The organism is Aliikangiella coralliicola (genome assembly GCF_007004725.1).
Classification (GTDB): domain Bacteria; phylum Pseudomonadota; class Gammaproteobacteria; order Enterobacterales; family Kangiellaceae; genus Aliikangiella; species Aliikangiella coralliicola.
Map to the genome: position 1 here is coordinate 1 of NZ_ML660175.1, position 46,187 is coordinate 46,187.

The 46,187-nt window shown below is 41.5% G+C and carries 29 protein-coding genes; 16 read left to right on the plus strand and 13 right to left on the minus strand.

Annotation, left to right across the window (positions count from 1 at the left end):
* Nucleotides 1-134: 134 nt before the first annotated feature.
* From FLL46_RS26675 to FLL46_RS26705, 7 genes are all read right to left on the minus strand, one after another.
* On the minus strand, nt 135-1,838 hold the full coding sequence (locus FLL46_RS26675; RefSeq protein WP_168204333.1) for an FG-GAP-like repeat-containing protein: 1,704 nt from the start codon (nt 1,836-1,838) through the stop codon (nt 135-137).
* A 784-nt stretch (nt 1,839-2,622) separates the two neighbouring features.
* Nucleotides 2,623-3,534: a hypothetical protein gene (locus FLL46_RS26680; protein ID WP_168204334.1), complete on the minus strand. Its 912-nt coding sequence runs from the start codon at nt 3,532-3,534 to the stop codon at nt 2,623-2,625.
* A gap of 101 nt (nt 3,535-3,635) precedes the next feature.
* Nucleotides 3,636-4,844 carry an ABC transporter permease gene (locus FLL46_RS26685; RefSeq protein WP_142935475.1) on the minus strand — a complete coding sequence of 403 codons (1,209 nt, stop codon included), beginning with the start codon at nt 4,842-4,844 and terminating at the stop codon, nt 3,636-3,638.
* Nucleotides 4,845-4,857: 13 nt separating this feature from the next.
* A complete protein-coding gene (locus FLL46_RS26690; protein ID WP_210418832.1) occupies nt 4,858-6,147 on the minus strand; it encodes an ABC transporter permease in 1,290 nt (429 codons plus the stop codon).
* Between the two features lie 237 nt (nt 6,148-6,384).
* The gene (locus FLL46_RS26695; protein ID WP_168204335.1) at nt 6,385-7,098 is read right to left on the minus strand and encodes an SGNH/GDSL hydrolase family protein; all 714 of its coding nucleotides are present in this window, start codon (nt 7,096-7,098) and stop codon (nt 6,385-6,387) included.
* Nucleotides 7,099-7,143: 45 nt separating this feature from the next.
* Entirely contained in the window at nt 7,144-10,365 is a 3,222-nt protein-coding gene (locus FLL46_RS26700) for a ligand-binding sensor domain-containing protein (RefSeq protein WP_142935480.1), read from the minus strand.
* A 73-nt stretch (nt 10,366-10,438) separates the two neighbouring features.
* Nucleotides 10,439-12,199, minus strand: a complete 1,761-nt coding sequence (locus FLL46_RS26705; RefSeq protein WP_142935482.1) for a S8 family peptidase — start codon at nt 12,197-12,199, stop codon at nt 10,439-10,441.
* A 479-nt stretch (nt 12,200-12,678) separates the two neighbouring features.
* On the opposite strand from FLL46_RS26705, the gene FLL46_RS26710 reads away from it, so the two are divergent.
* A complete protein-coding gene (locus FLL46_RS26710) occupies nt 12,679-13,833 on the plus strand; it encodes a S8 family serine peptidase (RefSeq protein WP_142935484.1) in 1,155 nt (384 codons plus the stop codon).
* Nucleotides 13,834-14,018: 185 nt separating this feature from the next.
* Nucleotides 14,019-17,069 (plus strand): response regulator, encoded by a 3,051-nt coding sequence (locus FLL46_RS26715; protein ID WP_142935485.1) that lies wholly within the window; start codon nt 14,019-14,021, stop codon nt 17,067-17,069.
* 106 nt (nt 17,070-17,175) lie between these two features.
* Here the strand turns inward: FLL46_RS26715 and FLL46_RS26720 are convergent, their stop codons facing one another.
* Together FLL46_RS26720 and FLL46_RS26725 are read right to left on the minus strand one after the other, a co-directional pair.
* Nucleotides 17,176-19,656 (minus strand): PQQ-dependent sugar dehydrogenase, encoded by a 2,481-nt coding sequence (locus FLL46_RS26720; protein ID WP_142935487.1) that lies wholly within the window; start codon nt 19,654-19,656, stop codon nt 17,176-17,178.
* Nucleotides 19,657-19,955: 299 nt separating this feature from the next.
* Nucleotides 19,956-20,297 (minus strand): hypothetical protein, encoded by a 342-nt coding sequence (locus FLL46_RS26725; RefSeq protein ID WP_142935489.1) that lies wholly within the window; start codon nt 20,295-20,297, stop codon nt 19,956-19,958.
* 549 nt (nt 20,298-20,846) lie between these two features.
* On the opposite strand from FLL46_RS26725, the gene FLL46_RS26730 reads away from it, so the two are divergent.
* The 6 genes from FLL46_RS26730 to FLL46_RS26755 all read left to right on the plus strand — a co-directional run bounded on the left by FLL46_RS26730 (nt 20,847) and on the right by FLL46_RS26755 (nt 28,910).
* Nucleotides 20,847-21,908 carry a sensor histidine kinase gene (locus tag FLL46_RS26730; RefSeq protein WP_142935491.1) on the plus strand — a complete coding sequence of 354 codons (1,062 nt, stop codon included), beginning with the start codon at nt 20,847-20,849 and terminating at the stop codon, nt 21,906-21,908.
* A 66-nt stretch (nt 21,909-21,974) separates the two neighbouring features.
* Nucleotides 21,975-22,781, plus strand: coding sequence for a LytR/AlgR family response regulator transcription factor (locus FLL46_RS26735; RefSeq protein WP_142935493.1), 807 nt, complete (start codon nt 21,975-21,977; stop codon nt 22,779-22,781).
* 339 nt (nt 22,782-23,120) lie between these two features.
* A complete protein-coding gene (locus FLL46_RS26740; protein WP_142935494.1) occupies nt 23,121-26,234 on the plus strand; it encodes an efflux RND transporter permease subunit in 3,114 nt (1,037 codons plus the stop codon).
* 107 nt (nt 26,235-26,341) lie between these two features.
* A complete protein-coding gene (locus FLL46_RS26745; protein ID WP_210418833.1) occupies nt 26,342-27,430 on the plus strand; it encodes an efflux RND transporter periplasmic adaptor subunit in 1,089 nt (362 codons plus the stop codon).
* A gap of 98 nt (nt 27,431-27,528) precedes the next feature.
* On the plus strand, nt 27,529-27,747 hold the full coding sequence (locus FLL46_RS26750) for a hypothetical protein (protein WP_142935496.1): 219 nt from the start codon (nt 27,529-27,531) through the stop codon (nt 27,745-27,747).
* A 215-nt stretch (nt 27,748-27,962) separates the two neighbouring features.
* The gene (locus FLL46_RS26755) at nt 27,963-28,910 is read left to right on the plus strand and encodes a hypothetical protein (protein WP_142935498.1); all 948 of its coding nucleotides are present in this window, start codon (nt 27,963-27,965) and stop codon (nt 28,908-28,910) included.
* 29 nt (nt 28,911-28,939) lie between these two features.
* Here the strand turns inward: FLL46_RS26755 and FLL46_RS26760 are convergent, their stop codons facing one another.
* Nucleotides 28,940-30,337: an amino acid permease gene (locus tag FLL46_RS26760; protein WP_142935500.1), complete on the minus strand. Its 1,398-nt coding sequence runs from the start codon at nt 30,335-30,337 to the stop codon at nt 28,940-28,942.
* Between the two features lie 373 nt (nt 30,338-30,710).
* Here FLL46_RS26760 and FLL46_RS26765 point away from each other — a divergent pair, with 373 nt between their 5' ends.
* The 8 genes from FLL46_RS26765 to FLL46_RS26800 all read left to right on the plus strand — a co-directional run bounded on the left by FLL46_RS26765 (nt 30,711) and on the right by FLL46_RS26800 (nt 43,012).
* Entirely contained in the window at nt 30,711-32,135 is a 1,425-nt protein-coding gene (locus FLL46_RS26765; protein ID WP_142935502.1) for an aldehyde dehydrogenase family protein, read from the plus strand.
* A gap of 101 nt (nt 32,136-32,236) precedes the next feature.
* The gene (locus FLL46_RS26770) at nt 32,237-33,349 is read left to right on the plus strand and encodes an aromatic ring-hydroxylating oxygenase subunit alpha (RefSeq protein WP_142935504.1); all 1,113 of its coding nucleotides are present in this window, start codon (nt 32,237-32,239) and stop codon (nt 33,347-33,349) included.
* Between the two features lie 29 nt (nt 33,350-33,378).
* Nucleotides 33,379-34,140 (plus strand): dimethylarginine dimethylaminohydrolase family protein, encoded by a 762-nt coding sequence (locus tag FLL46_RS26775; protein WP_142935505.1) that lies wholly within the window; start codon nt 33,379-33,381, stop codon nt 34,138-34,140.
* 247 nt (nt 34,141-34,387) lie between these two features.
* On the plus strand, nt 34,388-35,683 hold the full coding sequence (locus FLL46_RS26780) for an ATP-binding protein (protein ID WP_142935507.1): 1,296 nt from the start codon (nt 34,388-34,390) through the stop codon (nt 35,681-35,683).
* Nucleotides 35,684-36,065: 382 nt separating this feature from the next.
* Entirely contained in the window at nt 36,066-38,438 is a 2,373-nt protein-coding gene (locus FLL46_RS26785) for an EAL domain-containing protein (protein WP_168204336.1), read from the plus strand.
* A gap of 452 nt (nt 38,439-38,890) precedes the next feature.
* Nucleotides 38,891-39,547 carry a GTP-binding protein gene (locus tag FLL46_RS26790; protein ID WP_142935511.1) on the plus strand — a complete coding sequence of 219 codons (657 nt, stop codon included), beginning with the start codon at nt 38,891-38,893 and terminating at the stop codon, nt 39,545-39,547.
* Nucleotides 39,544-40,776, plus strand: a complete 1,233-nt coding sequence (locus FLL46_RS26795) for a sensor histidine kinase (protein ID WP_142935513.1) — start codon at nt 39,544-39,546, stop codon at nt 40,774-40,776. The genes FLL46_RS26790 and FLL46_RS26795 overlap by 4 nt, the downstream gene beginning before the upstream one ends.
* Complete coding sequence (locus tag FLL46_RS26800; protein ID WP_142935515.1) at nt 40,769-43,012, plus strand: ATPase, T2SS/T4P/T4SS family; 2,244 nt, start codon at nt 40,769-40,771, stop codon at nt 43,010-43,012. The genes FLL46_RS26795 and FLL46_RS26800 overlap by 8 nt, the downstream gene beginning before the upstream one ends.
* On the opposite strand, the gene nosR is transcribed toward FLL46_RS26800, so the two are convergent.
* The 3 genes from nosR to FLL46_RS26815 all read right to left on the minus strand — a co-directional run.
* Nucleotides 43,009-44,325 carry a response regulator c-di-GMP phosphodiesterase, NosR family gene (gene nosR / locus FLL46_RS26805; protein ID WP_168204337.1) on the minus strand — a complete coding sequence of 439 codons (1,317 nt, stop codon included), beginning with the start codon at nt 44,323-44,325 and terminating at the stop codon, nt 43,009-43,011. The two genes, FLL46_RS26800 and nosR, sit on opposite strands and share 4 nt — an antisense overlap.
* A 67-nt stretch (nt 44,326-44,392) precedes the next feature.
* Complete coding sequence (locus tag FLL46_RS26810; RefSeq protein WP_142935519.1) at nt 44,393-44,821, minus strand: oxidoreductase; 429 nt, start codon at nt 44,819-44,821, stop codon at nt 44,393-44,395.
* 8 nt (nt 44,822-44,829) lie between these two features.
* Nucleotides 44,830-46,187 (minus strand): sensor histidine kinase (locus tag FLL46_RS26815; protein ID WP_246119414.1); only part of this gene is annotated, 1,358 nt, incomplete at its 5' end.

Consider the following 46,187-nt stretch of genomic DNA (forward strand, 5'->3'; position numbering starts at 1 on the left):
TCAACGGCCATTAGTTTAATATCGTTCATGGACATCTTCTCCTCTACTTGTAATTGTTACCAACACACAAGTATGGCGCATTGCGACGCCGATATAGGTGAAGGTGTCCATTCCATCAGTCTATCCATAAAATTCTAATCAAGCGGCTTCCTTCTCCTATTCCCACACATTAATAAAGCTAATAATAATATTCTGAAACCAGTTGAGCCACCACCAGAGCTTGGTGTTGGTGCAGCTTCATCTGTATCAACTATTGCAGAACCATCATTAGGAGGTGTGTCAGAGTCATCACCAACACCGTCATGGTCGCTATCAACGTATCCTTGATATATATAAGCCGCAAGCTCACCAGGAACGCTAACTATTACATCATCATAACCGTCACCATTTATGTCACCAGCACCAGAAACACTTGCGCCCAGTTCTGCCCACTCCTGCGTACTACCGAACTGGATACTAAAAGTAGAACTGATGCCATTAGCACTACCATAATGAATAAATGCTGCACCAGTACTTGTTGCAGAACCATTAAATTTTGATGCGCCTACTATTACATCATCATAACCATCGCCATCTACATCACCGGCACTCGAAACACTGCTGCCCAATTGAAGATATTGCTGAGCGTCCTCAATTTGGGTACGGGTACTAAAAGTGGAATTAATACCATTAGAACTACCATGATAAACAAAAGCGGCGCCGGTTAAATTGTCATAAGCGGGAGCGCCTACTATTATATCGTCATAACCATCACCATTAACGTCACCAGCACTAGAGACACTAGCTCCACTCCCCAATAGTTTGGTACTAAAGCTGGAATCAACCCCATTAGCACTACCAAGATGAATATAAGTTTGGGACGTGTGGTAAAAAGAACTATGCCCTCCTATAATCACATCGTCATAGCCATCGCCATTGACATCGCCGGCACTAGAAACACTTAACCCCACCGTACAATGATTCTCTGTAGCCTCGCAGATATGAATAAGCTCTGTACTAACGGTAGTGCTTACTCCACTGGAACTACCATGATAAACAAAAGCAGCACCATAAAACCACGTTACTCCATTATAATCAGGAGCACCGACTATCACATCATCATAACCATCATCATTGACGTCGCCGGCACTAGCGACACTAGCGCCAAACCCTTGGTGAGTATGATCCTCTATAAGCGTACTAAAAGTAGAATCTATCCCATTGGGACTACCATAATAAACACGAGCAGCACCTGTTGAATTGCTATAGTAAGGGTTGCCGACTATTACATCATCATAACCATCGCCATTGACGTCACCAGCACCAGAGACACTAATTCCACTCCCCATTAGTTTGGTATTAAAGGTAGAACCAATCCCATTAGCGCTACCATGATAAACAAACACTGTTTTATCCGCATTGCGGATACTGACTATTACATCCTCATAACCGTCACCATTGACGTCACCTGCGCTAGAAACATTACTGACCCTGAGATCATACTGAAGGATAGTATCGGGGGTATAAGAAAGTATAGGATCAACTATGATAGGGTAGACCGCTTGGCTATCATCAAACCCTATCTGTATCTGATGCGCAGATGTTCTTATTAAACTTGCTGGTAAAATCTTCTTTTTATTATCCAAAACGACTAGCTTTTTATAATCAATTTTTCTACCATCGTTCAGTTTAATGATTATGTTGTCTCTGTTTTGAATCACTTCTCCCTTTACTACATTAATAGTTAAAAGTAATCTGCCATCGCCTTCAAGGCGCTTATAGAGATTATATCCATGCTCAATACCTTCTTCATTATTGATAAACCATTCCTGAACATCATTTTCATGCTCAAGCGTCACTTGATTCTCCGAAAATGACAAACTACTAGCAGTTATAGGTTCAGATTTGTTTAATGGATTGTCATGTTCTCTAACTAGACCGGCGTATTGCATCTGTAAGATGTTAGAAAAATTAGAACGTGATTTTATAGCAAGTCCTTTATTACTAAAGTGCACTCCAAAATCATTCATCCAATTTCGCGCCTGAATATCCTCGTCAACATTAGAGATGTTATATTCATGACTAGCTATTTGCTCCTTAGCTTGAGTCAGCCAGCTTCCATCAGTCTTAACAGAGTTAGTTTTTACTGAAGCAGTAGTCTCATCTAATGAGCTTGCTGTTAGAGGATTTAATATTGAATTTTTTGATGATGATTTATTAGATAAGCCAGCCTGAAATAAAGATATGTAAACTAAGAAAGCTGACAATAAAATTAATAGCAAGGCTGCACTTTGAGTTTTCATATTGATATCCTTTCTAATATGCTGAGAGGTATACGCAAACTCGACATATAGGTACTAGTTACATTACTGCACACTTCCATAGTATGTCAATCACATATGGCAACACAGAACCACATGACCGACTACAACATTGCAGATTTTTAAGGACCGTAGGTTGGATTGACGAAGGAAACCCAACAACAAAATTTGAAGTCAAAGCGAAATCTTAATTAATAAAAGACTTTCTTTAATGCTGGTTTTCAAATTACCATCCCTTTAAGAATTTTGAGATCGCTGTTGGGTTTCCTTCGTCAACCCAACCTACCCTGCTTTATTCTTTTTGACATATGGTAGAAAATTATTACAAATTAAGCGCTTTATTAAACCTAACTTTTAACTCCCGGGACAAATGATTATTCGCAAGTAAAATTATCCCTTCAGGGCCTAAGTCTACCCACTTAATCAGTTTTTTATCATCCCCTTTTGCTTCTTTTGTTAACCACAATGCAACAGTCAACGCCCCCCATTTTTTATTAAATGGTCCGGTTGACAAACCTTTCATGAGAACGTTTGCCTCATCGTCGCTAGCGTTTATTAGCGATATCATTCGCTCCACAAATACTATTTCGAGAGACTTTAAAGTTTTTTCAGCATGTTCAGTAATATGACCATTTTCATCTTTCCACTTATTTGATATCGAGCGAAAATGACCGAATCCTTCTTTAAAAGAAGCATTTAATGCACGCTCAAAATGATTTGTTAATTGATAAGGGTTCTGCTTGCTCCAGGCATGTTGAAGTAGATGAGTAAATTCATGCGCAAAAATTCGATCAATTCTATTTTGGTTTTTTACAGCCTTTCCACTGCCATAGGCTCTTACAAGAACACTTAAATTAAAAAAGATTTTAGAAGGAAACTTTGTAGTATGTGTAAAGGCATCTCGATTCCCTCTATTTCCAACAACAATAGACACCTTTCTTGGGATTTCCGTCGTCGCGTAGGGCACTGCAATTTTCTCTAATTGTGTTTCCCATAAACTCAACCTGGAAGAGATTAGACTGGCCCATTCAATTTCTTCCACTGTCAGTTTCTTTGCATTTTTTGAAACTTTATCTTTAGTAAGCACTTCAATATTCGAATCAAAATCAACCCAATCTTCAGTTACATAGCCAGATTTATCAACGCCATATTTTAAAGTGATTAAATTCTCTTCTGATTTTGCACTGAAAGACATTAAAACTAAAACTGCTAATAATAATTTAGTTGATTTCACCCTGAATACCTTTTTCATTCTAACGACCATTTCCAAACGAATGATCTAATTCTTGCATAATCGTAAAAATACCCACTGACAGCCAGCCGTAGATCACACGATCAAACCGTCCTCGTAGCAATCGCCGGAGAAATAGTCGCCGCTCTCCGCGCCGGCATATAAGCCGCCAACTGCCCTAACACCCACAAAATTGCTACCCCTACCGGAATATAAATAAAGTTAAGCCGCGGCAAAGAATATTCAGTCTCCAGCCAATACGCCAAACCAACCGTTAATACAATACCTAAAATCGCACCGCCGGTTGTGATGATCCAATTCTCCAACATAAAGTAACGAACAATATCAGTTTTCGTTGCGCCCAACGCACGCCTTGTACCAATCTGTTTCGTCCGTTGCTTAACATTAAACGAAGCCAACCCAAGAAAAACCAATCCCGTTATCACCAACAACAACACAATTACCGAAACCAGAATAATACTCATCGCACGATCTCTCTGATAAGAACGAGCGGCGTGCTCTTCTAAACTTCTGACCCTTTGAATAATTTTATTTGGACTGTTAGCGGATAACTTCTCTTCAACTTCAAGCATCAAACGATCGCGCTCTCCCGGCTCAGTTCGGATGATGTAACGGTTTCTCTGATAGGCCGGCTTACCCGGCTGAATAACAACATGTTCCAATTTGTCCCAGCCCACCCAAGAACCGTGCATTTTTTCAATAATGCCAATGATCGTTGACTCGCTCATATCGCCCCAGAAAACCTGCTTTCCTAATGCGCCTCCTTCCGGAAAGAGTGAGTCGGCCAAAGCTTGAGTCACCAAAATGCCTGGTGGCGTGGGAGGATTAGAATCTGCCTCTACAAACTCAACTTCATTCGCCTTAAAATTTCGTCCGTGAGAAATATTAACGCCAAGTGTTTCAATGCCATGTTCAGAAAAACGATAACGAGCCGTTCCCGTCGATTCAATCGTCAAATCAGGCACTGTTCTTAATCCAGTACCGGAACCAGAACCACTCAGGGGAATATGATTACTAATGGTTGCACTCACAACTCCGGGCATTGAGCGGATCATTCGCAAGTCCTGTTTAATGCTTTCAACCACATTAAAATTCGGGCCAAATCCTCTTACACTGACAGTGAAAATATTATTCACATCCATGCCCGTATCACGGCCTATTTTTTCAGAACGAACGCCGATAATAAAAATCGCATTAATGACAATGGCCAAAGTAATCGCGACCTGCAAGGCCACCAGAATAGCACCTGTTTTACGGCGTTTAAGTGCATTTAAAATGGGTCTGAATTCCACTGGTTAGCTCCTTTTATTGTGTTTTTAAAAAGCCTGCGGGAGACTCCTGACATAATTTCCAGGATGGATAAAAGCCAGCTAAAAGACTGGCCAACCAGGCCAACACTGCAGCAAATAAAACTAAAAATATATCGAGTTGAACAAGATGATCGAAACCTTGCCCCGAATATAAATACTTAATCGCCTGTAGCCCGCCTAAAGCGAATAAAACACCTAACGCTCCACCAATCACACCTGTCAATGAAACTTCAACCAGGTGTTGCCCGAAGATAGATAGTCGATTGGCTCCCAATGCTCGACGTAATGCAACTTCCTCAGACTTTCCCAGAAAATGAGTTAGCAACAAAGCAACCGCACTCAACACACAAACTAATAAAAATAAAACAGATAAACCCACAAGCACTTTATTATCTTCTCGTACTACTTGATTGTGTGCCATCCATTGCATAACGCTTTGCAAATGATTATTGAGCGGCCTTTCAAACCGACCTAACTCTTTTTGTTCTGTGACATAGGCATCGAGGAAATTTTTATAATCATCAACAGCCATACTATCTTCAAGTTCAACCCAAAATTGCATCCACGCAGATTCAGAATTCAACCAGTCTTTAAACGAATTAATACTCTCCGCTTTCCATCCCCAGTCACTACCAGCAGATTTTAATTCCATTGGCTCGGTCAGGCTTAACGGGATCATCATGTCGGCGACTTCGTTAAAGCCACCATTAATCACGTCATAAAATCGCGGTGTCGGATTCCAGGTGTCCATCACACCTGAAACAACAAATTCTTTTGCGCCCATTCTTAAACGCCGGCCAACACTATTTTCGCCGCCAAATAGTTTTTCGTTAGTTTCCTTTGAAAGAACCACCACTTGCGATGCTCTCTCATCGTCGTTCGCGGTCCAGCCTGCACCGTAAAGGAAAGGAACCTGGAACATCGGAAAAAAATCGCTGCTAGTGACGCGCAGCATACTGAGATAAGGTTTGTCTTTTTCAGGTTCTACAATCAGCGTCGACTCAAACATTGCGACCTGATGTTTGGCCTTTTTAGCAGCCACCAACGCAGTGGCATCTCGATAAGTCAGCTGGTGAGGTGCTCTTTCCGGTCGGTCTCGGTCAAACGGGTGATTAATTCCCCAACTATCCAGCTGTACGGCAAAAAGCTGACTACTTTTCTGAGGAATTGGATCAGCAGACATCAGGTAGTACACGGTGATCGTTGTCATACTAACGCCAATCCCAAGGGCAATCGCAACGATCATTAATCCACTGAGAAGCGGGTTTCGCTTCATACTATGCATAGAAATACGCAGGTAATACAAAAACATTCTTAGCCCTCTGGTTGATGACTGCTTTGATTACTATGATCGACTTGGTAACTTTTTTGATTCTTTTCTTGTTTTGTTTCTCGCACTTAAACAACCAAAGCCGAAGCGACAAAACGATCCAGCTTTGAAAAAGTAGCGAGATTATCTAATAGACGGGATGGGTAGAGAAAAAGTTTGCATTAGTTCTAATTTTTATTTTTGGATGTGATTTCAGGAATAATTTGCGCAGTGCTGATTAATAACCTTCGCGACACTTTTGCCCCATAAATCATAGGCTCTGGCGCCAGGATGAAATCCATCTTCGGCCATTAACTCCGGCGAAAAAGGTATGTCGAGTTCTAAGAAATAACAACCTTGCCGGTCTTTAAGCAAATCTTCCAGTGCAGCATTAAAGCGCTTTGCTCGCCGGCCTAAATGCCACCTGAGCGGTTGAGGTAAAGCAGGAAACTCGTGCATTGCCGGGGTCTGCGTCATGATGATTAACTTGGCTGAAAATTTTTCTTCTAAAAGTTCAATCAACTCTTCTTGATAACTTATCCATCGTTTCACCGAGATCCCCGAAGTGACATCATTTACCCCCAGCGAAGTGACAATCAGGTCAATTTGAAAATCGGGCAACGCATTTAGCTTTTGCAACGCTTGATAAGTTGTTACGCCTGATTTCGCGTTCAGGTTCCAGTGTACTCTCAAATCAGTATCGAGATAACTCAGAATTCTTCCTGCCAGCGCGTTAACTTGATTATCAGTACCAACTCCCGCTGCAGCAGAATCACCAAGGATCATTAAGCTAATGTCTCGTTTCCCCCTGCCTTGTTTGCCGAAGCGAGGCCCTTCAGCTTCGGCTAGCACAGGTGTTTTTAATCGAACCAGCAGCCCCTGAAAGATGAGTATAGGAGCCAACAAAATGGAAAAAATAACGTGCATACTAGCTCTCATTATAGAAAGTTAAGATTTAGCCGGCTGGCTTGGTTAGCGGCATTCCAGGGTAAAAATTTCATCGAGTTCGTCAATTCGCTTTGCATCCATAATCTGCGCCATTTTGACACTGTTAAGATTTTGATTAACTCGGACTATGCCAACAGACTCATAATCAGACTCATCGGCAACCAGGTGCAGTAAATGCTCAGTTAGTACCATCAGGCTATCGCCGCTCATATTATCCTGCTGAACGCCATCAAATGGACTCAAGGAATAAGCAAGTTTAAAATAAATTTTCTGATCAGCGTTTGGAACAATTTTGTTAGCAATATTTTTTAAACTTGTTAGCCACTGAGAAATAATCTGTTGACTCTTCTTTGCTTCCGTCAAAAAACTCACAACGCCAATATCATTTTCACTCCACCTGGCAACTCGCAAAAAACATTCTTGCTCACTCAATTCACGATTAAACAACTCGACCACTTCACGGGTAAGATCTTCTTCTTTTTTCTCAGCGTCAGGCTCAATAAAAACTCTGATCAGAGTCACCAGTAACTTTGACAAACTTTTTTGACTATCTCTCTCCAGTTGACTGACCCAGTCGATATTCGCAGCAACAAAGTCACTCATAAAGCGCTGATTAGGGAGACCCGTTTCAATATCCACATTAGCCTGATGTTTAAGTTGTTCTACCTGCTTTTTCAAAAACTCATTATTTTTACTATGGATGGCGATCTTTTTTGACACCTGTTTTGATACTCGACTCTGAAATAACTCTTGATTGGCAAGTCGCTTTGCCTGCATTCGAATAATCAATAATAACAACACACAAAAACCAAGGCCGTACAAAGCAAATGCCCACCAGGACACCCACGGTGCCGGTAACACGTTGACTTTTAGATTAATCGAATCACTACTCCAGACACCATCATTATTACTCGCTCTCACTCTCAGGATAAAACTTCCCGCCGGTAGATTGGTAAAGGTTGCCCGGTTTAAATGACCAGAATCAATCCACTCAGAATCAAACCCTTCTAATTTATATTGATATCTGTTTTTATCAGGTTGAGCAAAGTCTAGCCCTGCAAACTCGAAGGCAATAAGATAGTCATTATGATCAAAAGTCACTTCTTTTAAAGTCGCTAAGGGTTGCTCAAAATAGCGCAATTTGTTTTCGCTCAACACTTTGGTTAGCGTCACGGGAGGTACATGGGTATTCTGTTTTATTTCGGTTGGGAAAAATGCTGAGACGCCATTAAGACCACCAAAATACAAACGTCCATTAGATGCCTTTAAAATCGCGCCCTGATTTAATTCATTCTTATGAATTTCATCAGTCAGATTAAAATGATCGATTTGATCACTGTCAGGATCTAATCGACTAACCCCTTTGACGGTACTGATCCAGATATGCCCATTAGTGTCTTCAACAATGCCGTTTACCGTACTACTATTCAGTCCATTTTCAATCGTATAATGTTTGAAGCGGTTAAGTCCTTTCCTTCGATCTCCTGGTTCCCAACGATTTAAGCCATTCCCCTGAGTTCCAACCCAGATACGCCCTTTCGAATCTTGATAAATAAAGGAAGCAATGTTGCCAGACAATGACTCAGGATCTTGCGGATTATTCATGAACGACTGAAACTCTTCAGTATTTTTATCCAGGCGAGAAATTCCACCACCGTCAGTGGCAAGCCAGAGATAACCTTCATCATCCTCGATAAAATTATAAATATTTTCGCTTTTTAGCACACCATTTCCATTCTCGCTTTTCCCTGTCTCATCTAATCGATACCGTTTAAAAGTGCCACTCTTTCGATCTAATCGGTTTATTCCTGCCTGGTAAGTGCCGATCCAGATTTCGCCATCAGAATCTTGTAAAATTTTGGTGACGCCGTCGGCGGATAAACTTTTTTCATTTTCGGGATTATTTTTAAAACGTTTGAGCAATTCAAAATCAGGTGTGTAAACTTCTACGCCATCGGAGATACTGCCAACCCAGATGGTATTATCTGCCGCCACCATCAGCGACATAATTATTTTGCTTCCAAATGTCTCTCCTGCCGGGTTTCTCGTTACACCAACATTATTTGTTTGCGCGTTGAGCAGGTTAAGTCCGCCACCAAATGTGCCGATATAAATATCACCTTTTATATTTTCGGCAAGCGCGTAAACAGTATTATTAGATAAACTGCTAGCATCTTCGATAATGTTACGATAGTGAATAAAAGAAGCGTGATTAGGGTTCCATTGATTCAACCCTGACAAAGTACCAAACCAGAGAAGACCGCCATTGTCCTGGTTTACCGCGAGCACTCTATTGTGGTTGAGGGCGGTTCTTTGAGAGCTTTTATGGACAATTCTAAGGAAGTTATTTTTCTCTGCGTTAAAAATGCTGATACCACCATCGGTGGCTATCCATAGTGTTTGATCTCGATCTTCGAACACCTGGTAAACTCGGTCATGGGTGAGACTTGAGTCGTCATTTTTAGCATGCCGGTAAACCTCGAAAGATTTGCTCAGCTCATCATATCGATTAAGACCGCCTCCCCGCGTGCCCAACCAAATTCGGCCGCGACTATCCTCTAACACGCTTCGAATTCTTGCGTGCGAAATAGCCCGTGCATTATTATCATCTGGCAGAAAATGAGTGACATTACTTGAATTAAACAGGAATGCACCGTTGCCATCAGTACCTACCCAAAACCTTTCACGAGAATCTTCGAAAATTGCTCTCACGTCGGCTTTTTCAAGAATGTCATTTGACCTGAATTTCTGAATATTTCGCTGAGAGTTTTCTCCCTCAATTAGAAAAATACCATTGCCATCACTCCCCGCCCAGAGCACTTTGTTCGAATCTAGAAAAAGTGTATTAAATCGCGAAACTTCCTCCTGGCCGTCGAAAACTTTCACTCGCTCAAAACTTTCATTTTCCGCGATATATCGATTTAATCCGCCGCTAGTTGCAACCCAAAGATCACCGTAAGCGTCTTCAATAATAGCCCTGATTACGTCATGGGATAAACTGTGCTGATTGTGACTTAGGTGACGAAAAACTTTTAACTCTTTACCATCATAACGATTGAGCCCTTCCTGCGTGCCAAACCATAGAAAATCCTGACTATCCTGGTAGATGGCTTGTACTGTTTTTTGCGATAGTCCATGTTCAGTGGAAATATGTTTAAATCCGGTGTTTTCCAGATCAGCGGCATTAGCGCCGGCCAAGAGAAAAATCGTCGTTACTAACAACATAAGAACTGTTACATTTTTCATTAATGAACCACCTAAATAGAAAAGCCGTGGTTACGACTCACGGCTTTAAGACCTTCTACTTGCGAGGTTAGATTTATTCTTGTTCCACCCACAGGTTAATCGACACAGTGCTATCATTCCAGGCGTTGGCGTCGTTCCAGGCGTTGGCGTCGTTCCAGGCGTTGGCGTCGTTCCAGGCATTGGCATCATTCCAGGCATTGGCATCATTCCAGGCGTTGGCGTCGTTCCAGGCATTGGCATCGTTCCAGGCATTGGCATCATTCCAGGCATTGGCATCATTCCAGGCATTGGCGTCGTTCCAGGCATTGGCTGTACTCCAAGTATAGCCTTGCGATTGATCATATTCTCCCTTCCAGGTAGCCGACTCAAAGTTTCGCGTATAGTACTCACCGTCGGAATTAATCATAGTGACACCGGCATAATGTTGGCTGCCATCAAGGTCTTTGACAATATCGAGATTTCTGTTGGCGCAGCCGCTTTCGCCACTCTCAACTGCTGATTTTGCATCTACCAGTCCTGCGCCTTGTTGAAACGGTGAATAAGCCCAACTGCCATCAGCCTTTCTCGCCGGTTTCGCAGAATTCATCAAGCGACACTTAACATCGTCCGGCGTTAGCCCGGCATCAACACTTAACATCAGTGCCACGATTCCACTGACAACTGCAGACGATTGTGATGTGCCGGACATAGTGAAATATTTGCCGCCATCATGAAATTCAGGATGCTCCGACGCAATTCTCATTTTTGATTCCATTAATCCCATCAGATGACCGCCAGGTGCAACAATCTCTGGCTTTACAAACCTCTCGACAGTGGGACCACTGGAAGAAAAACTGGCCAGACGATCATCAGAAGTATCATCAGGCGTGTAGTTATCGGTGACTGCGCCAACCGTTATAACGTAGGGTATATTTCCCGGAACACCAATTCCCATCGGTGAGTTACCGCGATTTCCTGCGCTCGTGACCACAACAATTCCCGCTTGCCATGCTTTCATTACTGCCTGATTAAGTGGGTCTTGCCAGTAAAATGAACGTGGTGTCGTGCTAAAGGAAAGATTCATCACCCTGATGTTGTATCGTTCCTTAAAATAAATAGCCCATTCTATTCCGCGGATAACATCCGCATAGTTACCCATGCCCGCCTCATCAAACGCTTTAATACTGATAAGCCGAGTATTTGGCGCTACCCCGTAAAAATTCCCATTGATGTCTCTTTCGCTATTCAAGGCGATACTTGCCACGTGGGTTCCGTGGCCGCTAGCTTCGTCGTCGTTCATTGAGGTTTTGTTTTCGATGGCATTGTAGGTGCCATAAACTCGATGGCGACCATAGGCATCCTGACGGATTCCACTCATACTTTTTACGCCGCTATCAATGACAACCATCGTAATCCCACTTCCCAGGATGCCGGCACTATGAAGCTGACTGGCATTTGTCATTTGAGAAGCAGACGCCGGGGTAAAGTTGATTCGCTGACCCACAGCCCAACCATCGGTTTCAATTGAAAAATTAGGAATGAGCTTCAAACCTTGCTCTGAAAGCATATCGAATTGAATTTTTGATAAATTGGCAACAACGGTATTGATTAACCTGAGCGTATGGGTAATTTCAGCACCCGCCTCTATGACTGTTTGCTTATCGACAGGACCTTGAATCAGATAGCTTTTCTTTTCGACTACCGTTGGAAACTGCTCATTGGTCACTTTTCCTTGGCTTAAATTACTTGAGCTTAAATTACCTGGGCTTAAATTAATTACGACCAAAACAATGAGCATACTCGCAGACAACCATACGATGGATGCGTCGAGCTTTGTTGGAATAAACTTCATCATTCACCTCTTGCAAAAGATAAAACCGTTATTAAGATAACCACACACACCCTTAAATACAGATATATCTTATTGAAATATATAGGTTTATTTTTATTCTTATTTTTTCCTTTATCCCTGAAGTTTTATCAGTCTATTACTAAACTTATTAATATGCACCAGTTTTTAATAAATTGGTAAAAATTACTCAAAAAAACAACTTATCACCAGTTATAAAGACGTCTAAACTGCTAAATTGCAGAAAAGTCTGTCAATAAATACCAAGTGCATTATCAATATCCTTGATTATCAAGTTAAGAAGATTACTCTTTTTACAATCGAATGAAAACTCTAACCAACTGATATTTAAGTTATATTTCATCTTTTTTACGAAAATGTCGGTTTTCAACGAATTTTTGTCGTTTTCCTACTATTTTCAAAATGTTGAATAATGTTAAAAATGGCGCTCTCAAACAAAAAGGGTCTAAAAAGGAGAGTTTGTAATGAAAAAAAATATAGTTGCAACAGCCGTTGGAGTGGCAATAACTGGCACTGCTTTTAGCGTTGTTGCTGATAATTCACAGCCAACTTATAGTGCCGATGATTTATCCAATGTACATAATCAATGTATTGTGCGTTTAAAAGATAATGCTACCGATGTTCCAGGCCTGGCAAAAGGGTTACTTAAAAAAGCCAATCAAATGAACGGCAAAAGTGCCTCTATCAAGCATACTTATCAGCGTTCTATCAAAGGCTTTACTATGACAATGCCTTGTTCTGCAGCAGAAAAGGCGCTAGGTAAAGACGCTAATATTCACAGCTTAACCCCCGATAGCATTGTTTCAGTTAGCAAAGGCAAACCCGGCGGTGGCGGTGGTTCTCAACCGCAAACAACTCCCTGGAGTGTCACCCGAGTTGGTGGTGCTGCAGACGGCTCAGGATATACAGCCTGGGTTATCGATACCGGCATCGATCTGGACCATCAGGACCTGAATGTTGACAGTAGCCGAGGCTTCTCTGCATTTACTAAGGGCAGAAATGCGGGAATGGACGACAAACACGGTCATGGTACCCACGTTGCAGGTACTATTGGGGCAATTGACAATTCAATCGATGTCATTGGCGTTGCAGCTGGAGCGACAGTTGTTCCTGTTAAAGTATTAGATGCTCGCGGTTCAGGTTCAAACTCTGGCGTTATTGCCGGCGTTGAACACGTTGCGGCTAATGCGTCCCCCGGCGATTGTGTCAATATGAGTTTAGGCGGAGGCGTAAGCTCGGCGCTCGATGATGCAGTCAAAAACGCGGCACAATCTTCAGGTGCTTACTTTGTTTTAGCTGCCGGTAATGACGGTGACCATGCAAACAACCATTCACCAGCAAGAGCCAACGGCAATCGAATTTACACAATTTCCGCCACAGACTCTAATGACAATATGCCGTCATGGTCAAATTATGGCAACCCGCCAGTTGATTATGCAGCCCCAGGTGTAAGCATATTGTCGACTCGCATGGGTGGTGGAACAACGACTATGTCAGGCACGTCCATGGCTGCCCCGGCGGCTTGTGCAGTCATCATGTTACGCAATGGAAATCCCGGCACCGACGGTTCTGCGAACAATGACCCTGACGGTAATCCAGATCCAATTGTTCACTTATAATCGATTTTAACAAGATTCCAATATCACATTGCACGAAGTCTAATAATCATAACAACTGCGCATGGCTTAGCCACCTTCTGGGTGGCTTTTTTTTAACTTCTTTTTCCCATTAATAACTCTGCTATTATTGGCTAGAACCCGATCACTTTATTGGCATCATTAATACCCAAGGTCCAAAAATAACTATGACGAACTTCGTTACGCAGGGTAGTGAACAAAAAAGGCCTAACCGATTAAAATTAAACGCTATCAATTCAATCGCATTTACTGCTGTTGCTTTTTTAATCTTTGCTTACGCCAGCGGCGTATTGTCCGAAAACACCTTGGCTGAATTCAACCGTATTTATGCTGATTTCATTTTTCTATCAGTAATCATTATTTCTATCGCGCTAAAATTCAGAAAACCAGCGCTTGTGGTCGACCCCATTTACTGGTTGTTACTCGGCGCGGCATTTTTTTCCTGGTTTGGTGTCAGTATTTTAAGAATCGCTCTGTGGCAGGAGTTATCTAACACTGTTAAAGACATGATCACCAATTTGGGCTACTTCTTATATTTCGCTTTATCAATTGCCGCCATCGAAGTGAAAAGCTATCGTTCTGATCGCCAACTGCGCGAACTTCCCAGTTTGATTATTTGGGGAAGCACATTATCGTTTGTGCTTGGCGCATTTATCTTCCTGGTTTTAACTCAGTCAAAAGGAGCTGCGGTAACCGCTAACCATTTTCACTACACTTTTGTTTTCTACTTGTTAATGGATCTCTACCTCTGCGCTCGCTGGCTCTATCTTTCCTGGGTTTGCCGTAACAGTCATTGGCATGCCTATTTTCTTTTAGGATTAGCCGCTTTTAACTGGGGTGTCGCAGATTTTGTCGAAGGATTGTCTTACACCAACTATCTAGACGGGACATGGAATTTATCACCTGCAAATTGGAGTGACTGGCTTTGGTACACGCCCTACATTTTGATCTACGTCGCACTGCAAATGAAAGTAACCAGCAGCGACAATCAAAACGCAGTCCCCAATTTTACGCGCTCACATTTACTCAACAGTCCGATTTTTTTCACCATAATATGCCTGACTCTTGAGAAGTTGATAAACAATCATTCGCATCTATTTACTTCTCTCAATAGCACGCAAACACTCGCATTTAATCTCTGGATTGCAACATGTTTACTATTTGCAATTATACAATTGCTATTGCTTGGGAAACAAGCCCGAAAGTCGAGGGCCCAACTATTGGAGGCGAATAACTCTCGCAAAGTACTACAACAAAGAATGGAGCAACAGGCTCAAAGCCTCATCGACCAGGCGGCATCCAATCAAACCATTTTGGAAACCACTCACAACGCAATTTTTACACTCGCTCGAGATGGAAAAATACTGTCTTGTAATCCTGCTGCTTGCGAACTAATCGGTTATTCGCAAGAAACGTTGATTAATGCAGTCTTTATCGAAGTTACTCAAGCTGAGGGAGAGTTGAGTCGTTTTTTTACCTACCAAAGCTATCGACAAAAACTGTCTTCAACAACAGGCGGTGTGGAAATTGAATCTCTGATTGTTAATGCCAGTGGTGAGAAGATCCCCGTTCATGTAACCCTCTCCCAGGAAACTAAAAGTAATCAAGGTTTTCTGGTTGTTTCGCTTGTCAATATCAGTGCGCAAAAACAGGCGGAACAGGAAGCACATCATCTAAAAGATCAATTCACAGCGAATATTTCACATGAATTTAGAACGCCATTAACAATAATCAACGGCGTGTTGGAAAACTTATTAAATCATGAAAATTACCAGGACGACAAAGAGCAAATTGAAACTGCGAAAAGAAATGTTTTACGTATGATTAGAATGGTAGAGCAGCTACTGGAACTTTCTCGAATAGCAAACGACCCTATCACTTTATCGCCGTTAAATATCTCGCCCGTGATAAATTTTGTTTGCACTTCCTTCGATGAAATTGCTAAAAATCAACAACTTGAATTTAATTACCGCTTGCCGAAAGAAGCCTGGGTAATTGGCAATCCTCAAGCGTTGGAAAAAATTCTCTTTAACTTGCTTTCAAACGCTTTTAAATATACTGAGCGTGGAAAAGTTCAAATTGATTTACAACTATCTGCTGAGAACTTTAAATTAACCGTGACAGATACCGGCGTTGGTATTGATGGTCCACAACAAGCAGCTGTGTTTGAACGTTTTCATCGCGTCGAGAGTCAAACAGTTAAGCAGAGACATGGAGTAGGCATCGGACTGGCACTTGTTAAAGAACTTTGTAATGCAATGCGATGGAACATTGAAGTCGAGTCGAAATTAAATCAGGGAACTCAGTTTACTGTCACGATAGCTCAGGCGCTATCATCACAAGTGGATGCACATCACCGCAGCATAGATGAATTTGTTTCACTATCAGAAAGCACTCAGCAAAGCATGGCGGCAGAATCCTTTGAAGCACAAACCAGTAGACAGCACCAACCGTTAAAAAAATCCAAAAACTCAGTTCTTGTGGTTGAAGACAATCCTGATATGTTAAGCCACATCAATGAAATACTTTCTCCTCACCACCATTGCTTGCTAGCAGATAATGGCGAAGAAGGCATTCGCCTGGCAATTGACTACCTCCCCGATATTATTATTTCAGATATCATGATGCCGAGTGTCGACGGCTATGAGTTATTAAAGACTTTAAAGAAAACCAACATGACATCACATATCCCAATCATTCTTTTAACTGCACTGAGTGATTCTGACAGCAAAATAAAGGGACTTGAAGCTGAGGCTGATGACTATCTCAGCAAACCTTTCGATGGCAAAGAGTTGCGTTTACGTGTGAACAATCAACTTAAGTCGCGATTAAAACTACAACAAAAACTCAGCGCGCAATGGCAGCAACACAACCATGAACTCCTTCCAGCCAATCTGATTGAAGATAAGTTTGTACAAAAGCTGGAACAGGTATTTGAAAAGAACTATCGTAACTGCGACTTTTCAATTCTCGATTTAGCACACGAACTTGCAATGAGCGATCGGCAAGTTCAGCGGAAAATCAAAGCCCTGATTGGAATTAGCCCTTTAGAAACCTTAAAACAATTTCGCTTAAGAAAAGCAAAGCCGCTACTGGAATCCGGCGATCAGATTGGCGTAGTCGCACAATCCTGTGGCTTTACATCACAATCTTATTTCGGGCGATGCTTTAAAGAAGTTTACGGAATGACCCCAAAACAGTTTCAAAAATCTGGCTAACATTACGATAGTAATTAACCTAAGTTCACTGGTTATTCTTACGGAAAAGATCAGCTTGGCCGATCTTTTTCTGTTTTTTTAACGCTCTAAATTCAATCTATTAGTATCACTCACAACCAGTCAAACCATTGATCCAATTTTCGATCACCTCTACTGCTTGAGCATCCACCACCTGCGTCGCCAGTGGTGGCATACGGTGCTCCGCATTTAACGAACTCACTCTGGCCAACAACACTGAGCGCGCTGACTCGCCGGGCGCAATAATTCTAGCATTGGCAATTCCCAGATCACCGTTGTTTGGCGCTTGATCGCAAGCCTGAGTGTTAGACAAACTGGTGCGAATTCTCAAATCAAGTTGCGGTGCAGTGCCACCCGGCCGATGGCAGTTACTACAATTACTATGTAGATAACTCCGTGCTTTCAACTCAGTTGAAGCAGCACTATCATCAATACTAGCTAACGGTGCAATCTGTTCCCCGGTGGGCAAGCTGGACAAATACCCGGCCTCAGACAACGCCTGCAACTGGTTGCCTGAATTTCCGTTAGGATATTGGAAATCAAAATTCAATTGACTGGCTTCCGGCCCCAGTAAAATTCCCGCACCACTAGTGTGACATTCGAAACATTGTCCGCGTGAAGGAATGATGTGCTCAAAATTGCCAACAGTCACTGAGTCTGCGCCTTCCACCAACACTGCGTCAGATTGATCGTCCAACCATTTATAGCTATACCCGCCCCACCCTGAAACATGGCGCATAAATAGCCTCGTTTCTAAATATTGATTATCCAGAATAAAATTCTTTATCAATATCGTTCCTTCTGGAAAATCGAAATCACCATCGCTAAGTACGTCGATATTAGAGTCATCAGGTACCGCAAACAAGCGAGATTTAGCGACGCCGTCAGACCAAAGCTGACTAGTGACAGAATAAGGCACCACGCCCTGTGTATAACTTTTATTGGCCGTTGATTCAAAACAACCCGAGTCAGATAAATTCGTGGGGATATTGTTAGTGCCACCATTTGAATCAACAAAACGGTACACAGCTTCCCCGGCACTTCCTGAATAGTTAAGTACATAAACTTCGCCACTCAGATCTTGAGCAAAGCTGGCAATCCCCATACCGGTTAGCTCGATTTCCTGCGTGGCGTAAGTCTGGTTATCAGTTTTCACAGTACTAAAAATCCGCCCCGTGCAAAAGTCACCATAAAGATAATGCCCCTGCAATGCGCTAACCCTTTGGCCTCGATAAACAAAACCACCAGAGATAGAACAATCACCTTGATTGTGGTTGTACTCGGCGACGGGTAAGACTAATCCTGTCTGGTCACAATTATTACTCTGAAAACAATGATTGCCTTCCATTATCGGCCAGCCAAAATTTTCTCCGGCATGAACGATATCCACTTCTTCATATTGACCCTGCCCCACATCCCCGAGCCACAATTCGCCGGTTTGCATATCGAAACTCCAGCGCCACGGATTTCTGAAACCATAGGCATAAATTTCATCTAGCACCTGGTTATCGTTAACAAAGGGGTTGTCAGCTGGAATGGTATAAGTATCTGTTCCATCAACATTAATGCGCAAAATCGTGCTGTGCAAAGTTTGCGTATTTTGTCCGTTACCAAAGTCATCTCCCGAACCGCCGCCATCACCAAAACCGATATAAAGATAACCATCAGGCCCAAACGCGATATTGCCGCCATTATGATTTTCTGCAGGTTGATCCAGCGTTAAGATGACTTCTTCGCCTGCTAACGACACTGGTAAGTTGCCATTATTAACAAAACGGGAAATCACAGAATCTCTGGCTTGATTGATGTATGAAACATAAAACTCACCATTCACCGCGTACTGAGGATGAAAAGCGAAACCTAGCAGACCTCGCTCGCCGTCATCTCTGACAATTGAGCTTAAATTGATAAAGTCGTTTAGCGTATTGGCGCCTGAATTGTTATCAAACCAGAATACCTCTCCGCTTTGCTGCATGGCATACCAGCGCGAACTATCATTGGGCGACTGGTAAAGCCCAACTAACCGGCTCAACGAGGGTAGCCCAGTAAAAACAGCTTCCAGGTCAAAACTGGAATTACCAGTATTCGCCTGCGCAGGTGCAATACAGGAACTATTTGCAAGTCTAGTTAAAATTGGCGCATTGCTAATTGTGGTAACGACAAAATCTGCAGAAACACCGCCGATTGTTAGCGTCGCTGTAACAGCCACGCCAACTGACGCGGCAGACTCCGCCCGCACAACAACAGATTGACCATTGTTAATAGTCCCAAGGCTGTTGGTAAAACTGCCACTATCAATACGATATTCTCCGTTGCTCACCGAAATTGTCGTGGCTGCGTCGATACCACTCACAGTGATGCTATTTGATTCTACCAAAGTTGATAACGAAGCGGTGCTCACTGGGGTAAAGCTAAAACTATCAGGTATCACGTCCGGTTGCGGCGGCGGAGTATCATCACTTCCACCGCCCCCACCACAAGCAATAAGCGTCAGGACAAATAACGATAAAATCGCTGAGAATTTATTTTTAATATGAATTTTATTTTTAACACTAATATAGTGGGTCATGTGGAACTCCCGGCTTCATACAAATCAAGCTAAGCCAAACCTGTTATTTAAAGATAGCTTGCACAATCAAACAGCGGAATTCACACTTCGAGTCCATTGATTTTAAAGATTATATGACTGTCACTTTAATAGTCAAAGAAAGTCATCATAACCAGAATAATCGATTTAACCAGGGCATTCCGTTAGCCAGGTCTATAAAATGGCAAATTTTATAGCTTTCGACAAAACTTAACTCTTTTCCTGACACCGGGCATAAAAAAACCAACTCAAAGAGTTGGTTTTTTCCAATAAATGAGTGATTACAGTTCGTAGCCTTTAATATTTTTCGCTCTCAATTTAGCAATCTGATTTTTCGATAAGCGACGAGCAGAGCCTTGATAAGGCCGATTAAACTTGTAATTCCAACGATCGACTTTCGCCTTTTTTTGCGCGACCCTGTTTTCTTTATTAACTTGATTACAAAGTTTTAAGTCTGGCTTTTGCCCAAGCTTTTTTGAATAAGCTCTTAGCATTTGTTCATCATAAGCGCTGCGACTTTTTTCGTCGAGGGCGCAATACTCATCAGTTGTGTAAATCACCGTATCACCGGCAAAAGCTAATCCTGAAAACCCCACTAATAAAACTGAAATTATTTTTTTCATTACATACTCCATAAAATGCAGACTAAGTTTGAATCAATCGTGAAAGTTTTTTATTTCACGCAAATCAGTCTATGAATTTTTTCTATGATGTGGTGTTGCGGGATGTAAAGGATTATTGCAATTATTCCGTTTTGAAATATTCAGTTACTTCGTTGACAAAGGCGAATTTTTTTATTCAATAGAAGTTCAATTTTTTCAATAATATCAAAGAAATATTAAAGATTTCCAAAAATAGGGACGGAAAAAAAGAACACCAAATACCTTGATAAACCTTATCAAATTTTAGTAACTTTTTGTGCTCAAATAACAATAAAAAACGACTTAATGAAGTTTTCTTAGCCATCCTTAAAGCGACGCAATTTTCAACAAACGGTGATTAATATCCCGCACTTTGGTGTCCTTCGTAACCTTTTGAAAATACACAAAATAAGATGAAATGATTCGTTTATAAGACTAAACTACCCCTTTGATGGACATTATCCCTTATACTCGTTAGTATCCGCCGACCCGGATTTGCTTATTTATTTGACGACACCACAAAACAACTCAATGCATCACGAAAAGCTTTTCACCAACAGTAAACATCAATTCATTATCTTAAACATTGCCGGTTGGGCAGGATATTGTTTAAGTTCTTATGTCGGCGCATTCTATTGGGATAAGCCAATTACCTACTACTGGGTACTATTTATCGGTTCAGTACTTGGGTTAATTGTTAGTTTTGCTTTACGTCCTATTTATCGGCTGGTGTGGGATGCATCCCTGGCAACTCGTGTCACCGCAGTAATCTTTGGTTCATATGTTTGCAGCCTGATCTGGGTTGTCCCTTACAACCTGATTTACTGGGAACTTTACAAACATAGTTACCGCCCGGATACCTGGTCAGGTTATTTCTGGGGAATATCCAATGTCTATTACATCTTCATCTGCTGGAGCTGCTTATACTTTGGCATTAAATTCTATCAAGGAATGCAAGAAGCGAGTCAGAGAGTGCTTAAAGCCAATGCGCTAGCCCACGAAGCACAACTTAAAATGCTACGTTATCAGCTTAATCCGCACTTTCTGTTTAACACACTCAACGCTATTTCTACGCTGGTTTTGGAAAATCAAGGCGAACGCGCTAATGAGATGGTTTCCAGATTATCAAACTTTTTGCGCTATTCACTCGATAATGATCCGATGCAGAAAGTCACCCTTGAGCAGGAAATTACGACCTTAAATCTTTACCTTGGCATTGAGAAAGTTCGCTTTGAAGAGCGACTGGAACTCAACTTCCAAATCGAGCCAAAAGCAGAAAAAGCCCTGATTCCCAGCCTTATTTTACAGCCCCTGGTTGAAAACTCGATAAAGTATGCCATCGCTAAGTCAGAAAACGGCGGCGTCGTTAATCTCAACGCCAAGGTATTCGCCAATGAATTGTTACTTGAACTCCGAGATAATGGGCCGGGCGTCGAACTCATTGACGGTCACCTGCCTAATGGCAGAGGTGTTGGTGTTAAAAACACGAAGGACCGGCTGAAAGAACTCTATAATGATAAACATTCGTTCGTAATTTCCAATGTCGAACCAAACGGCTTACAAATCAGTATTCGACTACCTTACGAAACTTAAGTTTTACCAGAAATTTATTTTGCTGATAAATGAAAGCAAACAGTTAGTCAAACATAAGGTTAATTTATGGAAAAGATTAGAACTATCATCGTTGACGACGAATCTCTCGCGCGCAGAGGGCTGGCTTTACGATTGGAAAAGTTTAAAGACATTGAAATTATTGGCCAATGTAAAAATGGTCGAGAAGCGTTAGAAATCATTGAACTAGAATCTCCTGATCTGGTATTTCTAGACATTCAAATGCCAGGCATTGATGGCTTTGAAGTGGTTCATAAAATCCAGGCGGATTGTATGCCGTTGATAGTCTTTGTAACGGCTTTCGATCAGTATGCGATCGACGCCTTTGAAATTCATGCCGTTGATTATGTGTTGAAACCTGTTGAAGACGAAAGACTAGCAACCGCAATAGAAAGAGTTCGCGATCACTTGCTGCAATCCGATAGCGCAAATCAGAAAAAACGACTAATCGACCTGATTACCAATATCACCGGCGAAACACCGGCAAAAATTGACGAAATGCTCGCAAGCGGAGAACTACCTAACGACAATTATCCAGAGAAAATTGCAATAAAAGACCGCGGCGAAACGACGCTGGTGCCTGCGAAAGAAATTGGCTGGATTGAAGCCGCCGGCGATTACATGTGCATTCATGCCAATGATCAGGTTCATGTTTTAAGAAGCACCATGAAAGAGCTTGAGAAAAAATTGAACCCGAATAACTTTCAGAGAATTCATCGCTCCACAATTGTCAATCTCGATAAAATTGAAAAAGTTTGCTCACACATTAATGGCGAATATTTCTTGATACTGAGTAACAATTCCCGATTGAAAATGAGCCGGAGTTATCGCGACAAAATTAAGCATATTATCTAAATAATGGCTCAAAAAACATCCAGGCACAGAGTTTCAAAATAGCATGAGCACCTGAACCTCCTCACAGGGCAACTTCGCTGATTTGTTTTACTCTTTCGGTAGGCTGGGTTGAAGAATGAAACCCAGCATCGGTGTTAATACCTGCCAATGGTGTCGGGTTTTGCAACCCAACCTATGATACACAGAAACATACTGAAACATAAATATGTCAAGATATTTCAGCTGCTGCTACAAACCTCTATTTATCCCAATTTGAATTCGATTAATCGTTTAAATAATTTGCCTGTTTAAAAAGCTGTTATTCTTTTTGAATCAGTTATAAAAAAGAGTTACAGCCGCATGAAGCTAACGTCTAACGCACTTAAAAGTCCTGCGTCAGTAGCAGTTGGCGTTTCACTAATTTTACTTATCGGCCTGATTAGTTTATTTCAACTTCCAGTCCAGCTATTTCCAGATATCGAACGTCCTCGGATTGCCATTCAGACCCAATGGCGAGCAGCTGCGCCCAAAGAAATTGAATCGGAAATCATTGAGCCTCAGGAACGGGTTTTAAGAGGTGTGCCTGGATTGTTGCAAATGAATGCATTTGCCAACCGGGGTAACGCATTTATCAATCTGGAATTCAGTGTTGATACCAACATGGAACAAACCTTAATCGAAGTCATTAGCAGAATGACTCGCATTCCAGCACTTCCCCGCGATGCAACACCGCCACAAATTATGCTGGGCGGATTTGGCGGTGGTACGCCTGCACTCACCTGGTTCTTTTTACAGGCGCTACCCGGTAATGAAAAACCGGTTAACGATTATATCGACTTTATTAAAAGTAGTGTCAGTCCAAGAATAGAAAGTATTCCAGGCGTCGCGAGTGTGGAAACATTTGATCAGAACAATCGTGAAGAATTACAAATTCGTTTTGATCCGGTTAAAGCGGCTGAGTTTGGCATCACCGTTCCACGTCTTGTTAACCTGGTTGCTGGAACAACTGATGTGTCAGGCGGATTTGTTGACGTTGGTCGACGTCAATACACACTACGTTTTAGCGGCAAATATCAAACAACCGAACTCACTGAACTGATTCTTGAAAATCGCAACGGACGAAATATTAAGCTGGGCGACATTGCAACCGTCGATGTCAGAAGAAACAACCTCAGTAACACCGCGTACCAAAATGGCAACCCTGCTTTTTCCATGCGCATCAACAAAGCAAATGCTGCCAACACGTTAAAAACACTCAATGCAGTTAAGCAAGAAGTTGAAAACATCAACAGCGAATTGCTGGAAAGAAAAAAATTAGTCATGGTGCAATCTTTTGACGCATCGGTTTTTATCTATAGAGCAATTAACCTGGTGAGCAGTAACCTGGTTGCGGGAATTATTCTTTCACTATCAGTGCTGTGGTTTTTTGTCAGGCGCGTGCGCGCGACACTGATTATTGCAACGGCGATTCCAATTTGCCTGTTGACAACTTTTATCGTACTCAAACTTCTCGATCGGTCGCTTAACGTCATTTCACTTGCCGGACTGGCATTTGCCGTTGGTATGGTTTTGGACGCGGCGATAGTCGTACTCGAAAATATTTTAAGACAACGCGAAAAAAAGCGAGACCCTCATCAAAGCTCAGAGCGGGGAGCGGCGCAAGTCTGGCCGGCGTTATTGGCATCAACCACCACTACCGTCGCAATATTTTTACCCGTGTTCTTTCTCAAAGGTGTTGAAGGACAATTATTTGGCGACCTGGCATTAACGATCGCCATTGCAGTTTCTGTCAGTTTATTAGTCGCTGTTATTCTACTGCCTGTCTTAGCGAAATTTTTAATCAAAGAAAATCAAACCGAAGATCCCAATAAGTTACTTTGGCAAAAACTAGCTCAAAAAGTCATTCGATTAACCGACACTAACAAACGCCGTTTATCATTGGCTATCATGTTGATCGTCACACCGGTTTTTATTACCTGGATTGCAACACCGCAAATGGATTACTTGCCGCCGGTTAAACGTGACGCGGTAGACGCTAATTTACGTTTTCCACCGGGTGCCAACCTGGAAACCATTGATAAAGAAGTTATCCAACCAATTTTGCAAAGGCTTCAGCCTTACATGGATGGAACGAAAGAGCCTGCTCTGAAAAATTACTATATTTTCAGCGGCCCATTTGGTGGCAACCTTGGCGTAAGAGTAAAAGATCAATCACGAGTTAACGAGCTGCTTTCGATTGTGAGAAATGAAATTCTGGTTGATTTGCCTGACACCACAGCGTTCGCTATTCAAGGTAATCTATTTGGTGGCTTCGGCGGCTCTCGTTCCGTGGCGATTCACTTACAATCGAAAGACAACGAAGCATTATTAAAAACTGCGGCTCAGGGTATCAAATGGGTTGAAGAAGCCATCCCAGGTGCCAGGGTCAATGCCAATCCAGGACTTGAAATTAACGAACCTGAACTGCGCTTAATTCCCAAAGACCGGGAAATACTTGAACAAGGTTGGACTCGCAGAGAACTGGGAACCATTGTCCGCGCCCTTGGAGATGGCATGTATGTAGGTGAGCACTTCGATGGCAGTAAACGAATGAATATTATTTTACGCGCCGAAGGCTGGCAAGATCCTGATAACCTGGGTGATGTTCCAATCCTGACAGGTACCGGTAATATCACCCAGCTAAGAGAACTGGTTGATATTAACCGCACTGTCGGCCCTGCTCGATTATCCAGAGTAGATGGACATAGAACCATTACCCTTGACGTTAACCCGCCTGAAGGCTGGTCTCTGGAACAAACTATCGCAATTCTGCGCACCCAGGTTGACCCAAAACTCCGCCAATCGTTACCCGAAGACAGTAGCATTCAATATGGCGGTAGCGCCGACCAATTGGAAAAAGCCATTAGTGTGATGGGTAAGAATTTTATGTTTGCTCTGCTGATTTTATTCTTGCTACTTGCAGGCCTGTTTAAGTCAATTAAGGATAGCGCGCTAGTTTTAGTCACCATTCCGCTAGCAACGGTTGGTGGAATTGTTGCGCTACGAGCTCTCAATCTTTTTGTATTCCAACCACTCGATTTATTAACCATGATCGGCTTTGTTATTTTGTTGGGACTGGTTGTTAACAATGCCATTTTGCTAGTTCATCAAACGCGTAATGCCGAAGGCAAAGGATTAACCCGCGATCAAGCGGTTGAAGAAGCACTCAAACTTCGCTTGCGACCAATTTTCATGAGCACTCTAACCAGCTTATTTGGCATGTTGCCGTTACTTCTGATGCCTGGTGCCGGCAGCGTTATTTATCGCGGCCTCGCCAGTGTCATTGTTGGCGGATTAGCGGTGAGTACCCTGTTTACTATTTTACTTTTACCTTGCCTGTTAAGAATTAAACTGACGGACTTAATGCCTGCACGTAAAAATAAATTAGCAGCTAAACAACAGTCACAATTGACCACGGTTGGCGGTAATCACTAATAATGAAAAATGAACAAAATTTTGCCCAAACAGAAACTAGTAATAACTAAATCTGAAATCGAGACAACTAATTATAGTCTGGCGAAAATTAATTGATGGAGATTAAAATGAGTTTGCTAAAACGTATGACTGTCGTATCACTCACCAGTTTTTCGCTGGCATTACTTTCAATCAATGCTATCGCACAAGAAGTCACACAGATGGTTTCTGTTGAGCAGGCTAAACAACAACATGTCACACCAACGGTGTGGCTTCCTGGTAATGTTGTCAACCGTTCAAATGCGCGAATATCCACCGAACAAAACGGACGGCTTACCTGGATATTAGACGTCGGCGCGAAAGTTAATAAAGGCGATCCCCTGGCTAAGTTGGATGCCCGACATCTGGATCTGCAACTCGCGGAAAAACAGGCGCAATTCAGGCAACAAAAAATCAACGCTGACTATCTAAAAAAACAGCAAAAACGCCTTAGAGCATTAATTGACAATAACAGTACTGCCAGAGCAGAGTTTGATCGAACTGAAAAAGATCTTCATATTGCGAATGAAGCATTGGGCGCTTTAGAAATACAGGCCAAACAAATTGAACTAGCGATCGAAAAAGCCACTATAAAAGCGCCATTTGCCGGCAAAATTAATCGACGTCTGGTACAACAGGGAGAATACGTCACCATGGGCATGCCACTGGTTCAACTGGTTGACCCCAATACACTTGATATTACCATTGCCGCGCCGCTATCGGTGGCTCCCTATCTTTCTGCGAATAACGAAGTGCTGGTAAAATTTAAAGATAAGTTATTAACCGTGCCTGTTCGCACCTGGAGCCCTGCAGGAGATTCTTCTTCCAGAACATTTGAAGTAAAACTGAATGCCTCACAATATGATTTATTCAGCGGGTTAGCAGTGACGGCATCTCTTCCTAACGAAAAAGCGGTGAGCGCGACTTTAGTTCCCAGAGACGCCTTAATCCTTCGCGAAAAAGAAACCTATGTCATCGCTGTTGACACTGAAAGTAATGCCAGAAAAATCAGAGTGTCCGTTGGTCGCGGTATCGGCGAGTGGGTATCCGTTGAAGGAAAAGTTTCCGCCGGTGATAAGTTGGTAGTTCGAGGGGGTGAGCGACTGGAGGATGGTCAGAAAGTTCGTATCAACCAACCTGAAGTAAAACAAGGCGTTGAAAATATCGCTGCTAATTAAGGAATACCACTCCCTTAAACGCGGGTTGATCTTTGCAGCTGGACTTAGTTGCTCTCCTCTACTAAATAATCTATCACCAATAAAAAAACTCAAGTCTTATGGTGATAGATTCCTCAATTGACTTTAATTCTCCGAGTGAACCAGGCGCAGCTTACTTTTTTATCCAACGTGAGTATTTGCTCACACACATTTCAGAAATGTTGCTAGCCAACAGGCGTCAAATGCGCGTATTGCTTACTTCAGCCTCACGGCATAATAGCAAAGTCGGAAACGATAAAAACCGCGAAGCTGGACGGGAGTTGTCAGATATTGCTTAACTCTGATTCTGTTTTTTTGAAAAGTAGACCTCTTTTGCCTCATTTTGAATGAAGCTAATTCAATAATTTGATGTTCTAACCAATAAAACTATTTTTTCTTTGTCCCCACAGTAAAGGCCTGTTAACTGGGAAGTTTTTTCAACAACACGGGATATTTACAAACAGCAGCGGATAGCTGAACTATATTTATATTAAAAGGAAAGATTTGTAATTGCATGAATACCCCAAAACTACCTCACAACTCAAGTAAAACGCTGCAGACCATCACTGACAAAAGGCTTGCGCTTGAAAAACTCATCAATATTGCTTGTAGTGTACAAAATCAACATAAGGCGCTGAGTGAAGTTGCACTAGCGGCAAAACCCTCACAAGAATTTCCTAAAAAAACGGTCGCCTATTTTAAAGCAATTGAAAAACACATGGCCGAGATTGACTCGGCGGGTTTACTACAAAAACTTGAAGTTGTTGAAGGTGCAATTAGTCAATCGATAAAAAAACTTATTCGCCTCGCAAAAATTAATGTTAGTCAGTTGCGAAACGACGAAATTAGCCATATTGATATCGATACGTTCAAGCATTTTATCGATGATTTTAAAAGGCGAACTCAAACCTCGTTAGCACTTCGATTTATTCTGAAAAAAAGAGGAATGGCTATTGCGCCGTTTAAGCTTCCCCTCTCGCAGGAGTCCATCGCAGAACAGATCGACACGCTCAAAGAAAAAGAACGTGGTTGTGTTAAACAAATTCGATCTGAAATACAGTCTATTATTGAGGACACTCAAAACCTGTTATTAAGCGATCAATTACCTTCCGAAATTCGCCTTGAACTGGAAAATGTTCAAACTGCAATGGCGGTTAACATTAAACATCTGGACAATGGTGGTTCAGTTGATGAAATTCCAAATGTCTATGAAGTGATAACACTAGAAAGCGAGCCTGCTTATGGAGAAGAACTGGCCCCTCAAGAAATGGTTGACGAACCTGAGCCAGATAACAAAAAAACTGAACGGCAAGCAGAAATCAAACCTGAAACACAACCCCATCAAAAGGCCCCTCGGCCACAACCGAAATCTTTCTGGTGGTTACTTAAAACTTGGTTAACCTCTCCCTGGAGCACAAGCTGGCAATCGATCAAAGAAAAATACCGTGATGACGATCAATAACTTGAGAAACTATTTATCACGCATTCAGATTATTTATTCTTTGTCATCACAAAATAAATTGGTAATCCGCCAACAATCAGTGCGACTCCCCAAAGCAATGATTTAACCCCTATTCCGCTCACTGCCCAACAACAATAACCAAGCGCAAAAGTTGCAGTGAGCAAATTAAAATATTCTGGTTTTGTGCGCCAGCGAGAAAAAATCCACTTTAACTCTGCGCCAATTGATAACAAATATGGAATGAAAATTCCTAAGGTTGAAATTAAAATCGCGAACGTAAACAACGAAACCATTCCTTCGCTAAAATTCGCAATCACCAACACCGAAATTAAGCCACTGGAAAGCACTAACGCACTAATCGAAACGCCCTGATTATCTTTATCTTTGAAAATAGCCGGTAATAATCCATCTCTGGCCGCTGTCATCGGAACCTGTCCTTGCAATAAAATCCAACCATTCAGCGCGCCGACACAACTGATAACGGCACCGATCGCAACCATGTAGCCAGCCCACTCCCCCCAGATAATTTTTGCCGCATCGGCAAAAGGCGCACCGGAAGATTGCAACTGCTCATTCGGCACCGCGCTCATAATCGCAATCTGACTGGATATGTAAATCACCGCCGCCACCCCAAACCCCAGCATGGTGGCTCGCGGAATGGTAACCTTTGGGTTATCGACATTATCAGCCGGAATAGTGGCTGACTCTAACCCCAGAAACGCCCAAAGGGTCAATGCCGCGGTCGCTGTTACTGAAAAAACTATCGGCTGTTCGGATAAATTGAAAGGTCTAAAAGCTTGTGGCTCGAATACAAAAAATGCAGCAGCACCAATGGCTAACAAGGGCAATAATTTCAACACCGTTGTCACCAGCTGGAAAATTCCAGCCTGTTTAACGCCACGAATATTAATTAAGGTCACACTCCAGATTAACACCAATGCACAAATAACGGCGTAGACAGGATTGCTTTGTAATTCGGGAAAGAAAAAACTCAGGTAAGCAATTGCCGCGACTGCAATGGCTGAATTTCCGCACCAGATGGAAACCCAGTAAGACCAGGCGACGCAAAAAGCGGCAAGTGAACCAAAGTTGTCATACGCATAGCGATAAGGCCCTCCCTGTTTTGGAAATTTTCGGCTCAGGCGTACGAAAACTAAAGCAGTCATTAGCGCGCCAAATGTGGTTGCCAACCAACCGAGAATGCTCACGCCACCGTAGGGCGCTAAAGAAGCGGGCAATAGAAATATTCCTGAGCCAATCATGTTGCCAATTACCAACGCGCTACAGATCCAGATCCCCACAGTTTTTTTGTTCTTAGCTTTTTTATCACTAACTACCGAGACACCCTCTGTTTGTGACTGTAAAGCGACCTGATCGTCTGGTTTTGCATTATCTGAGTCGTTCTTTTCGGTTATCGGCGATGACACATAACTCTCCTTGAAAACATAGAGCGGGTTACTTTTATCTGGTGACTTCGCCAGATGCTTTTTTGAGTTCCTTTTGCAAAGTGCAGCAGCTTCAGTATTACGTTGACGAGAGGATTAAGTCAAATTAAGTTGATTGTCGACGCAAATGTATATACTTGAATTAGAGTGACTAATCCAGCGAACCCATGCCTCAAATATAACGGTTTTTGGCCTTGCTGAATCCTGCATCTTCAAGTAGTTTGGGTATATACTTTGAGAATAGACTAAATTCGAAAGCCAGAATTTTCGTTATCGGGATTACTATAATCAGGACTACGATAACCAGAACTTCAATCACCTGAACTTCGACAGCTTAACTTCGAGGATAGCAGTCATGCGAAATTACCAACAATTTTATATCAATGGCCAATGGGTAGCGCCAAGCACCAATAACCCGCTAGATGTCATCAATCCAGCAACGGAACAAACCTGTGCGCAAATATCCTTAGGCGCGCAAGCCGACGTGGATGCCGCGGTTTCAGCAGCGCGCGACGCTTTTCAATCTTTCGGTAGTAGCGCGCGCCAGGAACGTATCGAGTTATTTGAATCGATTATTAGTGAATATAAAAACCGTTACAACGATATTGCCGAGGCAATCAGCGAAGAAATGGGCGCACCGATATCCCTGGCCACCAAGGCACAAACCGGTGCAGGGCTAGGTCATCTAAAAACGGCGCTCGCAGTGTTGAAAGAGTTTCATTTTGAGGAGCAATCCGGTGCAAGTCGAATTTATAAAGAGCCAATTGGTGTCTGCGGTTTGATCACGCCATGGAATTGGCCGATGAATCAAATTACCTGTAAAGTTGCTCCAGCGTTAGCAACAGGCTGTACAATGATACTAAAACCGTCGGAAATAGCGCCCCTTTCCGGATATATTTTCGCACAAATAATGGATAAAGCAGGCGTCCCGGCAGGCGTATTTAATCTGATTAATGGCGACGGCCCTGGCGTAGGAACAGCACTCTCCAGCCACCCTCAAGTCGATATGATGTCCTTTACCGGTTCTACCAGGGCAGGCTCACTGGTTGCGCAAAATGCCGCGCCAACGGTAAAAAGAGTGACTCAGGAACTCGGCGGAAAATCGGCTAACATTATTCTCGATGATGCAGACTTTGAACAAGCCGTTAAGCGCGGCACATTTTCAGTTTTTAATAATACAGGTCAGTCTTGCAACGCGCCGACACGCATGTTGGTTCCTGCTGACAAAATCGATCTTGCTGCAGAAGTTGCGGCTAACACTGCCACCAAAGTCGTGGTAGGCGCTCCTAATAACGAGAGTACAACAATGGGTCCGCTGGTCAGCAAGTTGCAGTTTGATAAAGTGCAAGGAATGATTGAGAAAGGTCTTAAGGAAGGCGCAACGCTAATTTGTGGTGGGCCAGGTAAACCCGAAGGATTAGAACAAGGCTACTTTGTAAAACCGACTGTTTTTAGTAATGTGAACAATGAGATGACAATAGCCCGTGAAGAAATCTTTGGTCCTGTTTTATCTATTTTACCTTACGCCAATGACGAAGAAGCCATTGCAATTGCCAACGATACACCCTACGGATTGGCAGGTTATATCCAGGGGAACGATCAACAGCGAATAAGCTACATTGCGTCAAAAATTCGCGCCGGCAATATCAATATTAATGGACAATCCGGCGATTTGAATACACCGTTTGGCGGCTATAAACAATCGGGAAATGGCCGTGAGTGGGGTGTTCACGGGTTCGAAGATTACCTGGAAATTAAAGCGGTGAGCGGTCTGGAATAATCTTTTAATCAACCGGATCTTTGATTAACTTACCCTTTAATTAACTAACTCTTTAATTAATCATCAGTTTTTTAAATTTAGCCGAGCGAGGAATAGTTATTATGACAACAAAAAATACACTGCTGTCTCACCTTCGTCCGGCTGATCCCAAGGATGCGCACACACTTCCAGCATCACTTTACGTGGATCCCGATATCTTAAATATTGAATATGAAACCATCTTTGAAAATACCTGGCAGCTAATCGGTCACATTGATCAAGTGAAGAACCCCGGCGATCAATTGGTTTGTCAGGTTGGAAAAATACCCGTGGTAGTGGTGCGCAACCAAGAAAAAACGTTGAAAGCATTCCATAATGTTTGTCGTCACCGAGCAGGCCCTGTCGCTATCGAAAATAATAACAGTAAGGTATTACGCTGTCGCTATCATGGATGGACCTATACATTAGACGGCCAGCTAAAAAGTGCGCCGGAGATGAATTCCACGCCGAATTTTGAGGTTTGCCAATTTCACTTACCCCAGCTGTTATTGCGCGAATGGCAGGGATTTATTTTTGTTTGTGCCGGCGATTCGCCTGCACCATTCGAACAGGTTTTCGCCAGTATATCAGAAAATATTCAGCCCATTGATTTATCCGAAATGTCCTTTAGCCATCGGGACGAATACGTCATCGAATGTAACTGGAAAGTCTATATGGATAATTACCTGGAAGGCTATCATTTACCCCATGTGCATCCAGGTTTAAATAAACTTCTTGATTACCGAAGTTACGATACCCTGTTGCAACCATGGTACAGCTACCAATTCAGTCCATTGGACGACAATTCAAATGGGGAGAATTTTTACGGTGAAGGTAAAGCGCATTACTACTGTATTTATCCCAACCTGATGCTAAATATATTACCTGGCCGATTACAAACCAACATCATTCTGCCGCTCGATCATCAGAAAACGCGGATCATTTTTGATTATTACTATTCCGATCCCAGTTCAAAACAAACCAAACAATTAATTGAACAAGACAGGGAGTTTAGTGATGTTGTTCAAGATGAAGATATTGCGATTTGTGAAAAAGTTCAGTTAGGTCTCAACTCCGGCAGTTATCACACCGGCAGACTCTGCATGAAAAGAGAGACAGGCGTTTTGCACTTCCAGAATTTAATTCGCCAATCACTGCGTGACGCCATCGAGGGTGAACAACTGAAAGACTATTAATCTGAATCCAATTACCGTGTGAGGAAATTATGTTTACTAAAGCCATTGTCAGAACCCCTTGCAAAGCGATGATAGAAGGCATAACAACTGCTAACCTGGGAACGCCTGATTATCAAAAAGCACTGCAACAACACGCAGACTACATCGCCGCCTTACAAGAGTGTGGGCTCTCGGTAACAGTGTTGCCTGCTGACGAAAACTTTCCCGATTCAACTTTCGTTGAAGATACTGCATTGATGACACCTCATTGCGCCATTATCACCAACCCGGGAGCACCTTCACGCACCGCAGAGACTCATTCAATCAAAGCTGTAGTCGCCGACTTTTACGATCAAGTCGAATTGATTGAAGCCCCGGGAACAGTTGAAGCAGGCGACATTATGATGGTCGGTGATCACTACTACATTGGTTTATCGGAAAGGACGAACCAACAAGGTGCCGACCAAATGATTGCTATTTTAAAAAGATATGGAATGACAGGATCCACAGTGACAATGAGTGAAATGCTTCACCTGAAAACTGGGTTGGGTTACCTGGAAAATAACTACCTCTTAGCTTGTGGAGAGTTTCTTAAAAAAGCAGAGTTTCAACAATACAATATCTTAGAAGTGGAGCAAGAGGAAGCTTATGCTGCTAATAGTGTATGGGTAAATAATGTCGTGTTAACACCGGCAGGATTTCCAAAAACTCACCAACTCATTCAATCTGCAGGATATGAAATCAGAATAGTAGATGTTTCTGAGTTTCAGAAAATTGACGGCGGCTTGAGTTGTTTGTCACTGCGCTTTTAGCATTAGAGTCATTGATGCAAAAGCGCATTACTAAACTCATTAAGAGATTATCTAAAGAATCACTTTAAAATCTTACCTCTCAAAATTCGCTTTCCCTGAACTTTTAGCATCTAAATCCATCGGACTCAGTATGCAGGGTTAGCTATCAGTAAAAAAAATGTAAGCCTATCCAGTTACATATTCTATTGTCACCGCAGATATGAACTATAATTTTAAGGAACTTGACTTAAGATAAAGATCTATCTCAATGAGCGAACCAAAAGAAAACTCGAAGATTCTAATCGTTGATGATATCCAGACGAATATCTTTGTGGCTCAATGTATGTTGGATGGCTGTGGCGCGGAAATGTTAACGGCCAGCTCTGGCGAAGAAGCGTTATCCATTGTAAAAGAAACGGAGCTCGCCCTGGTTTTGCTCGACGTACATATGCCAGGAATGGATGGTTATGAAGTTGCTCAAATCATGTTAGCTAATGAGCAAACAAAAAATATTCCAATCATTTTTGTGACCGCCTGTAATGTGGATAGCGAACATATTTTTAAAGGTTACGAAAGCGGCGCTGTTGATTATCTGTTAAAACCAATTGATCAAAGAATTCTCAGAAGCAAAGTCAATATTTTCTTACGGCTCGACAAGCAGCAAAGGCAATTAAAAACTAAGCATAAAGAGTTGCAAAAAGCCTACTACGATATTAACAAGGCCCAGTCAGAATTAGCCCGCTCTAAAAAACTGGCGTCAATCGGTCAACTAGCAGCCGGGGTTGCACATGAAATCAATAACCCGCTGGGTTTTGTCACAAGTAACACCAATTCACTGCAATCATATTTCAATGACTTTAAAATGTTGTTTCAATTATACCGAGCGCTAGAGCAAGCGATTGTTGAACAGAAACCTGAAGCAGCAGTACATTCAATTCTCAAGGACATAAGCAAAAGTAAACAACAGCTAGATTTTGATTTTCTTCTTGACGATATTAAGGATATTTTTAGTGAAACGAAATCAGGCCTCGAACGAGTCAAAAAAATTATTACCAATTTGAAAGTCTTTTCCGACGCGGAAGTCGAAGAAAATTCTTCGATAGGTATAGAGCAATGTATCGAATCGAGCCTTTGGTTAGTGAAGTCTCAGATACAAAAGGAATTTAAAATAGAAAAATCTTTTTGCAAAGATGTAGAACTCATCTGTAATGCTTCACATATCAAGTTAGCACTGATGAATATCATCCTGAATGCAGTACAGGCTATTCAAGAAAATGGTGTCATTCGTATATCTACAGAGATTCGTGATGACGATATTATCATCTGTGTTCAGGACAATGGTGTAGGCATGGAACAGGAAGTTTTACGCGATATCTTTAACCCATTTTTTACAACTAAAGCCATCGGTGAAGGCTCGGGGCTTGGTTTATCAGTAAGCTTTGATATCATCAAACAGCATAACGGCGATATCAACGCGACGAGCAGGCCCGGAGAAGGCAGTGAGTTTGTAGTTACATTACCCTTAGCAAGAACCACAGATAAAGTAGCGGCAACCTCTTCTTAAATGCTAGTTTAATAAAAGACTAAACAAGGAATGATTTCGATTTTGTTATCTATTTAGCAAATCTATAACAAAAAGAGATGATTTGATTGATTAGTTCAACGGAAAAATGTGCCTTTTCACCAAAACCAAACAAATACATAGCAGCTTTTCCAACGATTTCATTTAACCCAGGCAAGAATTCCAGGTTTTAACAAACTCATTATTAATTATCTCAATTTATCAATTGTAAACCAATCAACTTAAACTAAACTTTCGTTATAGGAAATAGCAAGTCGCAATATCATTCAATCGATAACAATTCATTGATTTGATTAAGTCTGCAGAAGTTTGTTATTTTGTGACCTGCATGCTCCGAAGAAGGATTTTAACCGAGAGACCATCAATGAGTCTGCCACCATCAAATAATTACCAAAGCACGGCCGCCAGCAAAGATATCAATCAAACCATAGTCAATGCATTAACAGCGAAAAATTTTAACGAAACGCTAACAATAATAGTCAACCAGTGCCGGCAACTATCTGATGCAAACCAGGTAACATTAAGTTACGCCCCTGATGGTGATTTTAATAACACAATTCAAGCGCACTCTTTTTCTGAAAAATATAAAGAATATAATCCCTTAGATTTGCAACTCCTCAATGGAGAAATCTTTCGAGATCTTCAGCGCGCCAATAAATCCAGACGGAAAACCCAAAAGGAGCTAGTTGCTCATTCAATTTGGAAGAATAAGGAAATATTTAAGGATCACAGTTGCCTGAAACATCCCCAGGTATGTGGTTATTTGATTACCCCAATCAGGGCAATAGATAACAGTATAATCGGCGCTCTTCTGTTCAGTGACAAAATCACTGGAGACTTCACGCTAAGAGACACAAAACGAATCGAGCAACTGGCGGGAGTTATCGCTAGAGCATTTGATTTGCAAATGCATCAAGAAAAAATTGACCAGCTACTTAAATCACTAACCAAACAACAGCGACTTTTGGAGGATCAAAAGCAAGAGTTGAAAAAGCGTGCAACTGATATTTCTTATCTTTCAAAACACGACGAACTAACCGGCCTCGACAATCGTTCCGCTTTAAAAGAAAAGTTGCAATGGTCGATTTCGATGGCTGAGCTTAACCACCAGATACTCGCGGTGGTGATGCTTGATCTGGATCATTTCAAACTGGTCAATGATAGCCTGGGCCACCAGGCTGGAGATAAAATACTCATTACGATTGGTACTCGTTTGATCAATAGCGTTCGGCAGGCTGACATCGTTGCTCGACACGGCGGCGACGAGTTTGTTCTTGTTCTTAATGATCAGAGTTCAGCAGCCGCAACATTGAACTTGTTGCAACGAACGTTAGAGGATATTCAGCAACCAATACAATATGCCAACCAGGAAATCAACGTAACCTGCAGTATCGGGTTCAGCTTGTTTCCCAAAGATGGTCAAGATGCCGAAACACTTTTAAAACACGCTGACACCGCGTTACACCAGACCAAAAAAGACAGTCGCGGGCAATTTAGTTTTTTTAGACCTGAAATGCAGAAAGAGCTTCAAGAACGGGTTTCCCTGGAAACTGAATTACGCCACGCTGTACAACAAAATGAGTTTGAACTTCACTATCAACCGCAAGTTGATATGAATTCGGGCAATATCATTGGACTTGAGGCACTTATTCGATGGCAACATCCTAGATTAGGCGTTATTCCACCCGCTCAATTTATTCCGCTGGCAGAAGAAATAGGCTTAATTTCACAAATCGGAGAGTGGGTTTTGAAAACCGCCTGTCAACAAAACAAAAGCTGGCAAAATGAAGGACACTCAAAAGTAACTGTGGCAGTTAACTTTTCTGCAAAGCAGTTGATGCAAACTAACATAGTTCAACTCGTTAACAATGTCTTATCCGAAAGTGGGCTGGAAGCCCGGTATTTAGTTATCGAAATAACTGAAAGTCTGTCAATGACCGATCCGGAAACAACCATAACAATCATGCAAGCATTAAAAACTCTAGGCGTGAAAATTTCGATTGATGATTTTGGCACGGGTTACTCTAACTTAAGTTATCTGAAACGATTCCCGATTGATGAAATAAAAATCGATCGCGCATTCGTCAAGGATATCACGACAGACCCACACGACCTGGCCATTACCAAAACGATTATCGCAATAGCCCATTGTCTCGACCTTAAAGTCATCGCAGAAGGAATCGAAACTCAATCTCAATTAGCGCTATTAATCCAGCAAAAATGCGACATGATGCAAGGCTATTATTTCAGTCGACCATTAACGGCAGAAAGTTGCAGCCAACTACTAGTCGAAAATCCGAGTATAAAGCTAGATGAAATTCGCCAGAATAAGTATCAGCGTTCACTGTTAATAGTTGACGACGAAAAGAGAATACTGTCGTCAATAAAAAGGCTGTTGCGCCCGTTAAAATTGAATATTTTTGAAGCAGAAAATGCAGAGGCAGCTCTTGAGCTAATGGCGTTACATAAAATTGACGTTATCCTTTGCGACATAATGATGCCGGGCATGGACGGCATCGAATTTTTCAGCAGAATTCATCAAATGTACCCAGAAACAACTCGAATTATTCTTTCCGGACAAACTAATTTTAATGTTGCAACTGATGCTATCAATCGCGGTGCGATATACAAATTTCTGACCAAGCCCTGGAAAAACGATAAGCTATGTAGCGAAATTGAAGCAGCTTTTCGACACCATGAGGCTAGTTTTGAACAACGAAATGAGTCTGTAGAGTAAAAAACGATATTGTCCAGCCACTATAAGATTATCGAGTCCAATTAACTCAATTCTCAAAAGCAGATTGAATACAGTCAGCTATCAAACGCTCACATTTAAAAATGATGCAATACAACTTAAGATGACAGCTCAATAATCGCCTGAAGAGATTGTAACTGGTTTTTTTTAAAGTATCTGCGCCAGCGAGTTACTGAATTTATTGATTACTAATAATATTAAGAAATGCGAAAGATAAAAATTGCAAATGGGTCTACTATTTAATAATTAAATCGTGATTTATGCTACCAGATCTTGCTTAAATGGCGTCAGGCAGTACGAATTGTTGACTTTCGAACCGTCACATCAATTATCGCAATTAAGTCATGGCGATGTAGCAACGTTGAGTATTAGCTGAGACCAGATGTTCAATTGAGGTTCAACTCTTTCATTCGGTTTTTAATCAGGAAAGATTAATGGCTAACTGGGACCCGGAAAAAAAACTGCTAACACTAAAAATTGTGTTTTATGGTCCCGCGTTAAGTGGAAAAACAACCAATATCATTGCACTTCACGATCAACTACAACCCGAACTAAAGGGAGACATGCAAGTTCTTGAAACTCATAATGATAGAACCTTGTTTTTTGATCTACTACCTCTCGGTATAAAAACCAGCAACAATACACTGATAAAACTTAAACTCTATACTGTACCAGGGCAAGTCATTCACAATAGCACCCGCAAAGCAGTGTTATCGAGATGCGACGGGGTAATTTTTGTAGCAGACTCACAGAATACACAGTCGGAAAATAATGCCGAGTCATTTAACAATCTGATTAAAAATATCAAACTTGTCGGCCTGGACATCGAACAGCTTCCGCTAGTTGTGCAGTTTAATAAAAGGGATTTAGTGAACATCGTTTCAATTGATGAACTTCAAACAAGATGGAGTGAAACACCGTGGAAACTATTTTTTGCGAGCGCACTGAATCAGGAAGGCGTTATTGAGACATTTACTGAATTGCTAAATATCTTGTACATCTCAATCGACAACAGCTATTCACTCAGCGAAAAACATGAACTTACTCAAAGCGCTTTTGTTACTCAAATCATTCATGGCCAAGCACAATGATAACCACCGATTTCGAACGAGATTACACGCTAAAAGAACTCATTCCGAGTAACCGATATTCCAGGATAGCGAACGCATTAAGCCAGTTTGGTTTTGATTATTTCGAAATAATTGATCTCGACCAATCGATCCTGTTTTCTCAAGGTAAATCAAGCAATATCGAATCTTTGCCGTTGATATTGGAACTCGAAGCAATCGGTCATTTTCAATACGATCAAGAAAATAAGTCAATCGCTCAAGCCGCGTCCAATATGTTAATCGAAATACTTCAGGCCAACTGGAGATACCACATGGCGTCAAGTCTTCATGTACAAGTTTCGCAAGAAGACTACCACGCCTTAAAACTCAAAAATGAGCAGCTTGAAGACTCTGAGCAACGCTACAAAAATCTCGCTGACCAGCTCGAACAACGAGTCAAAAAACAAGTTAAAGTAATAGAAGCATCGCAAAGAAAACTGTACGAAGCAGAAAAGATGGCTTCCATTGGCCAACTTGCCGCTGGCATCGCCCATGAAATCAACAACCCTATTGGTTTTATTTCTAGTAACCTGAATACTGCATCTGAATATATTGAGGAACTCGCATTATCGATTAATGATCTTTTACACAAAGAAGTTAAACCGGTAACAGAATCGCGCGAAAAGCTGCCGGAAGAAGAATTATTAGATGATTTCCAGGAATTGGTTGGTGAATCGATCAACGGTGCAAAACGTATAGCAAGAATTGTTTCAGATCTAAAAGCCTATTCCAATGTCGAACTCGCCCAGGAACAGTTAGTCAATCTGACCGAAAACATTGAACTGGCGAAACGTATCTTTTTAAGCTCTACCGACAAGTCGATTAATATCAATATTCGCCAATATCCTATCGAACCTACTTATTGTAAACCATCTCACATTAATCAGTTATTACTCAACTTACTTAATAACGCGTCTGATGCAATGGGCTCTGAGGGCGAAATTTCTATTCTTTGCCAAATGAAAAACAATGATATTTTTGTCGAAGTGACTGATAACGGTTGTGGTATCAATGAAGAAGACGTTAAACACGTATTCGAACCTTTTTTTACCACCAAAGATGTCGGCAGCGGTACAGGTCTCGGGTTAACGGTATGCCAGGATATTATTCGAGCCCATGATGGAAGTATCAGCCTTTCGAGCAAAATAGGCCTTGGCACCAGTGTAAAAATTTTGTTGCCCATAAAAAATACTCCAACAAGCAATGAGTAATTACAGCGAACTTTTCACCGGGAAAAAAACGGCTTCTGCTGTGAATGGCTCTATGCCATCTACTGAGATTTCCAAATACCAAATTCTTTTGCTGGATGATGAGCGACATGTACTCAAATCTCTTACCCGCGTATTCAGAAAAGAGAACTACACAATAATCACCTCTGATAATCCCATGAAAGCTCTCGCGATATTACGGCAGAAAAAAATTCAGCTAGTCATATCAGATTTTAAGATGCCTCTGATGAACGGCGCTGAATTTCTTAGAAAAGTAAAAAAAAGTCATCCAGATGTCATTCGCATTATGTTAACCGGACAAGCGGATACTCAGGCGGTAATGACAGCCATTAATGAAGGCGCAGTATATAAATTTATTTTAAAACCCTGGAATGATGATGATCTGAGAATTTCAGTTTCTCTTGCACTTGAACAATACGACCTAAGAAGTCGAAATCATTCCCTTGAAAAAGAGAACAAACGGTATCAAACTGATCTTTCAAAGCTGTCAAAAATGGCGACAATTAATCGCAGCCAGCTTTTGATAACGCTCAATAAGAAAGGGATCATTAATGAAACACAGGTGCAACAGATCTTAAAGCGGCAAATGGCGTCTAAATCCCCTCCTATTAAGATAATTCTGCGGCAGGGTTGGATTACGGAAAAAGAAATAAGGAAAATTATAAAGAATCAATTTTATATTGAGCAGGTTTCGCTTGATGAATTTGATATCGACCCAGCAGTTACCAGCCTGATACCCGCTTCTTTTTGCAAACAGCAACTTTTGCTACCAATTCGTCAAGTGGGCAAAACAGTTACATTAGTCATGGCTGATCCCCTTGATGAAGGCGTATTAGAAAATGTTCGATTCAGCAGTGGACTCGACTTTAACGTCGTCATGGCAAGCTGTGGCGATATTGAAAAGAAGATTTTAGACGTGTTTGGAGATACTGCACAGCTCGACAATGTTGAATCAATTACATCCTACTCAGATTCATTTGACTCTATTGAGATAGTTATCGACGAAGAAGAGGATATTGAACTCGCCACCCTTCTTGAAAGCACTAGCGAACCACCCGCGATAAGGCTGGCTAATGCGTTAATACTTGAAGCCATCAGGTTAAACGCCAGCGACATTCATATTCAACCAACCTCCAAATACGTTCTAGTGCGATTTCGAATTGACGGCGTTCTTCACGATAAAATTCAAGTACCACTGAATTTGCACATGGCCCTTGTATCGCGAATAAAAATAATGGCAGAGCTGGATATCACCGAACGAAGACGACCACAAGATGGAAGAATTACCGTGAAGTCATCGTTGAAGATAGTTGACTTGCGATTATCGACTTTACCAACAATTAATGGTGAAAAAATCGTAATGCGATTACTCGATCGAAATTCATCAATGCTTCCACTCAACGATTTAGGTTTTAGCAAAGAGCAGCTAGCCATGCTCGAACTTGTGAGCACTAAACCACAAGGCATTATTCTGACTACAGGCCCAACAGGCAGTGGCAAAACCACGACGCTTTACTCTCTTCTTAAAAAGAATGCCACTGCAGAGAAGAACTATATTACTATCGAAGATCCGGTAGAGTACTATATGGACAGAGCCGGTCAGGTAATGGTTCAAAATAGAATTGATTTTAGTTTTTCAACTGCCTTGCGAGCAGTTCTCCGGCAAGATCCTGATACCATTTTGCTTGGCGAAATCAGGGATTCAGAAACAGCCAACATCGCATTTCAAGCAGCATTAACCGGGCACGTTGTCTATTCAACCATACATACCAACTCCTCAATTGCAACACTTGCCAGGTTATTTGACCTGGGGTTAAGGCCTTACATTATTGCATCGGCATTAGAAATGATCATTGCACAAAGATTAGTAAGAAAGTTATGCCAGCATTGCAAGCAGGAACGGGAAATAGATAAAAAAATACTAACTTTACTTGGAGATAAATTTGCTCAGTTACTCGTTCGTGACTTTCAGTCACCGGGTTGTGAATTTTGCCAGGGAACTGGTTTAAAAGGGAGGCTTGGAATTTATGAAGTTTTCGTACTGGACGAGAAAATTCGCCAGGCAATTACCGAGAGACTGAGTTTTATCGAGTTAACCAACATTGCGAAATCAAATGGGCTGAAAATACTCATCGAGGATGCCGCCGACAAAGTTAATCAAGGATTAATTTCCGCGGATGAAGTATTAAGAGTTCTTGGCGCTCAATCTGGTAATTAGCGATCAAGCCAGACATATACCCCTATTGGACAAGCATAGATTTTTTCAACGGCAATTAATTTGTCAATCATCACATTGGTCAGTTTTGTTCCTTCGTTTAATAGCATCAAACCATTTTTATTAGTGCAATCTCGACTTAAAATCATCCCTGGCTGCAAATTCATACTTGATAACATATGCTCTTCTTTTACCTCATTATCTTTTTCATGTTGCTTAGATATTTCAAAAAATAACTTGGCTAACTGGTAATCATACAATTTATTCTTATGTTCAAGTAAGAAATGCCTCGCATCTCTCGCAGTATAAGTAATCCCATCGTATTTTCCCGACTGCAATAGAAAGTAATCTTTCACAATACTCAATACTTTACAACCGATGGGAATATCGCTTCCTTTTAGACCATCAGGACCGCCGGAACCATTAATATATTCGTAATGATGCTCAATAATTCGCGCCGTATCAGTAAAGTTAGAAATGCCTTTCAGAACCGATGCACCAATTTCAGGATAAGTCATGAATTGTTCGAAGTCATCAACGTCCATCAATTTCACCGGCGTGGTTAATAGTTTTTCCGGCAACGCAAGTTTACCTAATTCAAAAAGCAAACTAGAGTAATAAATTTGCTTGACCATATAATCGCTGAGTTCACTTTTTTTAGCGAGACTAACCGCCAACATCGGTAAATCGGGATACTCTCGGCTAAAAATATTCTCTCTTGCACAAATGGCGTGAGACAATAGCTTTACAACAGCGTCGTAACTTTTCGAAAGCTCCCGGTAAGCCTGATCTAGCATTCCTTCAGCTTCTTTTAATTCCCGAACTCTAGCTTCAACCTTTTCTTCAAGATCTTTATTCCATGCCTTTAATTGTTCATTCTGTTGTTGGGTAAGAATTGATAGTCTTTCTTTTTCCCCTTCCAAAAAGCGAATTTTAAGAAGCGAACTTACTTTTAATTTAATGTCATTGTCTTCCCAGGGCTTACTGACATATGCACTAATTCGCCCTTCATTGATCGCCCGAATTGTAGATTCCTGATCGGAAAACCCAGTTAGTAATATACTTGGAATATTGGGTCCAATGTCCTTTGCCCGACTTAAAAACTCCGCACCATCCATACTTGGCATTCTCATATCTGAAATGATAAGGTCAATTTTTTCCCGCTTGATAATTTCTAGACCTTCCGCACCACTTTCAGCAAGATGTATTTCGTATCCATCTTTTCTGAAAAGCCTTCTTAAAGCAACCAGTATATTTCTTTCATCGTCCACACATAGAACACTGGCTTTTTCCGTTGTTTTTGTTTCTTCGCTCATTGAAATCTTTCTCTCAGGTTTCATTTGTCTTTATCATTCGATATTCTTTACGCTAACTTGAAATTAACTAACCGCTACTTTTCTTTCTTCTCCACGAATCAAACAACCCTGCCTCTTCTAAAATCTTACTTTTTTTGTGTTTCATATAGTAAAGCAACTCTTGTCTCGCCAACTTTCTATCCATACCATTTTTGACCAAATGAACTAGTACTTTTTCAAATGCTTTACGACGTTTTTTTCCGCGCCCCGATGTATCTCGGCGATTTTCAAAAAAATCAAGTAATGTCGAACCACAAGAGCAATTTCGGAATAGCTCAAGGATAGTTTCACCTTCGTCACCTTCTGAGGATTTTAAGCCAGTCTTTTTGTTAATCGCTTCGGTCTTAGCGACAAAATCTTCAACATTCAGGTAAACTAAGCCACAGGTTGCACATTTCTTGGGAAAAGAACATTTCTCTAACGCAACCAAGTCATCAAACAGAGAGTTATTATCCATTATTAACCTCACGAATCGGGAGGCACACCATTCAAGCTAGCATCTAAATTTTTCTGGTTTTCTTCCTCTTGCCGAATAACTGGTATGCTAATTTTAAAGCAAGTTCCGACCCCTACCTCACTGGTTACTACAATGCTGCCTTTATGATTTTCGATAATCCCATAAGATATCGATAAACCCAGCCCAGTACCCTGTCCGACAGGTTTTGTAGTGAAGAATGGATTAAATAGTTGTGAAATATTTTTCTCTTCAATACCAACGCCATTGTCCTTAACCTCAATACAAATCGTATCTTCCTCAAGGCTGGTCACTACCGTTATGACTCCATTTTCCTGAATTGCATGGCTAGCATTTATCAGCAAATTCATAAACACTTGGTTAAGTTGGCTTGGGTAGCAATAGGTTTCGGGAAGTTCTCCGTAGTTTTTTACAACTTCACAGTGATATTTCAACTCATTCCAAACAATCCTGATTGTTTCATCAAGGCAATTATTAATGTCGGTTTTCTTCTTTTGTTCTTCGCCGGCGTGGGTAAAATTTTTGAGGCTTTGAATAATATTTTTAACTTTTTCCATTCCAAAAATGCTTTCAGAAACTAACTCAACAATATCTGATAGTATAAAATCAATATCATGTTTTTCTTTTAAGTTTTCTAACAATGATGGAAGCTCTTCAACACGAGTCGACTCCCCGAAGATCTTACTTAATTCAGTGACGAAAGCCCCTAACTCTCCAACATAATCTCTTAACGAGTTAAGATTACTGTTGATATAGCCTAAGGGATTGTTAATTTCATGGGCCACGCCAGCCGCAAGCTGGCCGATAGACGCCATTTTCTCTGAGTGAACCAGCTGACTTTGAGTTGCTTTAAGCTCTTCATATTGTTGTTTTATTTTCTCTTTAGAGCTATAAGCAGATAGAAAATTACCAACGTGCATTGTGACATATGCCAACATTGACATATCACTGTAAGTATAGTCTTCTTTTTTCTCATAGCTTTGTGCAACAATCCCACCATCAAGATTTCCTGTATGGAAGGGTAAGAAGATCCATTGCTTGGGTAATTTACCGAGGAGTTTTATTTTTCCTTTCTCTTCAAGCTCGACGATCTCTTCTTCTTTTAATATTAGTGACTTACCTATATCTAACGCATACGCGGTCAAACTATGTCTTAGCTCTGGGTTACTTTTTTCGCTCCGCGTTTCGGATGACAACTTGTCAAACTGATCGACAACAAATGGAATATCAATTAGGCCATCATTGATAACACAGATATAAAAATTATCGATATGAATAATCTCAGAAATCAATGAAAATATTTTTTTGTAAATCAGGGATATTTTGTCATCTTTGCCTTGAAATCTAG

Bases quoted from the DNA above. Each gene is read 5' to 3' on its own strand.
- FLL46_RS26690 (WP_210418832.1), bottom strand. From the start codon at position 6,147: ATGCATAGTATGAAGCGAAACCCGCTTCTCAGTGGATTAATGATCGTT.
- FLL46_RS26695 (WP_168204335.1), bottom strand. From the start codon at position 7,098: ATGCACGTTATTTTTTCCATTTTGTTGGCTCCTATACTCATCTTTCAG.
- FLL46_RS26700 (WP_142935480.1), bottom strand. From the start codon at position 10,365: ATGAAAAATGTAACAGTTCTTATGTTGTTAGTAACGACGATTTTTCTC.
- FLL46_RS26705 (WP_142935482.1), bottom strand. From the start codon at position 12,199: ATGATGAAGTTTATTCCAACAAAGCTCGACGCATCCATCGTATGGTTG.
- FLL46_RS26710 (WP_142935484.1), top strand. From the start codon at position 12,679: ATGAAAAAAAATATAGTTGCAACAGCCGTTGGAGTGGCAATAACTGGC.
- FLL46_RS26715 (WP_142935485.1), top strand. From the start codon at position 14,019: ATGACGAACTTCGTTACGCAGGGTAGTGAACAAAAAAGGCCTAACCGA.
- FLL46_RS26720 (WP_142935487.1), bottom strand. From the start codon at position 19,656: ATGACCCACTATATTAGTGTTAAAAATAAAATTCATATTAAAAATAAA.
- FLL46_RS26725 (WP_142935489.1), bottom strand. From the start codon at position 20,297: ATGAAAAAAATAATTTCAGTTTTATTAGTGGGGTTTTCAGGATTAGCT.
- FLL46_RS26730 (WP_142935491.1), top strand. From the start codon at position 20,847: ATGCATCACGAAAAGCTTTTCACCAACAGTAAACATCAATTCATTATC.
- FLL46_RS26735 (WP_142935493.1), top strand. From the start codon at position 21,975: ATGGAAAAGATTAGAACTATCATCGTTGACGACGAATCTCTCGCGCGC.
- FLL46_RS26740 (WP_142935494.1), top strand. From the start codon at position 23,121: ATGAAGCTAACGTCTAACGCACTTAAAAGTCCTGCGTCAGTAGCAGTT.
- FLL46_RS26745 (WP_210418833.1), top strand. From the start codon at position 26,342: ATGAGTTTGCTAAAACGTATGACTGTCGTATCACTCACCAGTTTTTCG.
- FLL46_RS26750 (WP_142935496.1), top strand. From the start codon at position 27,529: ATGGTGATAGATTCCTCAATTGACTTTAATTCTCCGAGTGAACCAGGC.
- FLL46_RS26755 (WP_142935498.1), top strand. From the start codon at position 27,963: ATGAATACCCCAAAACTACCTCACAACTCAAGTAAAACGCTGCAGACC.
- FLL46_RS26765 (WP_142935502.1), top strand. From the start codon at position 30,711: ATGCGAAATTACCAACAATTTTATATCAATGGCCAATGGGTAGCGCCA.
- FLL46_RS26770 (WP_142935504.1), top strand. From the start codon at position 32,237: ATGACAACAAAAAATACACTGCTGTCTCACCTTCGTCCGGCTGATCCC.
- FLL46_RS26775 (WP_142935505.1), top strand. From the start codon at position 33,379: ATGTTTACTAAAGCCATTGTCAGAACCCCTTGCAAAGCGATGATAGAA.
- FLL46_RS26780 (WP_142935507.1), top strand. From the start codon at position 34,388: ATGAGCGAACCAAAAGAAAACTCGAAGATTCTAATCGTTGATGATATC.
- FLL46_RS26785 (WP_168204336.1), top strand. From the start codon at position 36,066: ATGAGTCTGCCACCATCAAATAATTACCAAAGCACGGCCGCCAGCAAA.
- FLL46_RS26790 (WP_142935511.1), top strand. From the start codon at position 38,891: ATGGCTAACTGGGACCCGGAAAAAAAACTGCTAACACTAAAAATTGTG.
- FLL46_RS26795 (WP_142935513.1), top strand. From the start codon at position 39,544: ATGATAACCACCGATTTCGAACGAGATTACACGCTAAAAGAACTCATT.
- FLL46_RS26800 (WP_142935515.1), top strand. From the start codon at position 40,769: ATGAGTAATTACAGCGAACTTTTCACCGGGAAAAAAACGGCTTCTGCT.
- nosR (WP_168204337.1), bottom strand. From the start codon at position 44,325: ATGAGCGAAGAAACAAAAACAACGGAAAAAGCCAGTGTTCTATGTGTG.
- FLL46_RS26810 (WP_142935519.1), bottom strand. From the start codon at position 44,821: ATGGATAATAACTCTCTGTTTGATGACTTGGTTGCGTTAGAGAAATGT.